The 55753-nt window shown below is 67.7% G+C and carries 51 protein-coding genes, 3 pseudogenes and 2 riboswitches (1 of these 56 cut by a window edge); of the genes and pseudogenes, 29 read left to right on the top strand and 25 right to left on the bottom strand.

Translation table 11 applies throughout. The features are described from left to right. The 3 genes in view from ABIB51_RS14400 to ABIB51_RS14390 are tightly spaced (at most 39 nt apart) and all read right to left on the bottom strand, a layout consistent with a single transcriptional unit that may run on beyond the window. Positions 1-1126, bottom strand: the 5' portion of a protein-coding gene (locus tag ABIB51_RS14400) for a cation:proton antiporter (RefSeq protein ID WP_354189134.1). 71 nt of this gene lie to the left of the window's left edge; the window shows 1126 of its 1197 coding nt (coding positions 1-1126); it begins with the start codon at positions 1124-1126; its stop codon lies beyond the left edge, outside the window. Between the two features lie 5 nt (positions 1127-1131). Continuing rightward, on the bottom strand, positions 1132-1614 hold the full coding sequence (locus ABIB51_RS14395) for a cation:proton antiporter regulatory subunit (RefSeq protein ID WP_354189132.1): 483 nt from the start codon (positions 1612-1614) through the stop codon (positions 1132-1134). Between the two features lie 39 nt (positions 1615-1653). Continuing rightward, positions 1654-3057, bottom strand: coding sequence for an MFS transporter (locus ABIB51_RS14390; RefSeq protein ID WP_354189130.1), 1404 nt, complete (start codon positions 3055-3057; stop codon positions 1654-1656). Between the two features lie 151 nt (positions 3058-3208). On the opposite strand from ABIB51_RS14390, the gene ABIB51_RS14385 reads away from it, so the two are divergent. From ABIB51_RS14385 to mnhG, 6 genes are read left to right on the top strand one after another with little or no spacing between them, the layout of a single operon-like run. Beyond that, the gene (locus tag ABIB51_RS14385; protein WP_354189128.1) at positions 3209-6223 is read left to right on the top strand and encodes a Na+/H+ antiporter subunit A; all 3015 of its coding nucleotides are present in this window, start codon (positions 3209-3211) and stop codon (positions 6221-6223) included. Then, positions 6220-6825, top strand: coding sequence for a Na(+)/H(+) antiporter subunit C (locus ABIB51_RS14380; RefSeq protein ID WP_354189126.1), 606 nt, complete (start codon positions 6220-6222; stop codon positions 6823-6825). Before ABIB51_RS14385 ends, ABIB51_RS14380 begins: the two co-directional genes overlap by 4 nt. Further along, positions 6822-8435, top strand: coding sequence for a Na+/H+ antiporter subunit D (locus ABIB51_RS14375; protein WP_354189124.1), 1614 nt, complete (start codon positions 6822-6824; stop codon positions 8433-8435). The genes ABIB51_RS14380 and ABIB51_RS14375 overlap by 4 nt, the downstream gene beginning before the upstream one ends. Further along, the gene (locus ABIB51_RS14370; protein WP_354189122.1) at positions 8432-8977 is read left to right on the top strand and encodes a Na+/H+ antiporter subunit E; all 546 of its coding nucleotides are present in this window, start codon (positions 8432-8434) and stop codon (positions 8975-8977) included. Before ABIB51_RS14375 ends, ABIB51_RS14370 begins: the two co-directional genes overlap by 4 nt. Continuing rightward, on the top strand, positions 8974-9252 hold the full coding sequence (locus ABIB51_RS14365) for an MrpF/PhaF family protein (protein ID WP_354189120.1): 279 nt from the start codon (positions 8974-8976) through the stop codon (positions 9250-9252). The genes ABIB51_RS14370 and ABIB51_RS14365 overlap by 4 nt, the downstream gene beginning before the upstream one ends. Continuing rightward, entirely contained in the window at positions 9242-9679 is a 438-nt protein-coding gene (gene mnhG, locus ABIB51_RS14360) for a monovalent cation/H(+) antiporter subunit G (protein WP_354189118.1), read from the top strand. Before ABIB51_RS14365 ends, mnhG begins: the two co-directional genes overlap by 11 nt. A gap of 47 nt (positions 9680-9726) precedes the next feature. Here mnhG and ABIB51_RS14355 read toward each other — a convergent pair whose 3' ends face one another. Further along, positions 9727-9990: a DUF4235 domain-containing protein gene (locus ABIB51_RS14355; RefSeq protein WP_354189116.1), complete on the bottom strand. Its 264-nt coding sequence runs from the start codon at positions 9988-9990 to the stop codon at positions 9727-9729. 177 nt (positions 9991-10167) lie between these two features. After that, positions 10168-10311, top strand: a riboswitch (TPP riboswitch). 67 nt (positions 10312-10378) lie between these two features. Between ABIB51_RS14355 and ABIB51_RS14350 the strand changes: the two genes are divergently transcribed. The 5 genes from ABIB51_RS14350 to ABIB51_RS14330 all read left to right on the top strand — a co-directional run bounded on the left by ABIB51_RS14350 (position 10379) and on the right by ABIB51_RS14330 (position 16441). Then, positions 10379-11011: an ECF transporter S component gene (locus ABIB51_RS14350; RefSeq protein ID WP_354189114.1), complete on the top strand. Its 633-nt coding sequence runs from the start codon at positions 10379-10381 to the stop codon at positions 11009-11011. Positions 11012-11057: 46 nt separating this feature from the next. Next, complete coding sequence (locus tag ABIB51_RS14345) at positions 11058-12674, top strand: ABC transporter ATP-binding protein (protein WP_354189112.1); 1617 nt, start codon at positions 11058-11060, stop codon at positions 12672-12674. Next, entirely contained in the window at positions 12671-13474 is an 804-nt protein-coding gene (locus ABIB51_RS14340) for an energy-coupling factor transporter transmembrane component T family protein (protein WP_354189110.1), read from the top strand. Before ABIB51_RS14345 ends, ABIB51_RS14340 begins: the two co-directional genes overlap by 4 nt. Before the next feature lie 169 nt (positions 13475-13643). Continuing rightward, positions 13644-15167 (top strand): UDP-N-acetylglucosamine 1-carboxyvinyltransferase, encoded by a 1524-nt coding sequence (locus ABIB51_RS14335; RefSeq protein WP_354189108.1) that lies wholly within the window; start codon positions 13644-13646, stop codon positions 15165-15167. Positions 15168-15250: 83 nt separating this feature from the next. After that, entirely contained in the window at positions 15251-16441 is a 1191-nt protein-coding gene (locus ABIB51_RS14330; protein ID WP_354189106.1) for a glutamate--cysteine ligase, read from the top strand. A gap of 196 nt (positions 16442-16637) precedes the next feature. Here the strand turns inward: ABIB51_RS14330 and ABIB51_RS14325 are convergent, their stop codons facing one another. Genes ABIB51_RS14325 through ABIB51_RS14315 form a run of 3 tightly spaced genes read right to left on the bottom strand, consistent with a single transcriptional unit; the run spans position 16638 to position 18595 of the window. Then, positions 16638-17846, bottom strand: coding sequence for an O-succinylhomoserine sulfhydrylase (locus tag ABIB51_RS14325; protein WP_354189104.1), 1209 nt, complete (start codon positions 17844-17846; stop codon positions 16638-16640). After that, a complete protein-coding gene (locus ABIB51_RS14320) occupies positions 17847-18266 on the bottom strand; it encodes a rhodanese-like domain-containing protein (protein ID WP_354189102.1) in 420 nt (139 codons plus the stop codon). It abuts the gene before it with no gap. Continuing rightward, complete coding sequence (locus ABIB51_RS14315; RefSeq protein ID WP_502916138.1) at positions 18263-18595, bottom strand: DUF1737 domain-containing protein; 333 nt, start codon at positions 18593-18595, stop codon at positions 18263-18265. Before ABIB51_RS14315 ends, ABIB51_RS14320 begins: the two co-directional genes overlap by 4 nt. 13 nt (positions 18596-18608) lie before the next feature. Then, positions 18609-18724: riboswitch (SAM riboswitch) on the bottom strand. Positions 18725-19007: 283 nt separating this feature from the next. Here ABIB51_RS14315 and ABIB51_RS14310 point away from each other — a divergent pair. After that, on the top strand, positions 19008-19940 hold the full coding sequence (locus ABIB51_RS14310; RefSeq protein ID WP_354189100.1) for an ATP-grasp domain-containing protein: 933 nt from the start codon (positions 19008-19010) through the stop codon (positions 19938-19940). Then, positions 19927-21027: a glycosyltransferase family 2 protein gene (locus ABIB51_RS14305; protein WP_354189098.1), complete on the top strand. Its 1101-nt coding sequence runs from the start codon at positions 19927-19929 to the stop codon at positions 21025-21027. Before ABIB51_RS14310 ends, ABIB51_RS14305 begins: the two co-directional genes overlap by 14 nt. On the opposite strand, the gene ABIB51_RS14300 is transcribed toward ABIB51_RS14305, so the two are convergent. Further along, entirely contained in the window at positions 21009-21983 is a 975-nt protein-coding gene (locus ABIB51_RS14300; RefSeq protein WP_354189096.1) for an aminodeoxychorismate lyase, read from the bottom strand. The two genes, ABIB51_RS14305 and ABIB51_RS14300, sit on opposite strands and share 19 nt — an antisense overlap. A gap of 93 nt (positions 21984-22076) precedes the next feature. On the opposite strand from ABIB51_RS14300, the gene cls reads away from it, so the two are divergent. Then, positions 22077-23552 (top strand): cardiolipin synthase, encoded by a 1476-nt coding sequence (gene cls, locus ABIB51_RS14295; protein WP_354189094.1) that lies wholly within the window; start codon positions 22077-22079, stop codon positions 23550-23552. A gap of 11 nt (positions 23553-23563) precedes the next feature. Here the strand turns inward: cls and pabB are convergent, their stop codons facing one another. The 7 genes from pabB to ABIB51_RS14260 all read right to left on the bottom strand — a co-directional run bounded on the left by pabB (position 23564) and on the right by ABIB51_RS14260 (position 30170). Next, positions 23564-25666, bottom strand: a complete 2103-nt coding sequence (pabB, locus tag ABIB51_RS14290; protein WP_354189092.1) for an aminodeoxychorismate synthase component I — start codon at positions 25664-25666, stop codon at positions 23564-23566. After that, positions 25663-26208, bottom strand: a complete 546-nt coding sequence (locus tag ABIB51_RS14285; protein ID WP_354189090.1) for a low molecular weight protein-tyrosine-phosphatase — start codon at positions 26206-26208, stop codon at positions 25663-25665. Before ABIB51_RS14285 ends, pabB begins: the two co-directional genes overlap by 4 nt. Before the next feature lie 115 nt (positions 26209-26323). Next, positions 26324-26947, bottom strand: a complete 624-nt coding sequence (locus ABIB51_RS14280; RefSeq protein WP_354189088.1) for a LysE family transporter — start codon at positions 26945-26947, stop codon at positions 26324-26326. Between the two features lie 50 nt (positions 26948-26997). Next, positions 26998-27549 (bottom strand): dihydrofolate reductase family protein, encoded by a 552-nt coding sequence (locus ABIB51_RS14275; protein ID WP_354189086.1) that lies wholly within the window; start codon positions 27547-27549, stop codon positions 26998-27000. A gap of 667 nt (positions 27550-28216) precedes the next feature. Further along, positions 28217-28672, bottom strand: a complete 456-nt coding sequence (locus tag ABIB51_RS14270) for a hypothetical protein (RefSeq protein ID WP_354189084.1) — start codon at positions 28670-28672, stop codon at positions 28217-28219. A 72-nt stretch (positions 28673-28744) separates the two neighbouring features. Further along, positions 28745-29560, bottom strand: coding sequence for a class I SAM-dependent methyltransferase (locus tag ABIB51_RS14265; protein WP_354189082.1), 816 nt, complete (start codon positions 29558-29560; stop codon positions 28745-28747). A 100-nt stretch (positions 29561-29660) separates the two neighbouring features. Further along, positions 29661-30170, bottom strand: a complete 510-nt coding sequence (locus ABIB51_RS14260; protein ID WP_354189080.1) for a MarR family winged helix-turn-helix transcriptional regulator — start codon at positions 30168-30170, stop codon at positions 29661-29663. 207 nt (positions 30171-30377) lie between these two features. Between ABIB51_RS14260 and ABIB51_RS14255 the strand changes: the two genes are divergently transcribed. After that, complete coding sequence (locus tag ABIB51_RS14255) at positions 30378-32582, top strand: MMPL family transporter (RefSeq protein WP_354189078.1); 2205 nt, start codon at positions 30378-30380, stop codon at positions 32580-32582. Between the two features lie 40 nt (positions 32583-32622). Here the strand turns inward: ABIB51_RS14255 and ABIB51_RS14250 are convergent, their stop codons facing one another. Then, a complete protein-coding gene (locus ABIB51_RS14250; RefSeq protein ID WP_354189076.1) occupies positions 32623-33579 on the bottom strand; it encodes an NAD-dependent epimerase/dehydratase family protein in 957 nt (318 codons plus the stop codon). A 123-nt stretch (positions 33580-33702) separates the two neighbouring features. On the opposite strand from ABIB51_RS14250, the gene ABIB51_RS14245 reads away from it, so the two are divergent. The 7 genes from ABIB51_RS14245 to ABIB51_RS14215 all read left to right on the top strand — a co-directional run bounded on the left by ABIB51_RS14245 (position 33703) and on the right by ABIB51_RS14215 (position 39651). Further along, complete coding sequence (locus ABIB51_RS14245) at positions 33703-34470, top strand: TetR/AcrR family transcriptional regulator (RefSeq protein WP_354189074.1); 768 nt, start codon at positions 33703-33705, stop codon at positions 34468-34470. Positions 34471-34562: 92 nt separating this feature from the next. Next, positions 34563-34940, top strand: a complete 378-nt coding sequence (locus tag ABIB51_RS14240) for a hypothetical protein (protein WP_354189072.1) — start codon at positions 34563-34565, stop codon at positions 34938-34940. 263 nt (positions 34941-35203) lie between these two features. After that, positions 35204-37066 carry a molecular chaperone DnaK gene (dnaK, locus tag ABIB51_RS14235; protein WP_354189070.1) on the top strand — a complete coding sequence of 621 codons (1863 nt, stop codon included), beginning with the start codon at positions 35204-35206 and terminating at the stop codon, positions 37064-37066. Between the two features lie 2 nt (positions 37067-37068). Then, positions 37069-37743 carry a nucleotide exchange factor GrpE gene (locus tag ABIB51_RS14230; RefSeq protein ID WP_354189068.1) on the top strand — a complete coding sequence of 225 codons (675 nt, stop codon included), beginning with the start codon at positions 37069-37071 and terminating at the stop codon, positions 37741-37743. A 227-nt stretch (positions 37744-37970) separates the two neighbouring features. After that, positions 37971-38960 (top strand): DnaJ C-terminal domain-containing protein, encoded by a 990-nt coding sequence (locus tag ABIB51_RS14225; protein WP_354189066.1) that lies wholly within the window; start codon positions 37971-37973, stop codon positions 38958-38960. A gap of 15 nt (positions 38961-38975) precedes the next feature. Continuing rightward, complete coding sequence (locus tag ABIB51_RS14220) at positions 38976-39398, top strand: heat shock protein transcriptional repressor HspR (protein ID WP_354189064.1); 423 nt, start codon at positions 38976-38978, stop codon at positions 39396-39398. Positions 39399-39405: 7 nt separating this feature from the next. Further along, positions 39406-39651 carry an ester cyclase gene (locus tag ABIB51_RS14215; RefSeq protein ID WP_354189212.1) on the top strand — a complete coding sequence of 82 codons (246 nt, stop codon included), beginning with the start codon at positions 39406-39408 and terminating at the stop codon, positions 39649-39651. 134 nt (positions 39652-39785) lie between these two features. On the opposite strand, the gene ABIB51_RS14210 is transcribed toward ABIB51_RS14215, so the two are convergent. The 7 genes from ABIB51_RS14210 to ABIB51_RS14180 all read right to left on the bottom strand — a co-directional run bounded on the left by ABIB51_RS14210 (position 39786) and on the right by ABIB51_RS14180 (position 47900). After that, a complete protein-coding gene (locus tag ABIB51_RS14210; protein ID WP_354189062.1) occupies positions 39786-41315 on the bottom strand; it encodes an NAD-dependent succinate-semialdehyde dehydrogenase in 1530 nt (509 codons plus the stop codon). A 59-nt stretch (positions 41316-41374) separates the two neighbouring features. Beyond that, positions 41375-42196: an aldolase/citrate lyase family protein gene (locus ABIB51_RS14205; RefSeq protein ID WP_354189060.1), complete on the bottom strand. Its 822-nt coding sequence runs from the start codon at positions 42194-42196 to the stop codon at positions 41375-41377. Then, positions 42181-42966, bottom strand: a complete 786-nt coding sequence (gene hpaH / locus ABIB51_RS14200; RefSeq protein WP_354189058.1) for a 2-oxo-hept-4-ene-1,7-dioate hydratase — start codon at positions 42964-42966, stop codon at positions 42181-42183. The genes ABIB51_RS14205 and hpaH overlap by 16 nt, the downstream gene beginning before the upstream one ends. A gap of 2 nt (positions 42967-42968) precedes the next feature. Further along, complete coding sequence (hpaD, locus tag ABIB51_RS14195) at positions 42969-44042, bottom strand: 3,4-dihydroxyphenylacetate 2,3-dioxygenase (RefSeq protein ID WP_354189056.1); 1074 nt, start codon at positions 44040-44042, stop codon at positions 42969-42971. Between the two features lie 54 nt (positions 44043-44096). After that, positions 44097-45638 carry a 5-carboxymethyl-2-hydroxymuconate semialdehyde dehydrogenase gene (hpaE, locus tag ABIB51_RS14190; RefSeq protein WP_354189054.1) on the bottom strand — a complete coding sequence of 514 codons (1542 nt, stop codon included), beginning with the start codon at positions 45636-45638 and terminating at the stop codon, positions 44097-44099. A 71-nt stretch (positions 45639-45709) separates the two neighbouring features. Continuing rightward, a complete protein-coding gene (locus tag ABIB51_RS14185; RefSeq protein ID WP_354189052.1) occupies positions 45710-46375 on the bottom strand; it encodes a GntR family transcriptional regulator in 666 nt (221 codons plus the stop codon). Continuing rightward, positions 46368-47900, bottom strand: a complete 1533-nt coding sequence (locus tag ABIB51_RS14180; RefSeq protein WP_502916137.1) for a fumarylacetoacetate hydrolase family protein — start codon at positions 47898-47900, stop codon at positions 46368-46370. The genes ABIB51_RS14185 and ABIB51_RS14180 overlap by 8 nt, the downstream gene beginning before the upstream one ends. A gap of 269 nt (positions 47901-48169) precedes the next feature. On the opposite strand from ABIB51_RS14180, the pseudogene ABIB51_RS14170 reads away from it, so the two are divergent. Further along, positions 48170-49505: pseudogene (locus ABIB51_RS14170) on the top strand (MFS transporter). A 75-nt stretch (positions 49506-49580) separates the two neighbouring features. After that, positions 49581-50732, top strand: a complete 1152-nt coding sequence (locus tag ABIB51_RS14165; protein WP_354189046.1) for a thiamine pyrophosphate-dependent enzyme — start codon at positions 49581-49583, stop codon at positions 50730-50732. Between the two features lie 3 nt (positions 50733-50735). Here the strand turns inward: ABIB51_RS14165 and ABIB51_RS14160 are convergent, their stop codons facing one another. Then, the gene (locus tag ABIB51_RS14160; protein WP_354189045.1) at positions 50736-50924 is read right to left on the bottom strand and encodes a hypothetical protein; all 189 of its coding nucleotides are present in this window, start codon (positions 50922-50924) and stop codon (positions 50736-50738) included. A gap of 143 nt (positions 50925-51067) precedes the next feature. On the opposite strand from ABIB51_RS14160, the gene ABIB51_RS14155 reads away from it, so the two are divergent. From ABIB51_RS14155 to ABIB51_RS14135, 5 genes and pseudogenes are all read left to right on the top strand, one after another. Further along, positions 51068-52969, top strand: coding sequence for an FAD-binding monooxygenase (locus ABIB51_RS14155; protein ID WP_354189043.1), 1902 nt, complete (start codon positions 51068-51070; stop codon positions 52967-52969). A gap of 318 nt (positions 52970-53287) precedes the next feature. Beyond that, positions 53288-53521 (top strand): hypothetical protein, encoded by a 234-nt coding sequence (locus tag ABIB51_RS14150; protein WP_354189041.1) that lies wholly within the window; start codon positions 53288-53290, stop codon positions 53519-53521. Between the two features lie 187 nt (positions 53522-53708). Next, a complete protein-coding gene (locus tag ABIB51_RS14145) occupies positions 53709-54383 on the top strand; it encodes a hydroxymethylglutaryl-CoA lyase-like TIM-barrel protein (protein ID WP_354189208.1) in 675 nt (224 codons plus the stop codon). Further along, positions 54383-55093, top strand: a pseudogene (locus ABIB51_RS14140) (2-hydroxycarboxylate transporter family protein). The gene ABIB51_RS14145 and the pseudogene ABIB51_RS14140 overlap by 1 nt, the downstream one beginning before the upstream one ends. A 38-nt stretch (positions 55094-55131) precedes the next feature. Beyond that, positions 55132-55332: a hypothetical protein gene (locus ABIB51_RS14135; protein WP_354189039.1), complete on the top strand. Its 201-nt coding sequence runs from the start codon at positions 55132-55134 to the stop codon at positions 55330-55332. 21 nt (positions 55333-55353) lie between these two features. Here the strand turns inward: ABIB51_RS14135 and ABIB51_RS14130 are convergent. Then, positions 55354-55753: pseudogene (locus ABIB51_RS14130) on the bottom strand (hypothetical protein); the annotation flags it as partial.

Raw genomic sequence — 55753 nt, 5'->3', positions numbered from 1 at the left:
CAAGCCTTGCTGCCAGCGGGCCGGTGATGGCCATGATCAGCACGTAGGCCGTGGCGAGGGCCGCGAGCTGCTCCGGGACGACGCCGGACGCGACGGCCAGGCCTGCGATCACAATCGAGAATTCGCCGCGCGCGATCAGCGCGGCACCGGCGCGGAAGCGGCCCGGCAGCCCGATTCCGGCCCGCTTCGCCGCCCAGATGCCGGTCAGCATCTTGGTGGCCGCCGTCACCAGGGCCAGCAGCAGGGCCCAGCCGAGGACGGGCGGGATGGTCGAGGGGTCCGTGTTGAGGCCGAACACCACGAAGAAGATGGCCGCGAAGAGGTCCCGCAGCGGTTCCAGGATCCGGGTGGCGCTGTGGGCGGTGGCCCCGGAAATGGCTATCCCCAGCATGAAGGCCCCCACTGCCGCGGACACCTGCATGGCCGCGGCCAGCCCGGCCACCAGCAGGGCGGCGCCGAGCAGGTTGAGCAGGAAAACTTCGGAGTTCTCGCTGTGCACGGCCCTGGACACATGATGGCCGTGGCGCAGCGCCACGAGGAGCACCACGGTGACGACGGCGAGCGAGATCCCGACGGTCTGTAGCCCCACGACGAAGCTGACGCCCGCCAGGGTGGCCGTCAGCACCGGAAGGTAGATGGCCATGGCGAGGTCCTCGAACACGAGGATCGAGAGCACCACGGGCGTTTCGCGGTTACCGATCCGGCCGAGGTCCGTGATGACCTTCGCGGCGATCCCGGAGGAGGAGATGTACGTGACGCCGCCCATCACCATCGCACCGACCAGGCCCCAGCCCAGCAGGACCGCCAGCCCGGCACCGGGCAGGAAGTTCAGCAGCAGGTCCAGGACGCCGGCCTGCCAGGACCGCCGCAACCCCGTGACAAGCTCCGCGGCGGTATATTCCAGACCGAGCATAAGCAGGAGGAGGATGACACCGATCTCGCTGGAGAGGTGCGCGAATTCGTGCATGCCTTCGAGTTTGACGAGGCCGCCGGCCCCGAAAAACAGCCCGCCCACGAGGTAAAGCGGGATGGGCGACATTCCGATCCGTCCGGCCAGCCGTGCCAGCAGGCCGAGGCAAAAGACGACGGCCCCCAGTTCGATCAGGGTAAGCGCGAGCGGATCCATGCCGCTTAGCCGTTGCGCAGGATGCTGGCCGCTGTATCCAGGCCTTCTTGCGTTCCCACCGCAACGAGCAGATCACCGGGGTGCAGGACGAGATCCGGTCCCGGCGACGGGACCACCTCCCCTTCGCGCATGATGGCCACGATCGACACGCCGCTGCGGGTCCGGATGCAGGCCTTGCCCATGGGCTGGTTGTGGAAGGGCGAGTCGGCGCCGATGGAGAACTGACGGGTGACGATCCCGGGGATTTCCCGGTGTTCTTCCGAGAGCTGCATGGCCAGGCGTTGTCCGCCCAGGAGGTTTCCCAGCGCGGCGGCTTCGTCGGCGGTCAGGGGGATGGACGCCTGGCAGGTGTCCGGATCGTCCCAGGTGGAGACGATCAGTTCGGTCTGGCCTTCACGGTATTCCACGACGCCGATCCGGCGTCCCGAGGCGGTCATGAAGTCCTTGCGCCGGCCGAGGCCGGGGAGGTCTGTCTCATCCACGTTCATCCTCCCAGCCTAGTGCGCGGCGGGGATTTTCGGGCAGCTTCAGGACGGGGGTACGACGGCGATTTCCGACTTGCCCGGCGGCTTGACCGGGAGCAGGACCAGCAGCCCGGCCAGGAGCACCACCATGATGCCGAGAATGCCCCAGCGCTGCGCTTCGCCGGGAGCCACAAGCGGTGCAGCGACGGCGATGCAGAGGGTGAAGAGGGCGGGGGCGAGGAAGCTCACGGCCCGGCCCGTGGTGGCGTACAGGCCGAACAGCTCACCGGACTCCCCGTGCGGGGCGAGCCGGGCCAGGTAGGCGCGGGACGAGGACTGGGCCGGTCCCACGAAGAGGCACAGGAACAGCCCAAAAACCCAGAAGGTGGTGGTCCCGGCCCAGTTCACGCCGAAAAGTTCGTAATCGCCGTTGCCGAGGACCAGGATCATCGTGCCGGCGATGAGCAGGCCGCACAGCGAGCCGATGATGACGGCCTTGGGCCCCACCTTGTCGTCGAGGAAGCCGCCCACGATGGCGCCCACGGCCGCCACCACGTTGCCGAAGATGGCGAAGAAGATGACCTCCTTGAGCTCGAAGCCGAACGTGCCGGCGGCAATGATCCCGCCGAAGGTGAAGACCGCCGCCAGCCCGTCCCGGAAGACGGCGCTGGCCAGGAGGAAGTAGATCGTGTGTGGACTCGTCTTGTAGATGGCCCGGATGCGCCGGACCAGGAGGCGGTAGGAGGCCAGGAGCCCCAGCCCGGCGCCCTGCCCGGTGCTCGGCAGCTCCGGTACGGCGAAAAGCACCGGCAGCGCGAAGATGAAGAACCACAGGGCCGAGAACACGGCCACGAGGCGGATGTTCAGGCTGTCGGCCGTGGACGCGCCGAACCAGTCGAAGCTGGGCTGGACGAACAGCTGGAGCACGATCAGCAAGGCGACGATGCCGCCGAGGTAGCCCATCGCCCACCCGAAGCCGCTGACTTTTCCGACGTTCCCGGGGGTGGAGACCTGGGCGAGCATGGCGTTGTAATTGACGCCTGCGAACTCGAAAAACACGTTGCCCAGCGCAATCAGCGTCACGCCCAGCAGCAGGAACTCCGGACGCGGGAAGACGAAAAAGCACAGTCCCGTCAGCAGTGCGACGGCGGCCGTGTTGACCCCCAGCCACAGCTTGCGCCGGCCGCCGCTGTCGGACCGCTGCCCGGTCACCGGTGCCAGCAGGGCGATGGCGGCGCCGGCGATGGCCAGCGCTCCGCCGAGCACCGCCGAGGCCTGGTCCTCGCCGCCGAACGCGTTGGACGTCAGGTAGACGGTGAAGACGAAGGTGGTCATGACGGCGTTGAACGCGGCCGATCCCCAGTCCCAGGCGGCCCACGCCAGCACCCGGCCCCTGTTCGGGACCAGGCTTCCGGTTTCCAGTTCCGAAGCAGGACGCGTGGCCTCGGGGGCAGCAGCGGAGTTCATAGCGTGAATAGTATCCGCAGCGAACACTGCGGCAGGTGCACGCGTGGAAAAGAATTTGCTGACGCTTGGTAAACTGTCCGGACTGAACCTAACGGATGACCGCCTGCTCCAACTTTTTGACAATCGAATTCCTGACGTTGCGGAGATACCAGTGATCACAGTCCTTGCCGTGCACTTTGCGGTGGCTGCTGTGGCGCCATTGCTTTTCCGGAAGTTCGGCAGGAACTCGTTCTACGCCCTCGCGGCGGTACCGGCGGCGTCGTTCGTCTGGCTCATCCTGCAGCACGGCGACGTCTACTCGTCCGCCGGCACGGCCGAAGTGCTGCCGTGGGTTCCGGGGCTGAAGCTGGAGCTGGCGTTCCGGATGGATGCCCTGGCCTGGGTCATGTCCCTGCTCATTCTCGGTGTCGGCGCGCTTGTGCTCGCGTACTGCGCCCGGTATTTCAAGGACAAGGACGATTACCTCGGCGGCTTCGGCGCGCAGCTGCTGGCCTTCGCCGGGGCGATGTTCGGGCTCGTCACCGCGGACGATCTGCTCCTGATGTTCATTTTCTGGGAACTGACCACCGTCCTGTCCTACCTGCTGATCGGGTACGCCCGCACCCGGCTGTCCGCGCGCCGCTCTGCCCTGCAGGCCCTGATGGTGACCACAGCCGGCGGCCTGGCCATGCTCGTGGGCCTCATCATGCTGGGCTTCAGCGCCGGGACGTACCGGATTTCGGCCATCCTGGAACAGGCGGCGGCGCTGGTCACCGGGCCGGACAGCGCGGCCATTGGTGCCGCCGTCGTGCTCATCCTGATCGGCGCGATCACCAAGTCGGCCCTCGTTCCCTTCCACTTCTGGCTTCCGGGCGCCATGGCAGCCCCCACCCCGGTCAGCGCCTACCTGCACGCCGCAGCCATGGTGAAGGCCGGCATCTACCTCGTGGCGCGGCTGGCCCCGGGTTTCTCGGAGACGGCATTCTGGCTGCCTGTGGTGCTGGGCCTGGGCCTGGCCACCATGCTCGTGGGAGGCTACCGGGCGCTCCGCCAGACGGACATCAAACTCATCCTCGCCTACGGCACCGTCAGCCAGCTCGGCTTCCTGACCATGGTGGTGGGGCTCGGCACCCCCGGCGCCGCCCTTGCCGGCCTGGCGCTGCTGCTGGCGCACGGGCTCTTCAAAGCGACGCTCTTCCTGGTGGTGGGCATCATCGACCACCAGGCCGGCACCCGCGACATCCGCAAACTTTCCGGTGTCTACGGTTCCGCCCGGGCGCTGGCCATCGTGGCCGGCATCGGCGCCGCCTCGATGGCGGGCATCCCGCCGCTGTCCGGCTTCGTGGCCAAAGAAGCCGTCCTCGAGGCGTTCGTCCACTACGGCACCGACGCCGGCGCAGGGCCCTGGGGCATGGTGCTCCTGATCGGGATGGCCCTGGGGTCGGTCCTGACGTTCGCCTACAGCGCCCGGTTCATGTGGGGCGCCTTTGCCGTCAAGCCGGGGGTGGAGACGACACCGTTCAAGCCGATCAGCCCGTCTTTCCTCGCCGCCCCGGCCGTCCTGAGCCTGCTCATCGTTGTCTACGGCTTGTGGCCGGTCCCCGTGGACGGCTGGATCCAGCCGTACGCCGCCTTGTTCCTCGACGGATCGGCTGACCACGGGGAGTCCACCGCCGGGCACCTGGCCCTGTGGCACGGATTCACGCCGGCCCTGGGGCTGACCGCCATCACCGTGGTCCTCGGCCTGGCCATGTTCTACGGCCGGCAGGCCGTGTCCCGGCTGCAGAGCCTGGTCCCCGGCTGGATCGACGGCGACCGCGGCTACCAGCTGGCCATCGGTGCCCTCGACGACGCCGCCGTCTGGGTCACCGGCCGGACCCAGCGTGGTTCGCTGTTCTTCTACCTCTCGGTCATCCTCACCGTGGCGTTCGTCCTTCCGCTCACGGTGCTGCTCACGTCCGGGAAGCCGCTGCCGGGGGACCTCTACTTCATCGATCCCAACTCCCCGCTGCAGCTGGTGGTCGGCGCCGGGATCGTGATCGGGGCGCTCGCCGCCGTGCGGGCCAACAAGCGCTTCCTCGCCGTGCTGATGGTGTCCGTCACGGGCTATGGAATTGCCCTCATGTTCGCGCTGCAGGGCGCCCCGGACCTCGCCCTGACGCAGATGCTGGTGGAGACCATCATCCTGGTGGCGTTCGTCCTGGCCATGCGGAGCCTCCCCGCCGAACTGCGGGACCGCACCGGAGGCAGATACCGGGTCATCCGCGTGATCATCGGGCTCGCCTTCGGCCTCACCATGGTCTTTGTCGCCATCTACGCGCTGGGCGCCCGGGTGGCCGGGCCGGTGTCGCTCGAATTCCCGAGGCTGGCCTACGAAGGCGGCGGCGGGCTCAACATCGTCAACGTCACCCTCGTGGACATCCGTGCCTGGGACACCTTCGGCGAGATCTCCGTGCTGGCCCTCGCGGCCACCGGCGTCGCCAGCCTCATCTTCGTCCGCGGCCGCGGCGACGGCATCCGCGCCTCGTCCACCGTCGCCGAAGGGACCGTCGGGCGCCGTAAGCCGGCCCGCGGGGCGGGGGGCAACACCCGCGACGACGCCGCGCTGGCCATGAGCCGCCGCTTTGCCGCCTCCAGCCGCGACGCCTGGCTCGTCGCCGGGCGCACCTTGGCACCGGAACGGCGCTCGATCATTTTCGAAGTTGTCACCCGGCTGATCTTCCACTCCATGATCGTGTTCTCCGTCTACCTGCTCCTGGCCGGCCACAACCTGCCCGGCGGCGGCTTCGCCGGCGGACTCACCGCCGGCCTGGCGCTGACGATGCGCTACCTCGCAGGCGGCCGGTACGAGCTGCGGGAGGCCACCCCCGTCAGCGCCGGCGCCCTGCTCGGGATCGGCCTCGCCACCGCGGCCGTCTCGGGTGTGGCACCGCTGCTGCTTGGCGGCCAGGTGTTCCAGAGCGCCATCATCGAACTCTGGCTCCCGGTCTTCGGGGACATCAAGTTCGTCACGTCCACCCTGTTCGACATCGGCGTCTACATCGTCGTCGTGGGCCTGGTGCTGGACGTGCTGCGGAGCCTCGGCGCGGAAATCGACGAGCACTTCGAAGAGCACCCGGCCGAACCGTCCGAAGACCAGGAATCCGTCGGGGTCCCCGCTGAAACTACTGCCAAGGGGAAAGCATGAGCGTCAACCTGACCCTGCTGACGGTCATGGGAGCCCTGTACGCCTGCGGCATCTACCTGATCCTGGAGCGCAGCCTCACCCGCGTGCTCCTGGGCCTTATGCTCCTCGCCAACGCCACCAACCTGCTGATCCTCGCCACCGGCGGCTACGCCGGGCTGGCGCCGTTGTTCAGCAAGGACACCGGGGCGGGGGAATACAACGACCCGCTGCCGCAGGCCCTCATCCTGACCTCGATCGTGATCTCCTTCGCGGTCACCGCGTTCATGCTCGGCATGATCTACCGCACCTGGGTGCTGGCACGCCAGGACGAAATCCAGGACGACGCCGAGGACCGCCGCGTCGCCGAGACGCCCAGCTTCGACGCCGAGGATGACTCCGTGATCCCGGTAGAGACCTCCGAATTCCCGCTCACCATGATCGGTTCGGACGGCGACGGGATCTCCGACACCCCCGCCGGAAACAACGCCGCCGCGAACAACGCCGCCGGGTCCGCCACCGTCAAGGTGGGGGACCGCAAGCTCGATGCCCAAGTCGCCGCCGCGGAAGAACAACCCGGCTCGCTCAACGTGACCCCACCAGGCCAGGAAGGAGGCGGACAGTGAACATCGCCAGTTTCGCCCCGCTCGCCGTCGTACTTCCCATCCTGGGCGCCGCCCTGACCTTCCTGCTGATCCGGCACTCCAGCGCCCAGCGGGCGGTCAGCATCGCGCTGCTCTCCCTGACGCTGCTGCTCGAATGCCTGCTGCTCGCCTCCGTCTGGGAGGGCGGCACCGCGGCGGTGAACATCGGCGGCTGGCTTCCGCCCTGGGGCATCGTCATGGTGGTGGACCAGTTCTCCTCGCTGATGCTCGTGGTGTCCTCCTCCGTGAGCCTGGCCGTGCTGGTCTACGCCACCGGGCAGGGCATGGCCGACGGCGACCAGGACGCGCCGGTCTCGATCTTCCACCCGACGTACCTGATCCTGGTGGCCGGGGTCTCCAACGCGTTCCTCTCCGGGGACCTGTTCAACCTCTACGTGGGCTTTGAGATCCTCCTGACCGCCAGTTACGTGCTGATGACACTCGGCGGTACGGGCCCGCGGATCCGGGCCGGGGTGACCTACGTGGTGGTCTCGGTGGTGTCCTCGGTACTCTTCCTGATCGCGATCGCCATGATCTACGGCGCCACCGGAACCATCAACATGGCCGACCTCGCCATCAAGCTCGCCGACGTGGACCAGGGCACACGGAACCTGCTGCACGTCATGCTGCTGGTCGCGTTCGGCATCAAGGCCGCCGTCTTCCCGTTGTCCTTCTGGCTCCCCGACTCCTACCCGACCGCCCCCGCCCCGGTCACGGCGGTGTTCGCCGGGCTGCTGACCAAGGTGGGCGTCTACGCGATGGTGCGCACCGAGACGCTGCTCTTCCCGGGCGACACCTTCAACACCCCGCTGATGATCGCCGCCCTGCTGACCATGGTGGTGGGAATTCTGGGCGCCCTGGCCCAGAGCGACATCAAACGACTGCTCTCCTTCACCCTGGTCAGCCATATCGGCTACATGGTCTTCGGGCTGGCAATGTCCTCGGTGGCGGGACTGGGCGCTGCCGTCTTCTACGTGGCCCACCACATCACCATCCAGACCAGCCTGTTCCTGGTCACCGGCCTCATTGAACGCCGGGGCGGCAGTTCCTCCATGGACCGCGTCGCCGGGCTGGCCAAACTCTCGCCGGTGCTGGCTGTGCTGTTCTTCGTGCCCGCGATGAACCTGGCGGGAATCCCGCCGCTCTCCGGCTTCCTGGGCAAGCTGGGGCTCCTGCAGGCCGGCGTGCAGCTGGGGACCCCGCTGGCCTACGCCCTGGTGATCGGCGGAGTGCTGACCAGCCTCTTGACCCTGCTGGCGATAGCGAGGGTCTGGAACCGCGCGTTCTGGCGTAAGCCGGAGGACGCCGAACATCCTGATCCCGTGCTCCTGGCCGTTCCGGGGGACACCGCCACCGGTGACCGCGCAGGCAAGAGCAACGTCACCCTGCTGCCGCGGACCATGGTCGGCTCCACCCTCGGCCTGGTGATTTTCGGCGTCGCGCTGACCGTCTTCGCCGGACCCCTGTTCAAGGTGGCGGACCAGTCCGCCGCGGAGATGCTGGACCGGACCGCCTACATCCAGGCGGTCCTGGGCGGGGACGCACCGGTGCCGGTCCTGGCCCAGCCCGCCGGGCCGGGAGGAGAGAAATGAGCCGGAAACGGATCTCGCTGCGCCAGGAGCTCCCGCTGCTGGTCTGGCTCGTGATCGTCTGGGGCGCCCTCTGGCAGGACTTCAGTCCCGGCAACCTGCTCTTCGGCGCCATCATCGCCGTGGTGGTGGCCAGGCTCTTCTACCTGCCCCCGATGGAGCTGGGTGGCCGCTTCAACGTGCTGCGCGCCATCCACTTCGCCGCGACGTTCCTCGTCAAAGTGGCGGCAGCGAGCTTCCAGGTCCTGTACCTCGCCGTGGCCAAGGGCCCCAAGGTGATCAGCGCCGTCGTCGCCGTCCCGCTCCGAAGCCATTCCGACCTGCTGGTGACCGCCACCGGCCACGTGATTTCGCTGATCCCCGGTTCGCTCGTGGTGGAGGTGGACAGGTCCACCTCCACGCTCTACATCCACGGCGTCAATGTCCGCAACCCGGAAGATGCCGCGCAGCTGCGGAAGGAAGTCCGCGACGCCGAGGCCGGCCTGATCCGGATCATGGGTACCAAGGCTGAACTTTCCGCACTGAACCAGGAGGTGGGCGCATGATGCAGCTCGTCCTGACCGTAACCGCCGTCGTGCTGACCCTGGCCGCCGCGGGTGCGATCATCCGGATCGCGCGGGGCCCGTCCCTGCTGGACCGTGTGCTGGCCGCCGACGTGCTGCTGGCGATCGTGGGCGCGGCGCTCTGCATCGACATGGCGGTCAACCGGCACCTGAACAACCTCATGCTGCTGGTGGCCGTGTCCATCATCGGGTTCATCGGATCCGTGACCGTGGCCCGGTTCGTCGCCGACCGGCGGGAGCAAACCCGTGAATCCTGACAACTCTTCGGGCGACTTCTCCGGCGACACCGTGATCGACGCCGTCTCGGCGGTGTTCATGCTGGTCGGCGCCCTGATGTCCCTCGGCGCGGCGATCGGGCTGCTGCGGTTCCCCGACCTCATGAGCAGGATGCACGCCGCCACCAAGCCCCAGGTGCTCGGGCTGTTCCTGCTGCTCTGCGCGGTGGGACTCCAGATGCGCACCTGGTGGGTGTGGCCCGTCCTTGTGGTGGCCTGGATCTTCCAGCTGCTCACCGTGCCGGTGTCCGCCCACATGGTGGGCCGGGCCGGTTACCGCACCAAGCACCTCCACCCGGAACTGCTCAGCGCCGACGAGCTCGAGGCCGTGGTGCAGCAGGCCGCGGGCACGAGCGGGTTCTCCGACGAGGGTGCCGAGCCGGACGACGGCGGCCGCGACCGCCGCTGAGCGGGTGGTTAGACGATGGGCCTAGTCGATGCACCCAGACACTGCGCCTAGACCAGGTCCTGGGTTTTGGCGAAGCGGGTGATGGCCCGCTGGGTGCCGCGGTTCGCGAGGACCTGGATGATGGCGCTGACCGAGGCTGAGATCAGCGCGAACGTCAGGGCCGAGCGCAGCGTGGTGGGGACGTCGTCTTCGGTGCCCTTGGGCGGTTTGTTGCCCGTGGACTTTTCCCAGACGGTGTCGACGAGCTTGGTGCCGAGGAACCCGGCAAGCAGGCTGATGCCGGTTCCGAGCAGTTTGATGAAGATGTTCATTCTTCGGACTCCTTGTGGGAGGAAACAGGGCTTCCCCTAGCCTAGCGTCCCGGCCCCCGCAGCAGGGCCGCCACCGCGCGGGCCGCGCCGGTCCCTCCGCACCCCGATTGTGACAGCCGGGCAAGGGATAACCGGCCCTGCGGGTGTAGACTAGGCATCGCCCACAAGGGCGATATTTAGATACGACAGGGGAGCGCCGCCGTCGGGCATCGCTGGAGAAATCCAGGGAAACCATCGGTGGGCGCTGAGAGTGCGGACAGCCGCAGACCCTCGAACCTGATCCGGTTAGTACCGGCGCAAGGGAGTCGAGTTCTCAGAGTGCGTGGCGGGGCGGCGGAAGCCGCGGCCGGCCGTCGCACTCTCCCCTCCTGTTCCTCAGGAGGACGACATGACTGACATTTCTGCGAAGCAGACGCTCACCCGGCGCAATTACAACTGGCGTGTGGTGGACATTGTGGTGGCCGCCCTGATCGCGGTTGCCGGCGGCGTCATTTTCTGGGCCTGGTCCCAGGGCGCCAACCTCATTTCCGCACCGGTCAACGCACTGTATCCGCCGTTGACCGGACTCTACGCCGGCGGCTGGATGATTCCCGCCGTGCTGGGCATGCTCATCATCCGCAAGCCCGGGGCCGCACTGTTCTGCGAAACGGTGGCAGCGACCGGTGAACTGATCATGGGCTCGCAGTACGGCACCACGGTGCTGATCTCCGGCGTCCTGCAGGGCCTGGGCGCGGAGCTGGTGTTCGCCGCACTGGTGTACAAGAAGTTCAACCTGCCGGTCTCGCTGCTGGCCGGTGCCGGCGCGGGCCTCTTCTGCGGCCTGAACGATTCGTTCCTGCCCTGGGGCTGGAACATCGCCTACGCCGGCGGGGACAAGCTCGCCTACATCATCTTCACCGCCATCTCCGGCGCCGTGATCGCCGGCGGACTGTCCTGGCTCGCCACCCGCGGCCTGGCGAAGACCGGCGTGCTGAGCTCCTTCGCATCCCGCAAGGCCGCAACGGAGCCTGTGGTCTCCTGAACACCGACGTGCTGCTGAGTAACCTGCTGACGACGACGGCTCCCCGATGACGACGCGCCTCAACGGTGTCCGCCCGGCGGCCGTCACGGCCCGGGGCTGGGGCTGGCGGCACGCCGGCCGGTCCCGGCCCGCGGTCAACGGGCTGGACCTGGACATCCGGCCCGGAGAGCGCGTGCTGCTGCTCGGGCCCTCGGGCGCGGGCAAATCGACGCTGTTGCATGCCCTCGCCGGCGTGCTCGGCGACAACTCCGACGGGTCCAGCGCGGAGGATTCCGACGAGGCCGGCAGCCTCCTGATCGACGGCGCCCCGCCCAGGGCGCAGCGCGGCCGGGCCGGGCTGGTCCAGCAGGACCCGGAAACCCAGGTGGTGCTCTCCCGGCTCGGGGACGACGTCGCCTTCGGGGCGGAAAACCTGTCCGTGCCGCCGGCGGAGATCTGGGGCCGGGTGCGGGAAGCGCTCGACGACGTCGGGATGGGCCGGCTGCCGCTGGACCATCCGACCTCCGACCTCTCCGGCGGCCAGAAGCAGCGCCTGGCGCTGGCCGGCATCCTGGCGATGCGGCCCGGGCTGCTGCTGCTGGATGAACCCACCGCCAACCTGGACCCGGCAGGCGTCCTGGAAGTCCGGGACGCTGTGGGTCGCTGCCTGGACAAGACCGGGGCCACCCTCGTGGTGGTCGAGCACCGGGTCGCCGTCTGGAAAGACCTGGTGGACCGGATCGTGGTCCTGCAGCCGGGATCCGCCACCCAGCCGGCTGTCCTGATCGACGGGCCGCCGGACCGGATCCTGGCGCAGGCCCGGGACATGCTCACCGCTGCCGGGGTCTGGGTGCCGGGCTACGTGCCGCAGACCCGGGCACGCACGGCGTCGGCCGGCCCGGGCTCCGCGACAGCCACGGGCTCCGGACAGCCCGGCGCCGGGACCCTCCTGATGGCCGCAGATCACCTCGCCGTTTCCCGCGAACGCCCCCGCCGCGCCGGTGTGCTCCAGGGCTTCGCCGCCATCCCCCCGGTCCCGGTGCAGTCCGGCATCGCGGCGCAGATCCGGGCTGGTGAGGCGCTGACCATCACCGGCCCCAACGGCTCGGGCAAATCGACGTTCGCCCTGACCCTGGCCGGCCTCCTCAGGCCGGTATCCGGCACCGTTTCCGCCACGCCGGCATTGGCTGCCGGCGCCGGGACCGATCCGTACTCGTGGAAAGCGCAGCAACTGATCGCCCGGATCGGAACCGTCTTCCAGGAACCCGAGCACCAGTTCGTCACCGGCAATGTGCTCGACGAGTTGATGTTCGGCCCCCGGCACCTGGGCCGGGGCGAGGACCGCGTGGACGAGCTGCTGGAGCGGCTCCGGCTGACCGAGCTGGTGCACGCCAACCCCTACACCCTGTCCGGCGGCGAAAAGCGGCGGCTCTCGGTAGCCACCGTGCTCGCGGCCCATCCGCAGGTGCTCGTCCTGGACGAACCCACCTTCGGCCAGGATGCCAACACCTGGGCCGAGCTCGCCTCCTTCCTCTCCGAACTCCTCGACGCCGGAACCGCCGTCGTCTCGGTGACCCACGACGCGGAGTTCACCGCGGTGCTGGGCGGAACGGAAATTGGCCTGCCCGCCCCGGGACACCGGGAGCCGGACAGGCCCGTCCCCGGAAAGGTCTTGACGCCATGAGGGACGTCCTGACCCTGCGGGGCAACCAGGCGCTGCTGACCCGCGCCAACCCGCTGGCCAAGTTCATCGCCGTCGTGCTGATCACGCTGGTCCTGGCGCTCTCCATCGACTGGGTCTCGGCGTCGGTGGCACTGGCCTGCGAAGTGGCACTGTTGCCGCTGGCAGGGTTGGGCCTCGCGCTGCTGTGGCGGCGCGGCTGGCCGCTGATCCTGGCGGCGGCACTGGGCGGATGGAGCACCGCCATCCTGGCGCCGGACAGCGGAAGAATACTGCTCGACGCCGGCATCTGGTCCATCAGCGAAGGTTCGCTCGAGCTCGGTGTGGGTTTCCTGCTCCGCGGACTCGCCATCGCGCTGCCCGCAGTGCTGCTCATGAGCTGCACCGACCCCACGGACCTGGCCGACGCGCTGGCCCAGAACGCGAAACTGCCGCACCGCTTCGTCCTGGGCACCCTGGCCGCGATGCGGCTCGTGGGGCTCATGGCCGAAGAATGGCAGACCATCGGCATGGCCCGCCGCGCCCGCGGCGTGGGATCGCGCGGCAACCCCTACCAGCGCCTGCGCTCCACCCTGGGGCAGAGCTTCGGGCTCCTCGTCCAGGCCATCCGGCGTGCCTCGCGGCTGGCCGTCACCATGGAGGCCCGCGGTTTCGGCGGTGCCCAGCGGACCTGGGCGCGGCCCTCGACGTTCAGCAGCCTGGACGTCTGGGTCCTGCTGGGCGGGATCGGAGTCGCCGCCGCCTCGGTCGCCGCGGCGCTGGCGGCCGGGACCTGGAACCTCGTGTTCCTCGCACGGCAATAGCGGATAAGCGGATAGGCGGATAAGGGGAGTTCGGCGGCGCGGTGCGTGCGGCGTGTCGCGCCGCCCTCCGGCTCTGCATATATCGCACGGGGCGGGTATCTGTGTGAGGTTGACGGCATTCCGGCGCTAATTCCCGGGTTCAATAGCTCATGCATGATATTTTTCTGGAATGACTCAACAGACTGCCGAACACGTAGGTGCCCTGCTGCGCGATGCCCGCGGCCAGAAGGGCTGGACGCAGGGGCAGCTCGCCGCCGAACTCGGGACCAGCCAGAGCGCGATTGCCCGGATGGAACAAGGCAAACAGAACCTGAGCCTGAAAATGATCGAGCGGCTGGAATCCATCTTCGGCCGGACCATCGTCAAGGTCGGCCGCCCGCAGATGACCCACCTCCGGGTCGAGGGCGGGCGCACCCTCTCCGGCGCCGTGGATGTCAACAGCAGCAAGAACGCCGGCGTCGCCCTGCTGTGCGCCAGCCTGATCAACCGCGGCACCACCACCCTGCGCCGGCTGGCCCGGATCGAAGAGGTCAACCGGATCGTCGAGGTCCTGACGAGCATCGGCGTCGAATGCACCTGGCTGAACGCCAACGACCTCCAGATCCGCCGCCCCGACGTGCTGGACCTCGACTCCATGGACGTGGAGGCCGCCCGCCGGACCCGTAGCGTCATCATGCTGCTGGGCCCGCTGCTGGACGAATCCAGCGCATACCGGCTGCCCTACGCCGGCGGCTGCGACCTCGGCACCCGCACGGTCCAGCCGCACATGCAGGCGCTGCGCCAGTTCGGCCTCAGTGTCGAAGCGAAGTCCGGGTTCTACGCGGTGCAGGCGCCGCCGTCGGACGGACACGACCGCTCCTTCGTGCTGAGCGAACGCGGTGACACCGTCACCGAAAACGCGATCATGGCCGCCGCCCACCGCCGCGGCACCACCATCATCCGCAACGCCAGCCCCAACTACATGGTGCAGGACCTGTGCTTCTATCTGCAGATGCTGGGCGTGGAGATCCAGGGCGTGGGAACCACCACCCTGAAAATCACCGGCCGCCCGTCCGTGGACGTCGACATTGAATACTTCCCGTCCGAGGATCCGATCGAGGCGATGAGCCTCATCACTGCCGGCATCGTGACGAACTCCGAAGTCACCATCCGCCGTGTCCCCATCGAGTTCATGGAAATCGAACTCGCCACGCTCGAACAGATGGGCCAGCGGCTCGACGTGTCCGGCGAGTATCTTGCCCGCAACGGCCGCACCCGGCTGGTGGATGTCACCACCAAGCCCTCGGAATTACTGGCGCCGGAAGACAAGATCCACCCGATGCCCTTCCCCGGGCTCAACATCGATAACCTGCCGTTTTTCGCGGTCATTGCCGCCAACGCCCACGGCCAGACCATGATCCACGACTGGGTCTACGAGAACCGGGCGATCTACCTGACCGAACTGAACAAGCTCGGCGCCCAGGTGCAGCTGCTCGACCCGCACCGGATCTACGTCAACGGCCCCACCAAGTGGCGTGCGGCGGAAGTCGGCTGCCCGCCCGCGCTCCGGCCGGCCGCGTGCCTCCTGCTGGCCATGCTCGCAGCGCGGGGAGTCTCGGAACTGCGCAACATCTATGTGATCGAGCGTGGCTACGAGGACCTTGCCGAACGGCTCAACACCATCGGCGCGAAGATCGAGTACTTCCAAGACTGAATCCACTGGATCCACAGGACCCTTCGATTCCTCCGGCCGGCTGACCCCGCGCGTTTCAGCGGATCCTGACGCACAATAGAATCATGCGCACCTTCGGCGTGGAGGAAGAACTGCTGATAGTGGACCCGGAAACGGGGATGCCGCTTGCCCTGGCCGACGTCATGTTGCCCGGCCTGGTGCCGCCAACGCAGGACGCCGGCCGGGTGGTCGCGGCGCAGGCTCCAGTCCACGAGGACGCCGGGTTCAGCTTCGAGCTCAAGCTGGAACAGATTGAAACCCAGACCCTGCCGTGCCTGGATTACCCCCGGCTGCTCCAGCAGGTCAGGCAGAGCCGGGTCCGTGCAGACCGCGCCGCCCGGGCGCACGGCGGCCGCGTCGCGGCCCTGGCCACTTCGCCCCGGGGTTCCGCGACCCACACGACGCCGACGCAGCGTTACGTGACCATGCAGGAACGCTTCGGGCTCACCGTCCGCAACCAGCTGACCTGCGGCTTCCACGTCCACACCTTTGTGGAGTCGCCGGAGGAGGGGGTGGCGGCGATGGACCGGATCCGGGACAAGCTGGCCGTGCTGATTGCCCTCAGCGCCAATTCCCCGTACTGGAACGGCGCGGAAACCGGGTTTGAAAGCTACCGCACGCAGGCGTGGAACCGGTGGCCGGGCTCGGGCCCCACCATGATCTTCGGCAGCCTGCCCGTGTACCGGCGGGTGGTGACCCGGCTGGTGGAAAGCGGCGTGCTGATGGACGAGGGGATGATCTATTTCGACGCCCGGTTGTGCCGGCACCATCCCACAGTGGAGGTCCGGGTCGCCGACGTCTGCCTGCGGGCCGAGGACGCGGCGCTGATCGCCGTGCTGGTGCGGGCCCTCGTCGAATCCGCCTGCCGGGAATGGTACGACGGCGTCGAGCCCGCCCCGGTGCCCACGCTGCTGCTGCGGATGGCCGCCTGGCAGGCCAGCAATTGCGGGTTGCGCGGCCAGCTGCTGGACTTCGGGACCTTCACGCCGGCGCCGGCAGCGGACGTTGTCCACGCTTTCGTGGATTACCTGGCCCCGGTCCTGGCGGAGCAGGGGGAGCTTGAGCTGGCCCGCGAGGGCATCACAAGGGTCCTGGCGGAGGGGACGGGGTCGCAGCTGCAGCGCAGGCCGCACCGGCAGGGCGGACTCATTGCGGTCGTGGACCGGGCAGTCCACGAGACCCTGCGCGGGGCGGACGCGGACGCCGGGGATCCCGGGGACGAGGCGCCGACCCTGGGCCGCGTGCGCGAGGCCTGAACGGGAAACCCGGGGTATGGCGCCGCGAGATGACAGTTCGACATTCCGCCACACACCAAATCAAAGAACTCAGCGCGGGCATTCAAGGAAAACACCTTGCCCATCAAACGCTCCATCTTTCAGAGCGTTGCAACGACCATATGACTTTGCCGCGGCAACACTGCCGTTAACTGTAATCTCGCGGCCGGACGAAGCCCTAGACCTGCTTGAGCGCCTGGCCGAGGTCGCGGATGAGGTCGTCGAGGTCCTCCAGGCCCACGGAGAGCCGCACCACGCCGTCACTGAGCCCGATCGCCGCGCGTCCGTCCGGCCCCATGGCGCGGTGGGTCGTCGTGGCCGGGTGGGTGATGAGGGACTTCGCATCGCCCAGGTTGTTGGAGATGTCGATGATCCGCAGCGCGTCCAGCAGCGCGAATGCGGCCTCCTTGGCGGAGCGCCCGGGGGAGGGGGAAAGCTCGAGCGTGAGCACCGTGCCGCCGGCCTTCATCTGCCTGGCCGCCAGCTCGTATTGCGGATGCGATTTCAGCAGCGGGTACTTCACCCAGTTCACCGCGGGCTGCCCCTCGAGCCACCCGGCCAGCCGCAGGGCCGACGCCGATGAATGGTTCACGCGCAGCGCCATGGTCTCGAGGCCCTTGGTCAGCACCCACGCATTGAAGGCGGAGAGCGCCGGTCCGGTGTGGCGCATGAGCTGCTTGACCGGGCCGTCGATGAATTCCTTGGTGCCCAGGATCGCGCCGCCGAGGACTCGGCCCTGGCCGTCGATGTGTTTCGTGCCGGAGTACACAACAACATCCGCGCCGAGGTCCCCGCACCGCTGCAGCAGGGGAGTGGCGAAGACGTTGTCGACCACAACGGTGGCGCCCGCGGCATGGGCCAGGTCGCTGACAGCGGCGATGTCCACAATCTCCTGCATCGGGTTCGACGGCGACTCGAAGAAGACCGCCGTCGTCGGCTCCGACAAGGCCACCCTCCATTGCTCCAGGTCCGGCCCGTCGACGAAGACGGTTTCCACGCCCCAGCGCGGCAGGATTTCGTTGAGGATGACGAAGCAGGAGCCGAACAGCGAGCGGGCGGCGACCACCCGGTCGCCGGCTGCCAACAGGGCGCCGAGGGCGGTGAACACCGCGGACATGCCGGACGCCGTGGCAAAGCACGCCTCGGTGCCCTCAAGAAGGCGGAGGCGTTCCTGGAAAGTGGCCACCGAGGGGTTGCCGTAGCGGGAATAGACGAAGCGCTCGTCCTCCCCGGTGAAGGCACGCTCGGCGGCGGCGGCGGATTCGTAGACGAAGCCGGAGTTGAGGAAGATCGGCTCGGTGGTTTCCTGGAAGCCCGTGCGGTCCAGCCCGCCGCGGACAGCCTGGGTTTCCGGGCTCCAGCCGGCGGCGTCGGGGTTGAAAGTCACTTAGTTCTTTCCGAGGTTGGTGGGCAGGCCACGGTTCTTCCAGCCGTTAACGCTCCGTTCGCCGAACTTGTCCGGCTCGCCCTCGAAACCCTCAAGGACGTTGTAGGACGTGTAGCCGGCCTCGGTGGCGGCGATTGCGGCGGCGATGGACCGGGCACCCGAACGGCAGAGGAAGACCAGCTCGGTGCCGGTATCCTCCGGTGCCTGCTGCTTGAGTTGCTCAACGAACTGCGAGTTGGGGATGCCGCCGGCCAGGTTCCACTGGATGAACAGCGGATCATTCCGCTTGTTGCCCGCGGATGCGGTGTCCGGGATGCCAATGTGGGCCCATTCGCCCTCGGTGCGGACATCGACCAGGATGGCGCCCGCCTCGAGTTTGGCCCAGGCTTCCTGCGGGCTCAGGTCTCCGGCGTAGCTCATGCGTTGCCCTCGATGGTCTCTTCAAAGCCGAAGCCGTCAATTTCCAGGCCTTCCACCGCGTCGGCGACCGCGGCATCGGCGCTGGCGATCGCTGCCGGCAGCACCACGGCCTGGGCAACGATGACGCTGCTGCCGTTGAAGCTGGCGGAGGGGCTCCCGTGCAGGACGTAGCCCCCTGCCAGGGCCGTCGAAACCCGCTCGCAGAAGGAACGGTCGTCGGGGCCGGTGAACAGGCGGTAGGCCAGCCGTTCCTCAATGGCCGCGCCCGGGCGGGCGGGGGACGGCGCGGGTGCTGTGCTTGGGACAGCGGGGGCGGATGCGTCAGGCACGACGGGACTCCTTCTTTCACGCTTGCAGCTCGAATGGGTCGATATGCCGAGTATTCACCTGAGGCACCCCGCCGCGAAAGGGAGGGTTGCCGACCGGCCAGTCAGGGCTTGGCGCCGGTTCTCGTTACTCCCGAAAAACGTAACACCTGCGACGCCCGCGCGCACCGCGCCGCCGTCATGTTCCGTAACCGGCTTCCGGTCCCGGTCCCGGGCATACGTATTACTTGTCCCGTCCGGATCCGCGCCCGGACAGTTTCGAGTAGGGCCCACTCGGGTCTTCTGATAGGTCGCTCGCCTTTACTGGAGGCAGGCTTCCGCCGGAGGTCCTGGAGTGCCAAGCCGCCGCAGATTGAGGGTGCCGGGCAGAAATGCCAAGGCCTGCCCGCCGCCTCGGAACTGAAACGGAGAAACCGTGAAACCCCGCGTCCTGATCACCAGTGTCGGCAGCCCTGCCGGCACCGCCCTCGCCGCCCAGCTGCGGTCCCGGGGCGTTCCGTTCATGGGCGCCGATGTCCGGGAACTGCCGGACGGATCGGGCGTCAGCGGGGTCAGGGTGCCGCCGGCCGCTGATCCTGAGATGATGCCTGTGCTGCGCCGGATCGTCGCCCGGGAGGGCGTTAACCTGGTGATTCCGGCCGGCAGCGATGAGCTGATGCAGGTCTCCGCGGCACGTGCCGGGTTCGGACGGGACGTCCGTGTGATCGTGGGCGATCCCGGCCCCGTCGCTCTCGCCAACGACCGGCTCTTCACGGCGTGGCACCTGCGCTCTGCCGGAATTCCGGTCCCCCGCTTCGGCGTTCCCGGGGACTTCGTCGACGCCGGTGCCGCGATGGCTGCGCTGGACGGACCGGTGGTGGTCAAGTCCCGGTCCTACCGCGGCGGCTGCGATGTGATCGTCATCGACGGGACCGAGGACATCGACTGGGGTGAATTGCCTGACGGGCAGATTGTGCAGGAATATATTCCCGGATTGGAATATTCCCCGATGGTCTACGGGACACCGGCGCACAATGCGGCATCCCCATTCGCCGTTGTGGTGGAAAAGGCCCGGATCGAAGGCTGCGGGGCGGTGACCCGGCGGGTCCTGGCCGGTGAGGCCATGGACGTGGGCGACGTGGCGACAGCCGCCGTCCGTTCACTGGGCCTGATCGGTCCCGTTCACCTGGATGTCCGCCGCAGGGCCGACGGAACCCCGGTGGTGCTGGGCGTGGACGCCCGCTTCGGCGCCTTCAGCGACGTGGCGCCCGAACTGCTCGACGCCGTCCTGGACGCCTTCAACCTGCCGTCCTTCAACCCGGCGTCGTTCCGGCAGGGAACCGGGGCGTACGCCAGTGTCCTGGTTTGACCCCGCTGCCCCGGGCGCCCTGATCCTCCTGCTCCTCCTCGGCGCGCCGAGCCTGCTGTTCGGCCTCGTTCAGCTGATCGCGCTGCCCCTGGCCGTGCGGTTCGAGGTCCGTGCCGCCCGCCGTCGCCGGCGCGGAGTCCCGACACTGTGGGATCAATGGCCCAGCGTCTCCATTGTCGTCCCGGTCCGCAATGAGTCCGGCGCCATCGGGAACTGCCTTCGGTCCATCGAACTCACCGGCTACGCCCGGTATGAGGTGATCCTCGTCGACGACGGGTCCACGGACAACACGGCCCAACTCGCGGCGGGCCTTGCCGCTGCGGACCCGCGGATCAAGGTCCTGGGCCAAGCCGCCGCAGGAAAGGGCGCCGCCCTGAACCTGGGTGCCCGCCATGCCACCGGCGACGTCGTTATGGTTGCCGGCGCGGGCGGGATCTTCTCCCGGGACGCCATCGACCGGATGCTGCAGGGATTCGAGGATCCGGGTACCGGCGCTGTCTGCGGCGATGAGGTGTCTGCCCCCGCGGACCCGGTTCGGACCAGGGCGCTGGCCTTCCCCGGGCGCTTCGCCGCCGGGATGACGCGGCGGGCATTGTCCGAGCTGGGTGGCCTTCCCTCGGCCGCCGGCCCCATCGTGGCGTTCCCCCGCAAGGTGCTGGCGGAAATCGGGCCGTTCCGGGAGGACACTGCGTCTGCGGAGCTGGAGCTGGCCTGGCGCGTGCACGGCGCCGGATACCGCGTCGGCTTTGCGCCGTGTGCCCGGATCGTCGCGGGATCCGCCTCGACCGTCCGGGAACTCTGGCGGCAGCGGGACCGCCGGGTGTGCGGACTGCTTCACGCGGGGGCGGTCCACGTGGACCTGGCCGGCAGCCGCCGGGACGGGGATCTCGTGCTCCGCCGGCTGCCGCTGCCGCTCGCCCCTGTCGGCACCGTGTTCACTGCCCTGTCCCTGCTGGCCGCACTCGGACGCGACCGCGCCCGTGGCAGAGCCCGCGGGGGAACGCCCCGGAGCTGGACGAGGACGCCGGCGGGCGCTCCGGGAGGCCTGGACGGCCTAGGCCGATCCGGTTACCCGATGGTGGCGTAAAGGGCGTTCAGCTCCGCCGTCAGCTGCTTGCGCAGCTCCGGGGTGCCGATCTCCTTGCCGTCAATGTGGTTCACGGGGGCAAGCAGCCGGATGCTTGAAATCAGCCAGACAGCATCGGCGTCGAGCAGGTCCTTGGGCTCCAGTGGTCCGTAGCCCAGCTCCCAGCCGGCGGCCTTGGCCGCGGTGAACAGGGCGCCCTGCGAGGTGCCGGGCAGGATGCCGCTGTCCAGCTGGGGCGTGATGAGGCGCCGGACGGTGCGGACGCCGCCCTCGCCGTCGTCGGACGTTTCCAGGTGGGCCAGCAGGACTGTCGACGTCGGGCCTTCCAGGACCCGGCCGTCGGCGGAAGTGAAGATGACATCGTCGGCGCCCTGGTGGTGGGCGTACCGCAGCGACGCCATGTTGACGGCGTAGGACAGGGTCTTGGCGCCCAGCAGCAGCCACGGGGCGCGCTCGCCGACCTCACTGTCGTAGCCGCGGTCAAGGAGCAGGACGTCGATCCCTGTCTCGCGCTGCCGGCGGCCGGCACCGCCGGGGACGGAGGCCTGCACCCAGCAGGTGGGACGGCCCTCGCCCTCAACACCGCGTGTCACGAGGAGCTTCACCACCAGTTCATCGGCGGCAGCTTCATCGCCGGTCTCCCCGGCGGCGGGCCCCGTCTGGCCGCGGTACTCGCTGATCGCCGTCCCGATGGCACGCCGCCACGCGGCCTCCGCCGGAATGTCCAGCTCCAGCAGCCGGGCGGAGCCGGCCAGCCGGTTCAGGTGTGCCTGCAGCTTCCGGGGCCGGCCGCCCACAGCGAGCAACGACTCGAACACGCCGTCGCCGCGGGTGGCGCCCTGGTCCGTGGCCAGCAGCTGCGGCTTGGAAGCGTCGACAATGCGGCCGTTTTCGAACTCGGGATCCAGGAAGACCAGCACCGTGGCGGGGCCCGGAACTGAGGCGGGAGTAGTCATGGCTCCAGCTTAGTGCGGCGTGCCTCGGATAGGATTTGCAGATTGCCCGTTCCGGAACTGTTCCGCGGGTCTGGAGCTTTGAGGGGTTCGTCTGTGCTGTGGCCATTTCCGCTGGTGGGGACACTCCCGTCCTGGGCCATTCTCATTTTGACCCTGATCGACTTCGCCATCCGCGTACTGGCACTCGGCATCATCCCCGGAAACCGCCGGCCCACCACGGCCATGGCCTGGCTTCTGGGCATCTTCTTCGTACCGGCTCTGGGCCTGGTGCTCTTCCTGCTCTTCGGCAACTTCCGGCTCTCCCGCAAGCGGCGGGCGCAGCAGGAGGCCGTCAACACCCGGGTCCGTGCCGGCACCTCGGAACTCGCCACGCTCGAGAGCCGGTACGACGGCCCGGAATGGGTGGCCTCCGCCGCGGAACTGAACAAGACCCTCGGTTCGCTGCCCATGGTGGACGGCAACAGTGTGGCGCTGCTCCCCGGCTATCCGGATTCCATCACTTCGATGGCGGCGGCTGTCCGCCAGGCCAAGGAATTCGTCAACGCCGAGTTCTACATCATGAGCAGCGACCACATCACGGACGATCTGTTGACCGCGCTGGAGGAAGCGGCGGAGCGCGGCGTCGAAGTCCGCCTCCTGTTCGACCACCTGGGCACGCTCCGGATCAAGGGCTACAGCAAACTCATAGCCCGGCTGAAGGCCAGCAAGATCCGCTGGCGGCCCATGCTGCCGCTGCGGCCCGTACACGGGCAGTGGCGCCGGCCCGATCTGCGCAACCACCGCAAGATCATGGTGATCGACGGCGAGATCGCCTTCACAGGCTCGCAGAACCTGATCGAGCCGTCCTACAACAACCCGCGGCACCGGAAGATGGGCCGCGAGTGGGTGGAGCTGATGGCCTGCCTGCGCGGCCCAATCGTCACGACGCTCAACGTTGTGTTCGCCACCGACTGGCTCAGCGAGACCGACGAGTCCCTCGAGGAGCAGCTCGCGCACCGGCCCGAACGGCACGCCGGGAACATCACGGCCCAGGTGGTGCCCAGCGGCCCGGGCTTCATCACCGAAAACAACCTCCGGCTCTTCAACACGCTGATCTACTCGGCGCAGCACAAGATTTCGATCTGCAGCCCGTACTTCGTCCCGGACGACTCCCTGCTGTACGCGGTGACGACGGCGGCGCAGCGCGGCGTCGACGTCGAACTGTTCGTCTCGGAAAAAGGCGACCAGTTCCTGGTCCACCACGCCCAGCAGTCCTACTATGAGGCCCTGCTCGAGGCCGGGGTACGGATCTACCTGTACAAGGCCCCGTTTGTGCTGCACGCCAAACACTTCACCATCGACGACGAGGTGGCGGTCCTCGGCTCCAGCAACATGGACATGCGCTCCTTCTCGCTGAACCTGGAAGTCTCCGTGATGCTCCTGGGCGAGGACATCGTGCAGCGGATCCGGGCCGTGGAGAACACCTACCGCGACATCTCGCACGAACTCTTGCTCGACGACTGGATGAAGCGCCCCATGCTGGTCAAATACGTGGACAACGTCGCACGCCTGACCGCGACCGTCCAGTAACAGGCCCGGCGTCAGCCGGCCGGGAAGTCCGCGCCGAGTGCCGAGAGGACGCCGAAGGCCTTGGTCCGGACCTCCTCGTACTCCTCCTGCGGTGAGGAATCCGCCGTGATCGCGCCGCCGACGCCCAGGCTGAGCTCCGTGGCCCCGGCGGGGCCCGCGCTGACCACCAGCGTCCGGATCGCGACGGCGAGGTCCGTGGCCCCGCTGAGCGAGAAGTAGCCGATCGCGCCCGAGTACACGCCCCGAGGTGCCCCCTCCAGCCGGTCCAGGATGGCCATGGTGCTGACCTTCGGGGCGCCGGTCATCGACCCGGCTGGGAAGCAGGCCGCGACGGCCTCGGCCCGGGGCATCCCCGGCCGGAGCCGGGCGTCGATGGTGCTCACCATCTGGTGGACCGTGGCGTAGCTTTCGATCGCGCACAACCGGCTGACCGAGACGGATCCTGGCACGGCGAAATGGCTGAGGTCATTGCGCAGCAGGTCCACGATCATGATGTTTTCCGCGCGGTCCTTGGGCGATGACTCGAGTTCCCGCCGCAACCCCGCGTCCCGCTCCGGATCGGCGTCCCGGCGCCGGGTGCCCTTGATGGGCTCGGCCCGCATCCCGCCGTCGGCAGCAACCCGCAGGAACCGCTCCGGCGAGGTGCTGGCCACGCTGAGTTCCCCGAACCGCAGAAAGCTGGCAAACGGTGCCGGATTTCGGCGCCGCAGCGCGAGGTAGGCCTGCCAGGGATCCAGCCCGCCGGCCGGTGTCTTCGCCGTCAGTACCGTGGTGAGGCAGATCTCGTAGCTGTTCCCTTCGGCGATTTCATGCTGCGCCTCGGTGATCTTGGCCTTGTACGAGACTTCCGAATCCCGTGCGGCAAAGTCCGGACCGGCCGATTGCAGGCCGGCGCCCTTTCCGCCCGCCGCCGGGCCTGCGGAATCTGCCCGCGCCGGTTCCGCTGCTGCCGCCACCGCGGCCCGGGCCGCGTCCAGCCACTCCCCGGCCTCTGCCGTGTCCAGGGCGAGCAGCCACGTTGTGCCCTCCAGATGGTCCAGCAGGACGGCGCGTCCGGCGAAGAGCAGGCAGGCGTCGGGGCTGTCAGAGGTGACATCGCTGCCGCCGGTTTCCCGCTTCAGTTCGTAGCCGAGGTAGCCGAGCCAGCCCAGGGCGAACTCTGCCGGGTAGCCATCCGGGGTGCGGAGCGCCCGGCGGCCCCAGACGCCGTCGAGCCAGCGGAAGAACGGCCCCTCAGTCCGGACGGTGGCGTTGCCGATGCTCACCCACGTCCGGCCCGAGCTGTGCCGGACCGACTGGCCGAAACGGCCGCCGTCGTCGGCCAGAACGCTGAAACGGCTCCGTTCAGCCGCCGCGCCGGGCCCGTCACCGCCGGCCCCGTCCGCGCCGTGCGGGCCGGGGGTCCCGGGCTTGAGGGAGGAGTCCAGCCAGACCGCGTTGGCGGAGCCGCCGAAGAGGCGCTCGAACAGCCGGACGGCGTCCGGTTCGGCGTCGATCCGTTCGGCGCGGAGCTGCTGGCCGTGGCGTGCCGCGAGCTCGGGCAGCAGCGCCGGGGCAAGGGCGGGCAAGTACTGCAGGGACTGCAGCACCTGCTCCGGGGCGGTGCCGTCGGCGAGGTTGAGCACGCGGACGTCGGCGTGCGACGGAACGTCGTCTGCCGCGAGCCATTCCTGCTCCTGCCCGGCCCACAGGTCCCAGTACGGTGCGTAGCCCTCGCCGTCCCGGGCGAGGGCGCGGCGGTGGCGGTCCTGGTCCGGGGCGTCCGCCCAGACCACGGCGTCCAGGTAGGGCCGGGCGGACTCGGCCGCGGCGCCCACCCCTTCCACCAGGACGATCTCGGCGGGCTGGGTGGTGCGGGTGTCGCCGTCGTAGTGCCGGGTCCAGTCCCAGCTGACCCACTCTGCGGGGTCGCCGTGGTGCAGCGGTTTCAGGACAGTGGAGACGTAGCGTTCGATCCCGGCGGCAAGGCCGTTCCAGCCGGGATAGATGTCCTCGAGATGGAACAACGAGACCTTGTGGTGCTCCCGGAGCCGGGCGGCAAGTTCGATTGCCAGGGTGGTCTTTCCTGCGCCGGACCGTCCGTCGATGGCGATGATGACGGGTGCGGGGCTCATGAAATAGAGCGTACCCGCTGCTCCGGCCGCTCCTGGTGGGCCAGCTGGTCGCGGACGTACGCCACGATGCCCGGAACAGCGTCGTGGATCAGGTTCCAGGTGAGGTCGAAGTCCGCGTGTCCGCCGTACCACGGGTCCTCGATGCCCTGATCCAGGGGATCCTTGCCTGCCACGGCGGGATCGAAGCTGCGCAGCATCCGGATCCTGGACAGGGACTCGCGGTCCGGTGCCGTCTGCCGCAGCCAGCCGTAGTGGTCCACGTCCAGGGCGAGGATCAGCTCGCGGGTGTGGAACCATTCCGGCCGCCATTCACGCGCCACGTGGTGGTCCGAGGAGATGCCGTGTGCCTGGAGGTTGCGGGCGGCGCGGGGATCGATCGGCCGGCCGACCTCGTAGGCCGCTATCCCGGCCGAGTCCACCGTTGCGCCGGCAAGGCCCCCGGCGGCGAAGGCCTCCGCCAGCATCAGCCCGGCCATCGGGGACCGGCAGATGTTTCCGGTGCAGACCGTGATGATCCGGAACTGGCTCGACTTTGAGGTCATGTTGCTAAGCATGAATGATGCAGACGCCTCTTGGCTAGCCGGGCTCCCGCCAATGTTACAAGGCCAGTCAATAAACTTTTCCATCTTGTCATTTTCTGCGCTGCGTGCGCCGTGACTAGTGGATCGACGCCAGCAGGATGCCCACTGCAACGAACAAAACGCCGAAGGTCCGGTTGAGGATCCTCTGGCCGCGGGCGTCGTGCGTGAAGCGCTGGAAGGTTGTGGCCGCGGCGGCGAAGAAGAGCCACATGACCAGGACGTCGATCACTATGACAGTCACGGACAGGACCAGGTACTGCGGGAGCAGGGGCCGCTCGGGACGGATGAACTGCGGCATGAAGGCCAGGAAGAACACGATGGCCTTGGGGTTCAGGAGGTTCACCCAGAGGCCGCGGCGGAACATGGAGAATGCCGGCTCGTTGCGCAGCGCGGCAGCCTTCTCCTGGTCCAGGTCGGGTTTGTGCAGGAACTGCCGGACGCCCAGATACACCAGGTAGGCGGCACCGGCGTAGCGGATGACGCTGAAGGCCACCGGCGAGCTCGCCACGAGGACCCCGACGCCCAGGGCAACAATCAGGATGTGCACCACCAGCGCGGCCTGCTGGCCGAGGATGCCCCAGATGGACCGGCGGAAGCCCGAGTTGAGCGAGTTGCTCATGGTGTTGATGGCGCCCGCGCCGGGAGTGAAGCTGATCAGGACGCCGGCGCCCGCGAGGGCCAGCCAAAGGGAGGGTTGCACCAGCCAAGTTTACGGGCCCGGCCGCCCTTACGCCCGGCGGGGCCGCGGGGTCAGTCGCCGCGGAGGCCGTAGCTGAGGATCATGTTGCCCTTGCTGGTCTGTTGGGACGACTGCAGCTCCAGCCGGGTGAGGGGATCGCCATCGTTGAAGAGCCGCCGGCCGCTGCCCGCGATCACGGGATGGACGATCAGCATCAAGGTGTCGAGCATCCCGGCGAACAGCAACTGGCGGACCAAGGAGATGCTGCTGAAGATCCCTATTTCGCCGCCGTCGCTGTTCTTCAAGCCTGCCACGAAGTCCTCCAGCGGACCCTCAATCAGGCGCGAATTCTGCCACTCCAGCTCCCCGGCCAGCGTCCGGGACGCGACAAATTTCGGCAGGGGATTGATGAACCCCGCGAAGTCGGCGTCGCTTTCAGCGTTCGGCCAGTAGCCCGCCCACTGTTCGTACCCGATGCGGCCCAGGACCGCGGTGTCGATCCGGCCCATCATCTCGCCCATCCCGGCACCCAACTCCGCGTCGAAACTGTCGAACTGCCAAAGGAACGGGTCTTCAACCACCCCGTCCACAGTGCAGAAAAGGCCGGCCGTCAACTTGCGCATGGGTTCTCCTTACCGGTGGGTCTTTTTAGTGCACCCTATCTGCAGAGCAGGGGGCATGGAATGGCTGACAGAAACTCGTTCGAGACGGCATCGGACCACGGGGCCGTTCCGCCCGGACGGTCCCGTCAGCATCGCTCGCCCAGGGGCACGGGCGGTCCGTCGTCCGTGTCCCCATCATTCGAGCAGTCATTGCCCCTGCCGCCGCCCTGGCCCTCGGCCTGTACCCAGCCTCGGTGCTTCAGATTTGGCGGCACTTTGGTGCGGCTGTGGCCGTGCGGTGAGTGCGGAGTAGCGTCCGGCGTGACCTCAGGCCCGACCGGATAATGGGTCACCAGGCGAACGTGTTAGGAGTACTTGTAGTCTGGCCTAATGGCTCAATGGGGGACCGCCGAAACAGGGCAGTCTGCCTGCCCCCTCCCGACCCTCTGCCAGCACTACCGGATCTCTCAGCGTGTGGTCGGAGGTCGAGCCGAACAGCAACAGACGTTCGTGCGTCAAATCTACAAGTTGCGGGACGGACACGGCGGCGAGGTCAGCCGAAGACCGCATCTTTGGCCGGGGGACGTGGGCCAAAGCCGACCGGCGGCAGAGTTCGGCGGCGCTTCCCAGCCGGAGGAGCCGTTCCCTGAGGCGTTCGCTAGCCGGGAGATCAGAGATGCGTACGCGCTCAGCCACACTTACCCAGCTTCGAATGAGCCCAGTGGAACATGGTCCTGGGAAGATCCTCGTAGCCTGGATACTGGTCGAAGAAGGACCGCGCTTGGGCTGACATATAGCCCGTTTCGTCGATGGCAAGATGGCCGATCAGCTGCATGCCCCGTTCGGCTGCCTTCGATGCCAACGCGCGGGCCTCGTCAATGATCGGCTCCGAGACGTCGTACTCGCTGAACCTGCCAGGATGTGCGATGGCAAAATATCTGGTGTGTTCCGCGTCCAGCGCAAACAAGACAGCGTCCTGGAAAGGGGCCAGCGACCCGGAGAAATCTTCGGCGACGACCTCGACGCTGTTGAACCGCATTTCGGTATCCACACAAATCAGCACCAGCTTTGGCATGAGTCTGCCGTCCTGGACGATGAACGGGCGGGCGAGTACCTCGAAGTCGAAGCCTGCTTGGATGATCATGTCCTGATGTTAGGAAAACCGCCCCAGGACCCGTCAGGGGTGACTCCGGCTATGTGGACAACGGCCCGCGAGTCAGGCCCGCGCGATCACTTCGCCGTTGGGGATCAGGAACCAGCCGTCGTCCGTGGACCCCCAGCGGTGCCAGCCCGCGGAGATCCGCGCCAGGTCTGACGCCGTGGCGAAGCCGTACTCCAGGGCCTGGTCCGCGAAGGCCGAATGCAGCACCCGTTCGCCCCAAACCCGGGCCTGCCAGCGCCGCTGCTGCGCGGTCGCGTAGAGCCAGTTGCTGCTGGTCGGCGCGACGTCGGCGAACCCGGCCGCCTGCGCCCAGGATACGAGCCGCCGACCGGCGTCGGGCTCGGCGCCGTTCCGGCGCGCGATCCGCTGATAAAGCTCCATCCATTCGTCCAGCTCTGCGACGACGGGGTACCAGCTCATGCCATGGAAGTCGGCGTCGCGTACGGCCACGATCCCGCCGGCTTTGGCCACCCTGCGCATCTCCCGGAGCGCGGCCACCGGATCGGTGAGGTGCTGCAGCACCTGGTGAGCGTGCACGACGTCGAACGTCTCGTCCCCGAAATCAAGGTCATAGATGTTGCCGGCGACAAAGCGGACGTTGGCCACCCCGCGCTCCGTGCCCAGTGCGCTCGCACGGCTGATGATCTCGGGTGAGCGGTCCAGACCGGTGACCTCGCCGGGGGCAACCAGTCCGGCGAAATCGCAGGTGATGCTGCCCGGCCCGCAGCCGACGTCGAGCACCGACACCCCCTCCGTCAGGTACGGGAGCACGAACGCCGCGGAATTCTCCGCCGTCCGGGAGGCGTGCGCGCGGACCACTGACTCGTGGTGGCCGTGGGTATAGACATCGTCGGGCTGTTGGGCACTCATAAGGGAACGCTACGCCGTCCCCGCCTGGAATTGGCCCAACTGGCCCGCACTTGTTGTCGTTTGGACACCCCGAAACGGCAGCAAGTGCGAGCTACCCGGGTTACGGCGAGGGTGTGCGGGAGCCGTCCTGGGCCGCTTCTTCTCCGGCGCGGACGGTGGCCTCGATCATGGCATTCATGAACCGGGTGGCGACCTCCAGTTCCCCCGGCGAGAAGTCCTGCATCGCGGCGCCGATGTGCCGGGCCAGCGGCCGGAACATGGCACCGCCATCGCGATAGGCCTTGGGGGTCATCCGGAGCTGGACCTGACGGCGGTCCGTGCCCTGCCGTTCCCGGACCACATGCCCGGACTTGTTCAGTCTGTCGATCAGGGCCGTGGTGGCGGGGGAGCTGAGGTGGAGTTCCTTGCGCAACACGCCCGGGGTGACCACCTGGTTCTTGGCGGTGTGCTGCATGATCACAGCGAGGGCGTTGAGGTCGGTGCGGTGCATGTCGTTGCTGCTGCCCGCGGCATCGACGTAACGGTTGGACTCGAGGCTGAACTCCTGGAGCAGATGGACCAGCGGCGGCGGTCCGGCGGCGCCGGGACGTCCCGGTGCTTCAGCTGTCACGGCCGGCCTCCTTTCTTGCTCTGCTGTTTTCCGCTGCGCGGGGTACCTTCCCCGGTGTCAGCGCCCTCCGGAGTTTACTTCAGGCACCGCTGCAGGGGCCTGTCGGGATCTTGCGGTCAAAATCATTCACAGCTGTTTATCTCTATCATGGAGATAGTCTATGATGGATTCAATTCTACTCTTCCGAGGCCGCACCCGAAGGACGCCATGAAACACAACCTCAAGCACTCCATGCGTGTTCCGTTCTGGCTGCGCTGGCTGGTTCCCGTTGTTCTGGTGGTCGCCTGGCTGGCCATTGCCGGGATCGGCGGACCCACCTTCGGGCGGCTGGGCGAGGTCTCCTCGAATGACCAGGCCTCCTTCCTGCCAGCGAGTGCCGAGGCAACAGCGGCGCAGGACTGGCAGGCCAAGTTCCGCGATTCCAAGGAGATCCCGGCCGTCATCGTGATCGAGGGCGATTCGGCCTTCACCCGGGACCAGCTGGGCCAGGTCGCGGCGCTCAAGGGCAAACTCGAGGCCCTGAAGGTCGGCAGCACGGTGATCGGTCCGATCCCGTCCGAAGATTCAAAGGCTGTGCAGTTTGTGGTCCCGATCGATTCTTCCGGCGTCGTCAAGGATGTCGTCAAAGAGCTTCGGACGGAGGTGACCGCGTCCGCGCCGGAGGGCATGCGGACCTTTGTGACCGGACCCGCCGGCCTCACCGCGGACCTCGTCAGTGCTTTCGCCGGCATCGACGGCATCCTTTTGCTGGTTGCCCTCGGGGCTGTGTTCCTGATCCTGCTGATCGTCTACCGCTCGCTGCTGCTGCCGATTGCCGTGCTGTTCACCTCGGTTTTCGCCCTGTGCGCAGCCATCCTGCTGGTCTTCGGCATGGCCAAGCTGGGCTGGATCCAGCTCAACGGCCAAAGCCAGGGCATCCTCTCGATCCTGGTGATCGGTGCCGCCACGGATTACGCCCTGCTCTATGTGGCTCGGTTCCGCGAAGCCTTGACGCACACCGCCAACCGCACCGCCGCCGCGCTCACGGCGTGGAAGAAATCATGGGAACCCATCCTGGCGTCCGGTGCCACGGTCATCATCGCCCTGCTGTGCCTGCTGTTCTCGGACCTCAACTCGAACAAGGCCCTCGGACCCGTGGCGGCCGCGGGAATCCTGTGTTCCCTCTTTGCCGCGCTGACCCTGCTGCCGGCGATGATGGCGTTGCTGGGCCGGGTCGCGTTCTGGCCGTTCCGCCCCAAGCTGCTCCCGGACACCGAGCGGGAGCCTGAGCTCGTCACCGGGCTTGAGGGCCAGAAGGGCTTGTGGCGTGCCACGGGCTCCCTCGTTTCCCGCCGGCCGCGGACCGTTTGGGTCGCCTCCGTGCTGCTGCTCCTGGTTGCCTCGGCCGGCATCCTGCAGCTCAAGGCCAACGGCGTCCCTCAGACCGACGTCATCCTCACCGCCTCCAACGCCGTCGACGGCCAGGACGCCCTGGCCCGGCACTTCGACGCCGGCTCCGGCAGCCCCGCAGTGATTGTCGCCGACGAGGCAAAAGCCCAGGATGTGCTGGCCAGGACCAAGGCGGCCGACGGCGTGGGCGACGCCTATCTGCTGGCCGAGGGCAGCGTGCCGATCGTTACCGGCGCACCGGGCGCCCCGGCGGCTCCGGCCGTCCGGGACGGCAGAGTCCTGATCAACGCGACGCTGAACTTCGCCGCCGACTCCACCGACGCCGAAAACGTCGTGGTGAACCTCCGCCAGGAACTCAAGAAGGTCGACGGCGGCGCCCTGGTTGGCGGCGTGACCGCGACCGCCCTGGACACGAACACCACCGCCCAGCGTGACCTCGTCACCATCATCCCGGTAATCCTCGCGGTCATCCTCGTGATCCTGCTGCTGCTGCTGCGCTCCGTACTGGCACCGGTGATGCTGGTCCTTTCCGTGGTGCTGTCCTACGGCGCCGCGATGGGCGTCTCTGCCGTCGTGTTCAACCACATCTTCGGATTCCCGGGAGCCGATGCCACGGTGCCGCTCTTCGGCTTCGTCTTCCTCGTCGCACTGGGGGTGGACTACAACATCTTCCTCATGAGCCGGGTCCGGGAGGAATCCCTCAAGCACGGCACCCGGGCAGGCATCCTGCGGGGCCTCGGCGTGACGGGCGGGGTCATCACGTCCGCCGGGGTGGTCCTCGCAGCCACCTTCGCGGCCCTCGGCGTCATTCCGATCATGTTCCTGGTGCAGTTGGCGTTCATCGTTGCCTTCGGCGTGCTGCTGGACACCATTCTGGTCCGCTCGCTGCTGGTGCCGGCCCTCGCCTTCGACATCGGACCGAGGATCTGGTGGCCGGGCAAGCTGGGGCGCCCCGAGGCCGACGCAGCCGGTGCCCGTCCGGCTGCAGCGGAGCCGGAATCCGCGGAGGCCGGGGTCCGCTAGCCGGAACCCCGCTCCCGGAAACCCCCGACCGCAGCTGCCGTCACTGTCCCTGGTCCCCCCACCAGGCGACGGTGGCGGCGGCTGCTTCGCGCAGAGGCGTCGGCTGGATCCCCAATGCGGCCTCGCTGGCCCGGGAGTCCATCACGAAGGGGCGCTGGAACTGGTAGAGCGTCTCCGCCAGTTCCCGCATGGCGGGCGAAAACAGCGCCATCGCCTTCACCGCCCATCCGGGTACCGCAGCGACACGCGGAGTTCGGGCGCCGGCCGCCGCGGCGAACGCTCCCGCGATCCCGCGCTGGGTCAGCGCGGGTCCGGTGGGTGCATGCCATACCCGGTTCCACTGCTGAGGCCGGTCCGCTGCCGCGATCATGGCGGCCGCAAGGTCCGGGACATAGGTAAAGGAATGGGGCTGGTCCGCCCGTCCGATCATCCGCATGGGCCTGCCGGTCACGACGGGACGGACCATGCGCTCGCCGGCGTGCGCGTTGCGGACCCGGGGGCCGAAGAAGTCGCCGGCCACCACGCTCGCGGTGGCGGTGGCGGATGCCGCGCGGGCCGCGAGCAGCGCGGTCCGGACGCCGCGCTTGCCGCCCTGCGCCTGCCGCGGGCCCTCCTCGGTCATGATGTGCTCCGGCGCGCTGTAGGAGTACAGGCTCTCCGGGAAGACGACGACGGCGCCCGCCCCGCCCGCCGCTGCGAGCACACTTTGCTCCGCCGCCGGCAGTTCCGTCGCCCAGACGCCGGCGTCATACCGCGAACCGTGGATACAGTGGAAGACGGCGGTGGCGCCGTGGAAGGCCCCGCCGAGCCGGGCGGGGTCCGAAACATCGATGGCCATTTTCTCGATCAGCGGATGCGTGGGACCGCTTCCGGACCTCGTCAGGATGCGCACGCGGTGGCCCGCGCCGGCCAGCTGCTCCGCGACCGTCCAGCCCACCGGGCCGGCTCCCGTGACGACGTAGAGCCGGGAGGGCCCCGCGGTTTCAGATTGGGACATTCCATTCTCCTTTTGCATTGCGAGAGCAGTGCTCTCAACTTCAGGATGGACCCCGGGGCGGAACTAGTCAAGAGCGGTGCTCACATTTGTTGACAGTGCTCTTGTTTGTGAAATGCTGGACGCATGCCAGAGGACAGCATTGACTCCGCCCGCCCCGCCGCCGCGGCTTCCGGACCCCGCACCCCGCGCGAGCGTGCCCGCGCCCGGACCGTCTCCGACATCATCCGGTTGGGCCGGGAGCACCTCGCGCTGCACGGGGCTGCCGCTCTGTCACTCCGCGCCGTAGCCCGGGATCTCGGCGTCGTGTCCTCGGCGGTCTACCGCTACGTCGAGAACCGGGAGGAGCTGCTGACCCTTCTCCTGATTGACGCGTACAACGAGCTTGGCGATGAAGTGGACGACGCCGGGGCTGCGGTGCCGGCGGCAGACTTCGGCGGCCGCTTTGTGGCGCTGGGCCGCGCCGTACGGGACTGGGCGCTGCGCGAACCGTCGCGCTACGCCCTTCTCTTCGGCAGCCCGGTGCCCGGTTACCGGGCACCGGCCGGGCGCACCACCGGTCCCGGGACCCGGGTGGTCGTCGCCCTCATGACGATCCTCGACGACGCCTTCCGCGCCGGGCAGCTTTCGGTGGAGGGCCGGCGGCATCCTGCCGTGGCCGCCGGCCTGACCGGGGACCTGGCGACCATCCGGGCGGAGTTCGCGTTGGCCGTGCCGGATGACCTCCTGGCCCGCGGCACCCTGGCGTGGACGTCGCTCTTCGGTGCCGTGAGCTTCGAAGTTTTCGGCCAGTACGGCGAGGAAACGTTTACTGACCGGGCCGAACTGTTCGGCCACCATCTCGCCGTGCTCGCCGAGGTCGCCGGGCTGCCGGCAGCCGACGCCGCCCCGTGAGCCACATTCCTCTGTTGCCTCCCGGCGGTGCTCGATAGACTGCCCCTGCGCCCGCTTGGGTGTGCCCGATGCTTCCAGGGAGGATTCCAGACATGTCCGAAAACAGCGAGTTTGATCGAACGGCAGCGGAAGCCGAAAGTGAGACTGCAAAAAAGGCTCTGGACGACCAGGCCGCCGAAGGCCAGTATGTCGAAGGAGACTACGGCGCGGCAGGCACGGCCGGGGAGAACCCGCCGACCGCGGAGGCGGGCGAGTATCCGGCAGGCGACTATGGCGCGGCGGGCACGGCCGGCGCGGCGGCCGTCGGCGACGAGGAGGGCGACTATCCCGAGGGCGACTACGGCAAGGCCGGGGGTGTCGGCGGCGCTCCCGTCGCCGCAGAGGAGGGCGACTATCCCGAGGGTGACTACGGCGCTGCAGGCACTACCGGCGAGACAAAGGCCAAGGACCCGGACCGCGACGACCGCTAGCCGGGCGACGAGGGCAGGCCCGGCGGGGTTCGCGGACAGCGAAATAACCTCCCGGCCGGGGCGGGAGGGCCGGAAATCCGCGAGATTCCGGCCCTCCCCGCAAAGGTTCCTTTTGTTCCGGATCCAAAGTTGAGTCACCTACGCTCAACTTGGATTGACTTTGATTCCGGTCTGAGTAAAGTTGAGTGCAGATCGCTCAACGGTCGGATCCCCGCGATCCGCAGCCATCTCAGCAAGTTTCCACGGAAAGAAGGAAGCCACACATGTCACGTGCAGTAGGTATCGACCTCGGAACAACCAACTCCGTCGTCTCCGTTCTCGAAGGCGGCGAGCCCACCGTCATTGCCAACGCCGAGGGTGGCCGCACCACGCCGTCGGTTGTTGCTTTCTCCAAGTCCGGCGAAGTCCTGGTCGGCGAGATCGCCAAGCGCCAGGCCGTCAACAACATTGACCGCACCATCGCTTCCGTCAAGCGCCACATGGGTACCGACTGGTCCGTCGCCATTGACGACAAGAAGTACACCGCGCAGGAAATCTCCGCCCGCATCCTGATGAAGCTGAAGAACGACGCCGAGTCGTACCTGGGCGAAAAGGTCACGGACGCCGTCGTCACCGTTCCGGCGTACTTCAACGACGCCCAGCGCCAGGCCACCAAGGAGGCCGGCGAAATCGCGGGCCTGAACGTCCTGCGCATTGTCAACGAGCCCACCGCGGCCGCCCTGGCTTATGGCCTGGACAAGGGCAAAGAAGACGAACTCATCCTCGTCTTCGACCTCGGCGGCGGAACCTTCGACGTCTCCCTCCTCGAAGTGGGCAAGGACGAAGACAACTTCTCCACCATCCAAGTCCGCTCCACCGCCGGTGACAACCACCTCGGCGGCGACGACTGGGACCAGCGCGTCGTTGACTACCTGCTGGGCCAGCTCAAGGTCAAGGGCATCGACCTGTCCAAAGACAAGATCGCCCTGCAGCGCCTGCGTGAGGCATCCGAGCAGGCCAAGAAGGAACTCTCCTCCTCCACCAGCACCAACGTCTCCCTGCAGTACCTCTCCGTCACCCCCGACGGCCCGGTCCACCTGGACGAGCAGCTGACCCGCGCCAAGTTCCAGGACCTGACCAAGGACCTCCTGGACCGCACCAAGAAGCCGTTCCAGGACGTTATCAAGGAAGCCGGCATCAAGCTCTCCGAAATCGACCACATCGTGCTCGTCGGCGGGTCTACCCGTATGCCGGCCGTCTACGACCTCGTCAAGGAACTGGCCGGCGGCAAGGAGCCCAACAAGGGCGTCAACCCGGATGAGGTCGTCGCCGTCGGCGCCGCCCTGCAGGCAGGTGTCCTCAAGGGCGAGCGCAAGGACGTGCTGCTCATCGACGTCACCCCGCTGTCCCTCGGCATCGAGACCAAGGGCGGTGTTATGACGCACCTGATCGAGCGCAACACGGCCATCCCCACGAAGCGTTCCGAGACCTTCACGACGGCCGACGACAACCAGCCGTCCGTGGCCATCCAGGTCTTCCAGGGCGAACGTGAGTTCACTCGCGACAACAAGCCGCTTGGCACCTTCGAGCTGACCGGCATCGCTCCGGCTCCGCGCGGCGTCCCGCAGGTCGAGGTCACGTTCGACATCGACGCCAACGGCATCGTGCACGTCTCCGCGAAGGACAAGGGCACCGGCAAGGAACAGTCCATGACCATCACCGGCGGCACCGCGCTCTCCAAGGAGGACATCGACCGCATGGTCCGTGACGCCGAGGAGCACGCCGCCGAGGACAAGGCCCGCCGCGAGGCAACCGACACCCGCAACACGGCCGAGCAGCTCGCCTACTCCGTCGACAAGCTCATCGCAGACAACGCCGACAAGCTGCCCGAAGAGGTCAAGACCGAGGTCAAGGCCGACGTCGACGCCCTCAAGAAGGCACTCGAAGGCACCGATGACGCCGCTGTGAAGACCGCGTTCGAGAAGCTGCAGGCTTCCCAGACCAAGCTCGGCGAGGCCATCTACGCCCAGGCTGGTTCCCCGGACGGCGCCACCGGCGCCCAGGGTGCACCTGCCGGCGAGCAGGCTGCCGGAGCCGACGAGGACATCGTCGACGCCGAGATCGTTGACGAAGACGAGAAGAAGTAATCATGCCCCATCACGGTAACGAGGAAGAGCACGGTTCTTCGGAGAACCGCAGCCACGGCAACGAGCAGGAGAACGAGCCGCAGAAACCGGTCATCCACGACAACCGCAAGGTTGATCCGAAGACCGGCCAGGCCCGCCATCCTGACCAGAAGCACCACGCCGCAGGGGACACCGAGTCCGGGGACGCACTGTCCCAGGCCGAGGACATCCTGAACAGCGTTGAGGTTCCGGCCGAGGAATCGGTGGCGCAGGGCGTTGACGCTGCCGCAGCGGAGGAGCTCAGGAATGACCTCCGCCGGCTGCAGGCCGAGTACGTCAACTACCGCAAGCGCGTCGAACGCGACCGCGCCGTGGCAGGGGAGATGGCCGTCATCGGCGTCCTGAACTCCCTGCTCCCGGTACTGGACGACGTCGACGCCGCACGCCAGCACGGTGACCTCGCGGACGGCCCGTTCGCCGCGATCGCAGCCAAGCTGGAGAACGCGCTGAAGACCTACGGCCTGGTGCGCATCGAAGAGACCGGTGTGGAGTTCGATCCCAATATCCATGAGGCCCTCATCCAGCAGCCCGGCCCCGACGTCGAGTTCGACACCGTCAGCCAGGTCCTGCGCTCCGGCTACAAGTCCGGCGACCGCGTGCTCCGGGCAGCACAGGTGATTGTGGCCGTTCCGGAGTAGGTTGCGTTCGGCGCGACGCCCCACGCCTTCGCGGATGAGGGGGCACCGCCCCTCCGCCGGGTGGCCAAGGATCTGCGATCCTCGGCCACCCGGCTCCGGCAGCGGATATTGGGCTTCCCAACACTCGCAAGCTCGTGTCGGGGCCCTCGGCCAGATCCTTAGATGCCACTCCCGGGCCCCCTATCCAGCGGAGCTCCAACGCAAGCAGAACGAGAGAGGAAACGCCATTGGCTAGCCAGGACTGGGTGGACAAGGACTTCTACAAGATCCTTGGTGTCGCCAAGGACGCTTCCGACGCCGACATCAAGAAGGCCTACCGGAAGCTCGCGCGGCAGCACCACCCGGACACCAATGCGGGGGATGTCGCGTCGGAGAAGAAGTTCAAGGACATCTCCGAGGCTTACTCCGTGCTCTCCGACCCCGATGAGCGCCAGCAGTACGACGCCATCCGGGCCATGGGCGGAGCCCGGTTCGCCCCGGGCGGCGCAGGCGGCGCCGCGGGCGGCAACGCCGGCTTTGAGGATCTCTTTGGCGGCCTCTTCACCGGAGGCGCCGGACGGCATACCGGCGGTTACAGCACGTCAGGCGGCATTCCGCCCGAGTTCGCGGACCTGTTCGGCGGGGGCGGAGCCGGCGGTTTCGGTGGCGGGCAGAACTTCCAGCGCGGCCCGCAGAAGGGTGCGGACCGTACGGCGTCGACCAGCATCTCCTTTGCCGGCGCGATCCGCGGCACCACCATCGGCCTGCGTGAACCGGACGGCGAAGTCATTGACGTCCGCATCCCGGCCGGCATCAAGGACGGCCAGAAGGTCCGCGTCCGCGGCAAGGGCCAGTTCAGCCCCGCCGGGTACGGCGACCTTATGGTTACGGTCTCGGTGAAGCCACACGAGTTCTATGTCCGCGACGGCGACAACCTGCGCATCCACGTTCCTGTGACGTTCCCGGAAGCGGCCCTGGGCGCCGACATCGAGGTCCCGACCATCGACGGCGACACGGTCAAGGTCCGGGTTCCGGCCGGCACTCCGTCAGGCCGGACCCTCCGGGTCAAGGGCCGGGGTGTCAAGCACGCGAAGGCCACCGGAGATTTGCTGGTGACGATCGACGTCGCCGTTCCGCGGAAGCTCAACAAGGAAGCGGAGGACGCCGTGAAGGCGTTCGCCGCGGCCACCGACGGTGAGGACGTACGCACCGGCCTTGCAGCCAAGGCCCGGCTGTAGGAACGGGATCCGGTCATGGACATCGAATTCGACCAGCCGATCTTCGTGATCTCCGTTGCGGCGGACTTAGCCGATATGCACCCGCAGACCCTGCGGCAGTATGACCGGATGGGCATCGTCTCGCCGAGCCGTGCCCCGGGGAAATCGCGGCGGTATTCCCAGCGTGATGTCATGATGCTCCGCGAAGTGCAACGGCTCTCGCACGAAGGCGTGTCCCTCGAGGGCATCAAACGGATCCTGCAGCTGGAGAACCAGGTGGCCGCCCTGCAGCGCCGGGTCGGTGAGCTGACCGAGGAGCTCGCGCGGCGCCGGCAGCCCCTGGACGCCCGCGTGTTCGCGGCCGGCACAGCGGGCGACGTCGTCAGCCTCGCCCGCGGCAAGCGGCCCCGGGCCCGCTCCCAGGCTTTGGTGGTGTGGAGGCCGCGCGGGACCGACTGACCTCTTGGTGGCGGACACCGCGGCGTGGTCGAGGACGCCGTGGTCGAGGAGACAAAGTTGCGGGCGGGTCACGTGGCGGGGAACCCACGCGGGAACGTTCCTGGGGCTGCCGGCCACCGGCAAACCCGTGACGGTCACCGCCATGCACCTGCTTCTCTTCGAGAACGGCCTGGCCGCCGAGTGGTGGGCCGTGCCCGATGTCTATGGTGCGCTCACAGGCCTGGGCGCCCGGTTCGGACTCCCGAAGGGCTGACCGCCCAAACAAGCAACGCGGGGTCACATAGGTCCGTCCCGGGGCATTCATCGGCGCCAAGGGACCCCCTATCGCCGTCCCTGACGTCCGCGAACAGCCGGGACTTCCTGGCCTGGAGCGCCATCACGTAGCGCTCAGCCGGCGTAGGGGTCGGCGATGCCGATGTACTGCGTGGTTGTGTATTCAGCGATGCCTTCGGAGCCGCCTTCGCGGCCCAGGCCGGACTGTTTCACGCCGCCGAAAGGTGCTGCGGCGTTGGAGATGACGCCGGCGTTGAAGCCCACCATGCCGAATTCGATCTGCTCGGCAACGCGCAGCAGCCGGTTGAAGTCGCGGCTGTAGACATAGGACGCGAGGCCGTATTCACTGGCGTTCGCCAGCCGTACGGCGTCCTCCTCGGTGCTGAAGGTAGTGATGGGGGCGACGGGGCCGAAGATTTCCTGCTGGAGGATAGCGGCGTCGTTCGGCACGTTGGCGAGCACGGTGGGAGGGTAAAAATAGCCAGGCCCGTCAACCGGGGAACCGCCGGTGACGGCGGTGGCTCCGGCCTCGACGGCGGCGCTGACCAGGGCGTGCACGTCGTTGCGGGCGCCGGCGTCGATCAGCGGTCCCACGCGGGTGGCGGGTTCCGTGCCGCGGCCGGTGGCCAGCGCGCCCATGGCGGCGGCAAACTTCCGGGTGAATTCGGCAGCGACGGAGGCCTGGACCAGGAAGCGGTTCGCGGCCGTGCAGGCTTCGCCCATGTTCCGCATTTTCGCGGCCATGGCGCCTTCCACGGCTTTGTCCAGGTCTGCGTCTTCGAACACGATGAACGGTGCGTTGCCGCCGAGTTCCATGGAGGTGCGCAGGACGTTCTGCGCGGCGTCGGCGATGAGGCGTTTGCCCACCGGCGTCGAACCCGTGAAGGAGACCTTCCGCAGCCGCGGGTCGGCGAGCAGCGGGCCGGAGATCCGGGCCGCGCTGCACGAGGGGAGCACGTTGAGGACTCCGGCGGGCAGGCCGGCGTCTAGCATGGTCTGGGCGAAAAACTGGGCGGTCAGCGGCGTGAGTTTGGCGGGTTTGAGGACCATGGTGCAGCCGGCGGCCACGGCGGGGGCGACCTTGCGGGTGGCCATGGCCAGCGGGAAGTTCCAGGGCGTGATCAGCAGGCAAGGGCCGACCGGTTTGTGCTGGACCAGGATCTTGTTCTTGCCTTCGGGCGTGGTGAGGTAGCGGCCGTAATCCCGGACGGCCTCCTCGGAAAACCAGCGCAGGAACTCGGCACCGTAGGTCACTTCACCCCGTGCTTCGGCGAGCGGCTTGCCCATTTCCAGGGTCATCAGCAGCGCAAAGTCGTCGGCGCGTTCGGTGACCAGGTCAAAGGCGCGGCGCAGGATTTCGGCGCGTTCCCGGGGGGCCGTCCGCGCCCAGGCGGCCTGGACCTTGTCGGCGGCGTCGAGCGCGGCGAGGGCGTCCTCGCCGGTGGCGGACGCGAGGGTGGCGAGTACCTCGCCGGTGGCGGGGTCGTGGACGTCGAACGTGCCGCCGTCGGACGCCTCCCGCCATTGCCCGCCGATGAGCAGGCCGGTGGGGACGGAGGCGACGAGCGCGGCCTCCCGCTCACGGGTGACGGCAGGGGCCCCTGCTGGGGACGGTGCCGGGGACAGTACAGGCGCGGTGGTCATGGGTGGGTCTCCTCAGGGAAAGTAGGGGGTTTCGGCAGGCTCAAGCTCCGCAGTTGGCGTCAGTAGCTGGCGGGGGCGTCGCCGTCGGGGGTGATGAAGGTGGCCGCCAGGGCTTCGGAGCCACGTGCCAGCAGCGCAACATCGGCGCCCACCAGCACAAACGACGCCCCCGCGGCCAGGTAGCCCCGGGCAGTGCCTTCGTTGAAGGCGTTCACGCCGGCCGGTTTTCCGGCCGCTTTTGCAGCGGTAAGGCAGCTTTCGACGGCGGCGCGCACCTCCGGGTGTTCCTGCTGTCCCAGCACACCCATGGAGGCCGCCAGATCGGACGGTCCCAGGAAGATGGCATCGACGCCGTCCAGCGCCAGGATGTCCCCCACAGCCTCAACAGCCGCCGTCGATTCGATCTGCACAGTGACGCTGACCGTTTCGCCGGCGCGGGCGAGGTAGTCCGGGATCCGGTTCCAGCGGGCGGCCCGGGCCAGCGCGGAGCCGACGCCGCGGACGCCCTGGGGCGGGTAGCGGGTGGCCGCGACGGCGGATTCCGCTTCGGCGGCCGAGTTCACCATCGGGATCAGCAGGTTCTGCACGCCAAGGTCCAGGTACTGCTTGATCACCACGGTGTCGTTGACCGGGGGCCGGACCAGGACGTGGACCGGGTAGCCGTTCACCGCCTGCAGCTGGGCCAGGATGGATTCGAGGCCGTTGGGGCTGTGCTCGGCGTCGACCAGGAGCCAGTCCAGGCCAGACCCCGCGCAGAGCTCCGCCACGAGCGGGCTGCCCGAGCACACCCACATCCCGGCCAGCGGGCGGTCCGCAGCGGCGAGGGCGTCGCGGAACGTGTTCGCGTAGTCAGCATTTTTGGGGTCTATTCGAAGCGGCATGTCACAACTCCCAACGGTCCGTAGTCGGCGTGCACGGTATCGCCCTTGTAGGCCCAGAGCGGGCGCGTGAAGGAGCCGGCGAGGATGATGTCCCCGGCCTTCATGCCGTCGCCGTGGGCAGCGATCTTGTTCGCGAGCCAGTGCACCCCGTTGGCGGGGTGGCCCAGGACGCCGGCGGCGACGCCGGTTTCCTCCACGGTCTGGTTCTTGTAGAGGATGGCCGAGACCCAGCGGAGGTCGACGGCGTCGGGCCTTACCGGGTTGCCGCCGATCACCATGGCGCCCATGGCGGCGTTGTCCGAGATAGTGTCCACGATGGTCCGGCCCTCCATCTCGATCCGGGAATCCAGGATTTCCAGGGCCGGAACCACGTAGTCCGTGGCGTTGAGGACGTCGAAGATGGTGCAGCCGGGGCCGGACAGGTCCTTCTTCAAGACAAATGCCAGCTCCACCTCCACCCGCGGGTGGGTGTACTGATCCCACTGCACGGAGCAGCCGGTTTCCAGGACCATGTCGTCGAAAATGGCACCGTAGTCCGGTTCGGTGATGCCTGTAGCGGCCTGCATGGCCCTGGAGGTCAGGCCGATCTTGCGCCCCACCAGCTTGCGGCCGGCGTCCTCGTTGCGGCGCCGCCACAGCTGCTGCACGGCGTAGGAGTCCTCCACCGTCATGCCCGGGTAGCGGGCGGTCAGCCGGGGGACTGGCGTGCGGGACCGCGCGGCCTCCAGCAACTCGTCGGCGATGGCCTCGATCGTCGTGGCGTCCAGCATGGCTAGAGCTGCGACCCGAGCTTGAAGCCGACTTCTTCGCCCGGCTGGCGGGTGTAGGAGAATCCGTCAGCGCCGACGGTTACGGCCATTTCGCTCTTGTCTTCACGCATCACGATGGGCTGCGGGTTGCCGTCCAGGTCCAGGACCGGGGAAGCCTCGGTGTACCAGGACGGGACCACGGGGTTGCCCCACCAGTCGCGGCGCTGGTTGTCGTGGACGTCCCAGGTGATGACCGGGTTGTCCGGGTCACCCGTGTAGTAGTCCTGGGTGTAGATCTCGATCCGGTGGCCGTCCGGATCCAGGATGTAGAGGTAGAACGCATTGGAGACGCCGTGCCGGCCGGGGCCGCGCTCAATCCGGTCGCTGATGCGCAGGGCGCCCATCTTGTCGCAGATCTGGATGATGTTGTGCTTTTCGTGCGTGGCGAACGCGACGTGGTGCATCCGGGGGCCGTCCCCGCCGGTCAGCGCGGTGTCGTGGACCGTCTGCTTGCGGTGCATCCAGGCCGCGTACGTGACGCCGTCGGAATCCTTGATGTCCTCGGACACGCGGAAGCCGAGGTCCTCAAGGTACGCTCGGCCGCGCGGGACGTCCGGCGTGACCTGGTTGAAGTGGTCCAGACGGACCAGTTCGCCGGCGTTGTAGAGGTCATAGCGCTGGGTGAGGCGTTCGACGTGCTCGGTCTCGTAGAAGAACTCGTACGGGAAACCCAGCGGGTCCTCGACGCGGACGGAGTCGCCGATTCCCTTGGTGAAGCCGCCCTTGCGGCGTTCGGTGCGGCAGCCCAGTTCCTGGTAGTAGGCCTCGGCGGCGTCCACCTCGGCGGGGGACTTGACCCGGTAGGCGAGCGCGGCGACGGCGGCGGCGGGTCCCTTGCGCAGCACCAGGTTGTGGTGGATGAACTCCTCGAGGGCGCGCAGGTAGATGCTGTTCTCATCTTCCTCGGTGACGTGCAGGCCGAGGACGTCGACGTAGAACTCGCGGGACTTCGCGAGGTCGGTGACGACAAGCTCCATGTAGGCGCAGCGGACAATGTCCGGTGCCGGGACGGTGGGGGTGGGTACAAAGTTGGTCATGGCGTTCTCTCTTCGTTGAAAGGGGGGTGGGGAGGGGCTAGCTGTCGCCGGCTACTAGCCCTCGCTGTGGGCGGAGGCTTCGACGCTGCCGAATTTAGGAGTATGAACAGGGCCCAGGGTGATGTGCACGGCCTGCTGGTCGGTGTAGAAATCGATGGAGCGGTAACCGCCCTCGTGCCCCAGTCCGGAGGACTTGACGCCGCCGAACGGGGTGCGGAGGTCGCGGACGTTGTGGCTGTTCAGCCACACCATGCCGGCCTCGACGTTCTGGGAGAAGTTATGGGCGCGCGTCAGGTTCTGGGTCCAGATGTAGGCGGCGAGCCCGTATTTGACGCCGTTGGCCAGCTCCAGCGCCTCCTCATCCGAGTCGAACGGCGTGATCGCGACGACCGGTCCGAAGATCTCCTCCTGGAAGATCCGTGCGTCAGGGGCGACGTCGGCGAACACGGTGGGTGCGATGTAGTTGCCTTCCGGGAGTCCTTCCGGGCGTCCGCCGCCGGCCAGCAGCCGGCCCTCGGACTTGCCGATCTCGACATAGGAGGCCACCTTGGCGTAGTGCTCGGGGTGGACCAGGGCGCCGACCTCGGTCCTGGGATCGTGCGGGTCCCCGACGACGATGTTCTTCGCGCGGGCGGCGTACTTTTCGCAGAACTCCTCGTAGATGCCGCGTTCGACGAGGATGCGGGAACCGGCCGTGCAGCGTTCTCCGTTGAGCGAGAAGACGCCGAACAGGGCGGAGTCGATCGCGGCGTCGAGGTCGGCGTCGGCGAACACGACGCAGGGGGACTTGCCGCCGAGCTCCATGGAGAGGCCCTTGAGGTTGGCGGCGGCGTTGCGGAAGATCGTCTGGCCGGTGCTGGTCTCGCCGGTGAAGGAGATCAGCGGGACGTCCGGGTGCTTGACCAGCGCGTCGCCGGCTTCCACGCCCAGGCCGTTGACAAGGTTGAACACCCCGTCGGGCAGCCCGGCGTCCTTGAAGATCTGCGCCCACAGGGATGCCGAGAGCGGGGTGAATTCGGCCGGCTTGAGGACCACGGTGTTGCCGGTGGCCAGCGCCGGGGCGAGCTTCCAGGACTCGAGCATGAACGGGGTGTTCCACGGCGTGATGAGCCCGGCGACGCCGATCGGCTTGCGGTTCACATAGTTGATCTGCGAGCCCGGGACCTTCATGGCGTCGTCGAACTGGGCCACGATCAGGTCGGCGAAGAAGCGGAAGTTCTCCGCCGCGCGCAGCGCCTGGCCCTTCGCCTGGGTGATCGGCAGCCCGGTGTCGAACGTCTCCAGCTCGGCGAGCCGGTCCTCCTGGGCCTCGACGGCGTCAGCGATCCTGTTCAGGACCCGGGCGCGTGCGCGCGGCTTCATCTTCGGCCACGGGCCGTTGACGAACGCCTCGCGGGCGGCGGCGACGGCGAGGTCGATGTCCTCTTTCTGGCCGGCGGCGGCGGTGGCGTAGTTGGTGTTGGAGACCGGGTCCAGGACATCGAAGGTGGCCCCGCCCACGGAGTCCACGAAGTGGCCGTTGATGTAGTGCCGGATGTGGGTGGGCAGGTCCTGCGGCACGTAGTGGGTGCTGGGTTCTGCGGCAGTGAACGTCATTGTTGTTTCCTTACTGCTGGGTGGGTCCGGACAGTGTCCCGGGCAATCGGGTAAGCGTCCTGGGCAATCGGTCAGATGTTTTTGGCCTGGTTGAGGTAGGCGTCCAGGGTGGCGGAACGGTGCAGGCGGGCGGCCTTTTCAATGTCCTCCGCGCCGGCGGCGGTTTCGATGAGCCGCAGCAGGGCCTCGTGCTCGTCCACCGATTCGTGGGCCCGGCCGGGGACAAAGCGGAACGTGGAGGACCGCAGGGAGCCCAGCTGATCCCAGCCCTGATGGACGAGGCCCAGGATGTGCGGGTTGGGGCAGTGCTCAAACAGGACGCTGTGGAAGTCCTTGTTCAGCTGGGTAAACCGGATGGGGTCGAAATGTTCCAGGCAGGCGCGCATCTCCGCGTTGACGGCACGGGCCCGGGCAACATCTGCCGCACCGATCAGCGGTGCGGAAAGTGCGGTGGCCGCACCCTCGAGAATGCTCAGGGTCTGCATGGTGTAGAGGTATTCGACCGGGTCGATTCCTGCCACCGTGGCGCCCACGTTGCGCTCGAACTTCACCAGGCCCTCCGCCTCGAGCCGGCGGATTGCTTCTCGGACCGGGACCACGCTGACGCCCAGGCCGTCCGCAATTTTGGAAAGCACCAGACGGTACCCAGGCGAGTAAAGGCCCTGGAGGATCTGGTCCTTGATAGCCGCATAGGCCTGCTCGGACTTGCTGCCTGCTGCCACCATCGACTCAACCATTGACTTTGACCGCTTCCCATTCCTCATACTTGGTGCGCCAGGCGGCGTTCAGCGGATAGAGGCCGTCCACACTGTGGCCCTGCTCCACCATTTCGGCGATGAAGGTTTCCTCGCGTTCCTGGCGGATGGAGTCGTCCGCCACTTCCTCGGCCAGCGCCGGCGGGATCACCAGGATGCCGTCGGAATCGGCCACGATGATGTCGCCTGGCTGCACGGTGGTGCCGCCGCAGGCGATGGTGATGTCCGTGTCCCACGGGATGTGGCGGCGGCCCAGGACGGCGGGGTGCGGGTTGGAGTAGTAGGTGGGCATCTCCATCGCGGCCACGGCGGAGAAGTCGCGGACGCCTCCGTCGGTGATGATCGCCGCCGCTCCCCGGACCTGGGCGCGAAGCGCCAGGATGTCGCCGATGGTGCCGGTGCCCTTCTCGCCGCGGGCCTCCATGACCAGGATCTCGCCCTCGTTCACGGAGTCGATCGCCTGCTTCTGGGCGTTGAACCCGCCGCCGTGGGTCCTGAACAGGTCCTCACGGTTGGGTACGTAGCGCAGTGTCCGGGCCAGGCCCACCACCCGTTTCTCCGGCCGGGTGGCGGTCAGGCCGTCAATGCTGACGTTGTTCAGCCCGCGCTTGCGCAACTGGGAGGAGAGGGTGGCGGTGCAGACGCTTTCCAGCTTCGCCTTCAGCCCCGGGGACAGGACGGTCCCGACGGCGGCGCCTTCCACCGCGGCAAGGCCGGCCGCTTCCCGCGAACCATATGCCTCCTCGCGCTGCAGGTCATCCGTCCTGGGCGGCGCACCGAAGTCTGCGAACGGCGTCGTGCCTTCCTCCACCCGGGTGACCAGCCGCCCGGTGGTCAGGCCGGCAGCACTGACTTCAACCTCGACGACGTCGCCCGGCTTGGCCACCGAGGCCCCGGCAGGCGTGCCGGTCAGGATGATGTCGCCCTCTTCGAGGGTCAGCAGCTGGGAGAGATCGGCAACCAGACGGGCGAACGGGAACAGCAGGCCCTCGGTGGTGTCGTCCTGGACCAGGTCGCCGTTGTGCCAGGTGCGGATCCGCAGTGTGGCGGGGTCCACGGCGTCCGCCGGGATCATTCCCGGGCCGACCGGGGTGAAGCCGTCGCCGCCCTTCGAACGGAGGTTGGAGCCCTTGTCCGCGTAGCGAAGGTCGTAGACGCCGAGGTCGTTGCTGGCCGTCACCCATTCGACGTGGCTCCAGGCATCCGCGATGCCGACCCGGCGGGCAGGTTTGCCGATGATCAGGGCGATCTCGCCTTCGTAGCCGAGCAGTTCGCAGCCGGCCGGACGCTCCACCGCGGACGGGGCTTTCGCCGACCCGAGCGACAGGGACGACGGCGGCTTCAGGAAGTATGAGGGCTGTTCCGGCGTGCGGCCGCGCTGGGCTGCGCGGCTGGGGTAGTTGAGGTGCACCGCGATGACCTTCCTGGCGGCGGCCAGCGTGTCTTCATTGACCTGGTCCAAAAGTAACTCCTCGTCAAGAATAAAATCGTATACGAAACTATGCATGACTCCAACGGTTCCGTCAAGGGCCCGCGCAGCTTCGTAGCATTGGCGCGGACAGGAGCCTCATTTCAATGTGAGCCTTGACACGAATTGCATCAAAGCTACACTGAACAATCGTATACGGTTTCATGTATGACCGTAGGCCCACCTCGCGGCCACCGCACTCCACCTCTACCGGGCCACAGAGACGTGCCCGCAAGAAATGAGGAACTGCTCTCCCGCATGCGCAGCGCACGACGGCAAAGGATCGCCGCCGGGTAGCGTTCGCCGCCATCATCGGAACCACCATCGAGTGGTACGACTTTTTCACCTACGCCAACGCGGCGGGCCTGGTCTTCGCCAAGCTTTTCTTCGAACCTGCCGGAAGTGACATCGGCATCCTGATCTCCTTCGCCTCGATCGGACTCAGCTTCGTGTTCCGGCCCCTGGGCGCTTTCCTGGCCGGCCACTTCGGCGACAGGCTGGGGAGGAGGGCAATGCTGGTCCTCACCCTGGTGCTGATGGGCGTTGCCACGACCCTTATTGGTGTGCTGCCCACCTACGAGACTGCCGGCATTATCGCACCGGTACTCTTGCTGCTGCTGCTGCGCATCCTGCAGGGCATTTCCGCCGGTGGCGAATGGGGCGGTGCCGTACTGATGGCAGTGAGCATGCTCCCAAGGGCAAGCGCGGCCCCACGGCTCGTTCCCGCAGCTGGGCGTCCCACTGGGCATGATCCTTGCCTCCGGCGTGCTGGCCCTGATGTCCGGCGTGATCTCGCCCGGTGCGGCCTTTGTTGAGTGGGGCTGGCGCATCCCGTTCCTGCTCAGCTTTGTCCTGATCATCGTCGGCTTCGTCTTCCGCCGCAGTGTGGAAGAAAGCCCCGTCTTCGAGGAAATCGCCCAGAAGAAGCAGCAGACGCGGGTTCCGATCGTCGAGTTGTTCAAAAAGAACTGGCTGCTGGTTATTCTCGCCGCATTGGTCTTTGCAGGTAACAACGCCGCAGGCTACATGACCACCGGCGGCTATATCCTCAACTACTCCACCAATCCCAAGGGCCTGGCCATGGACCGCACCGGAGTGCTACTCGCCGTGACTGCCTCCGCCGCCTTCTGGTTCATTTTCACCCTGGTTGCCGGTTGCCTCGCCGACAGCATCGGCCGTAAGAAGACCTACCTCATCGGCTACGGCTGCCTGATCGCCGCAGTCTTCCCCCTGTTCTGGCTGGTAAACACCGGGAACATCTGGGCACTGCTCCTCGGCCTTGCATTGTTGACCGTCGGGCTCGGCCTGACCTACGGCCCGCAGGCCGCGCTCTACAGCGAACTGTTTCCCGCCTCCATCAGGTTCTCCGGCGTCGCCATCTCCTACGCCCTGGGCTCGATCCTCGGCGGGGCCTTCGCTCCGACCATTGCCGCGGCGATGGTCCAGGCCACCGGGACAACCACGTCCGTTTCCGTTTACCTGCTGGTTGTCGCGCTGATTTCGGCGGGCGCCGTACTGGTGCTCCGCGACCGGAACGGCATCGACCTGAGCATCAACAACCAGGCCGAGCAGGAGGTCGGAGCCACCATCTTCGACAAGCGCACTCCCGCCGTCAGCCACACCACGGACAACGCCAAAGTCTGATCCACGGCCCCGCCGGGGGCACATGACCCGTTGACCCGGGACGCCAGAGGATCGCCCGGAAGAGAAAGAAGTCATATGGACATCGCAGGTTTGCTGCTGGAGGCGCTCCCCGGCCGGGTGGTGACAAATGTTGAAGAGCTTGGCCAATACCGGCTGGACCGCTCCGGTCACGTTGCCGCCGGGACACCCGTCGCTGCAGTGCGCGCGCGAAGCATCGAAGACGTGCAGGCTGTATGCCGGATCGCCTACGAAACAGGCACGCCCATCGTGACACGGGGCGCCGGAACCGGCCTGGCTGGACGCGGCATCGCGGACAGCGGCGAAATTGTGCTGTGCATGGGCTCCATGCAGGACATCCTGGCCCGGAATATCTTCGACTCCGAGTGGGACCTTGGGATCGCCGGCGGCTTCGGGCGGATCCCGGCCGTGGAGCTCATGCGACAGGCCGGCGTCGTGCTCGTTGTGGGAGCCAGCCTGAACATGTTCCAGATGAGGTACGGGACGCTCATCGCACCCGATGCAACGGTGATCCAGGTGGACACCCTGCCCGCCGCGACCCACCCCTGCGTGGACCGCTTCATCTGCTCTGACGGCAACGCATTCAGTGAGATGCTCCTTGAACAACTCACCACCCGCACCGCCCGATGGCGCGACAAGGTTCCTGAAGTAGCGGACGGACGGATCACAGAAGAACCGCCCACGGAGGAATACGCATGCGACGGGCGGCTCAACCCGAGGGCATTCGCCCGGGCTCTCGAAAGGATCCTCCCGGCACAACGCACCAGCGTGCAGGACGGCGGCCACTTCTCCGGATGGATCCCCATGTATTGCTCGGCCCCGGACCCCCAGGCCATGATTCTCGTCGGGACGGCCTTTCAGACCATCGGCTTGGGACTGCCAGCCGCCGTCGGGGCGGCACAGGCAGCGAACGGGCGAACCACCGTCCTCGTCACCGGCGACGGAGGCGCCCTCATGGCGTTGCCCGAACTGGAGGCCATGATCCGCACCGTCCGAAGCGGCATCATCGTCGTCTTCAACGACGCCGCCTACGGCGCTGAACTGCACCAGTACGCTTCGCGGGTACTGGACAGCGAAGCCATGCTCATCGACGAGGTGGACTTGGCCGCCGTCGGACGGGCATTTGGCGCCGAAGGCATCAAGGCCCGCAGCCTGGCGGACCTCGACCGGCTTGAGGACTGGGTCACCAGCGGGTGCAAGGGTGTCTAAGTTCTAGACCTGCCCGTATCGCAGAGCGTCATAGCCGAATACATGGCCGAAAGCATGCAGGGCATCCTGAGCCCGGCGGCAAACCAGACAAAATGAAAGCGCACCACGCGCCCCCGGCAGCGCCGAAAACGCGCTGCCGGGAACTTCAAGTTCGCTCTTGCCCCATGCAGCGGGATCGTCGGCGTGGGTCATAAAGTGTCTTCTAAGGAACTTGTAACCCGCGTCATATCTGCCGTACATTTTAGACCAGCAGACGCTTCTATTATCGAACACTGAGTTCTAATATCGAACACAATTCAGGCGAAGCGTCCCACACGACGAAACGAGGAAACCCCGTGCAGTTCCACCACCACGGCTACGTGTCCGGTGACCCGCGGGTCCAGCCCGCCGCCGGCGTCGGCGTCGACCGGCCCGCGGAGCTTCCCGACGAGGTCGACGTGCTCATCGTGGGCAGCGGTCCAGCGGGCATGCTGACCGCAGCCCAACTGTCCCAGTTCCCGGGCGTCACCACGCGCATCGTGGAGCGCCGCGGTGGCAGGCTCGCCATCGGACAGGCCGACGGCATCCAGGCCCGGAGCGTCGAGACCTTCCAGGCCTTCGGCTTCGCCGAGCGGATCATTGCCGAGGCATATCGCATTACCGAGGTGGCGTTCTGGAAGCCGGACCCCGCGGACCCCTCCCGCATCGTCCGCACCGCCCGCACCCTGGACGATCCGGCGGGCATCAGCGAGTTCCCGCACCTGATCGTCAACCAGGCCCGCGTGCTGGACTACTTCGCCGAGGTCATGGCCAACGCGCCCACGCGTATGTCGCCCGACTACGGCCTGGAGTTCCGCAGCCTCGAGGTCTCCGGCGAGGGCGACTACCCCGTCACCGTGACGCTCCTCCACACGGCCGGCCCCGACGCAGGCCGGGAGCGCGTTGTCCGAGCCAAGTACGTCGTCGGCGCTGACGGCGCTCGCTCCAAGGTGCGCGAGTCGATCGGCTGCACGCTCGCCGGCGACCGGGCCAACCATGCCTGGGGCGTCATGGACGTGCTCGCCGTCACGGACTTCCCCGACATCCGCACGAAGTGCGCCATCCAGTCCGGCACGGGCGGCAGCATCCTGCTGATCCCGCGTGAAGGCGGCCACCTCTTCCGCATGTACGTTGACCTCGGCGAGGTGCCGCAGGACGACGCCGGCGCCGTCCGCAAAACCACCATCGAGCAGATCGTTGCACAGGCGAACGAGATCCTCCACCCCTACACGCTCGACGTGCGCAATGTCGCCTGGCACAGCGTGTACGAGGTCGGCCACCGCCTCACCGACAGGTTCGATGACGTCCTCCCGGACCAGCGGGGCACCCGCACGCCGCGCGTATTCATCACCGGCGACGCGTGCCATACGCACAGCGCCAAGGCCGGCCAGGGCATGAACGTCTCCATGCAGGACGGCTTCAACCTCGGTTGGAAGCTGGGGCACGTGCTCGAGGGCCGCAGCCCCGAGAGCCTGCTGTCCACGTATTCGGCCGAGCGCCAGGTCATCGCGAAGGACCTCATCGACTTCGACAAGGAGTGGTCCACGCTCATGGCGAAGAAGCCCGAGGAGTTCGACAACCCCTCCGAGCTCGAGGACTTCTACGTGCGCACCGCAGAGTTCCCCGCCGGGTTCATGACGCATTACGGCCCCTCCATGCTCATCGCCGCGCCCGCGCACCAGGACCTGGCCACCGGCTTCACCATCGGCAAGCGCTTCAAGTCGGCGCCCGTCGTGCGAGTCTGCGACACCAACCCGGTGCAGCTCGGGCACCATGCCACGGCGGATGGCCGCTGGCGCATCTACGTCTTCGCCGACGCGGCACTGGCCGGTGCGCCGTCGCCTGTGGCCGACTTCGCCGAGTGGATCGCGAACGCGCCGGACTCGCCGCTGGCCGCGACGCCGTCGGGCGCCGACCGTGACGCATGGTTCGACGTGAAGGTCATCTACCAGCAGGACCACACGAGCCTCGACATCGGAACCGTCCCGGCGGCGTTCAAACCGCAGGTGGGACCGTTCCGGCTGACGGACTACGAGAAGGTCTACGGCACCGATCCGGCAGCGGACATCTTCGAGCTGCGCGGGCTCGACCGCGGCGGCGTCGTTGTAGTGGTGCGGCCGGACCAGTATGTGGCCAACGTCCTGCCCCTGACAGCGACGGCGGAGCTCGCCGCGTTCTTCGCTCCCCTCCTGCCGGTCGCCAAACCCGCGGAGGCATGACCGGAGGAGCGACCGGAGGCGCAGCCCGCCGGCCCACCCGCCGGCCAGCCCACGGGTTAACGGGAGCAAGGCGCAGCGACGTCCGGCAGGGATTCGAGGTCGTTGCCGGGCCACAGGGGACAAATTTGAGCCGGCGCCGCTTCCGGCGATTAAGGTGGAGCCATGAGCTCCCCGACACGAAGGATCCGTCCGCTGGCACGGACCCGAGCTCGGAGAACACACCCAGGAGGTCTTGCGCGACCTCGCCGGCTTCACCCCGGAACAGCTCGCTGAAGCCCTGCCCAGGACGCCAGGCTCGCCCCGCAGGGCGTGGTCTGAATGCAGATTGAAATCACAGACGTCTTCCTCCGCGACGGACTCCAGGACATCGACGTCGTTGTCCCGACCGCCAGGAAACTGGAAACCGCAGCCCGGCTGATCGCGGCCGGCGTGCGGCGCCTCGAAATCGCCTCCTCGTCAACCCGAAGAAGGTGCCACAAATGGCCGACGACAAAGCACTCTTCGCCGGGCTGCCCGTCCGCAACGACGTGGCCTACACGTCCCTGGCCCTGAACGGGCGGGGCATCCAAAGGGCAGCCGACGCGGGGGCTGAGCACATCGCCGTCGTCACCTCTGCCAGCCAGGCCCACGGCAACGCCAATGCCGGCCAGAGCATCGAAGAAGCCCTGTCCGGTCTCGGGGAAGCAGTCCCCACGTACCCCGGGACGGACTTCCTCGCCGGTATTTCCACCGCTTTCACCTGCCCTTCGAGGGGGACATCTCCCCGGAGTACCTGCTCAGGGTTGTCCGGGCCTTCGAGGCCATGGGCATCACCACCATTGGCCTCGCCGACACCCTTTGCACCACCCCCACTGAACGGGCCATCGCCGCTGTGGGATTCGTCCTGGACGCCGAGCCGGAATTGAACTATTCCCTTCACTTGCCCTTGCACCTGCACCTGCACCTGCACAACGCGCACGGCCAGGCGCTGGCTACCGTCAGCGCCGCCATCAACCTCGGAATCACCCGGTTCGACAGCGCACTCGGCGGGTACGGCGGGTGCTCCTTCGCCCCCGGAGCCGTCGGCAACCTCGCCACCGAAGGGCTGGTCCGCCACCTGCACGCCGCTGGCCACGATACCGGCATCGACGAAGCACTGCTCGCCGAGACAGTTGCCTACGCCCGCGATTCAGTCACCCGGGCCCAGCCCTTTCCAGCCTTTCCGCTTCGCGCTAAGAACAGGCGCACCCACCCTTCGGCAGACCGCGCCCCCGGCGCCATGCCGCTATCCCCTTGGGAGACAACGATGTCAGTAACCCAGACCCACCTGCCCCACGACGACGAAATATCCGCGGATGAAATATCCGCGCCCGGAGCCGCGGAAGAACGCGTCCGCCCGCCCAAGCCGAACCTTCGCCGCGTTGCGGAGACCTGATGTCCGCCGTCGTTAGGGCCAACATCGTCTGCATCCTGTTCGCAGGCATCTACAACGGCATCGGCAGACGCGGCATCCAGCCTTTCGTTGGATTCAACGGCCACGGCGCACTGCTGCGCGTCAAGGGCAAGTCGGGAGACCTCACGTCGCCGCCCAAGAAGGACGTCGCAGCCTTCGTGTCCCTCGGCAAGGGCCTGGCCATCGCCGGCATCCAGTTCATCGTCGGCAACCTGGTCGCGGCCTTCGTTCCCGGCCTGCACCCCTGCGCCTGGACCATCATCATCATCGCCGCCGCCGTCAAGATCTTCGGCCTCTCTCCGAAGGAACTCGAAGACGCCAGCTCCGAGTGGGGGGACATGATCGGAGCCTTCCTCATCGCGGCATTGCTCGTGGGGGTCAGCATCACCTAAATCAACATCGAAGAAGTCCTGCAGTCCCTGTCCAACCCGGCATTCATCGTCCTGACCATCGTCACCGTCCTCGTCGCCACCCTGTCCTCGGGGATCCGGGGCTGGCTGGTCAAGCTCAATTTCGTCGAGGCGTCCATCACCCCCGGCCTGGTCATGGCCGACACTGGCGGAAGCGGCGACGTCTCGGTCCTCAGCGCCGCCGGGCGCATGCACCTGATGCCGTTCGCTGCGCTGACCAACCGGATCGGCGGTGCCCTGGTGCTGTTCCCGACCTCACTCCTGGTGCCGTTCCTCGGCTGAACGCCGGCACCCTTTCCCTTTGAGCAGAAGGGCGCACCATGACCGACTACGCAATCGCTGTTCTTCCCGGCGACGGCCTCAGCCCGGAAGTCATCGACGCGGCACCTGACGTCATCGACGCAGCTGCGGACCACGAGCACCCGCATCTGGACATCCGTCCGTACGCGGCGCCGCGCGCAGGCCGCAGGGCACTCTCCGCTGGCCACTCGGAACTCGCGTACCTCACTCTTGGGGTGTAGTGCGTTCCCGGCCTGGGCGGGCTAGGCGTTGTCCAAGGCCTTGAGGAGCAGGAGCCATTCCGGGATGGGGTCGTCGAGGGGCGCTGGCCAGCCCGGATCGTCCGGGTCTGCGGCGGGCAATGGGTGCCAGTCGGTGAATTGGTGCCAGTCCGGGAAGGGGTCCGGGGGCAGTTCCGGTTCGGGATCCCGGCCGGGGTCCTGGCCGGGGTGCCGGGTTGGCGCCGGGTCCGGATGATGTCCCGGATCCGCGGGCAGGCCTTGGCCCGGGGCGTGGTGCGGGCCGGTGTCCGAGGTCAGGTATGTGGTCGGGAGGCGGTGTGGCCAGCGGGGTGGTTCCCAGTCCTGGTGTTCGCTGGGGTAGTGCCGGCCTGAGGGTGAGGTCCAGCCTGGTGGTTTGTGTTTGCTGGCTCCGGATGGTGTC

This window comes from Arthrobacter sp. UYCu712, from assembly GCF_040547005.1.
Lineage (GTDB): Bacteria > Actinomycetota > Actinomycetes > Actinomycetales > Micrococcaceae > Arthrobacter.
Note: the sequence above shows the minus strand (reverse complement) of the source record. Positions and strands in the feature narration are given on the sequence as shown.

What these genes read in the sequence shown, in the direction of transcription:
- ABIB51_RS14395 (WP_354189132.1), bottom strand. Translation starts at nt 1,614, where the DNA reads ATGAACGTGGATGAGACAGACCTCCCCGGCCTCGGCCGGCGCAAGGAC.
- ABIB51_RS14390 (WP_354189130.1), bottom strand. Translation starts at nt 3,057, where the DNA reads ATGAACTCCGCTGCTGCCCCCGAGGCCACGCGTCCTGCTTCGGAACTG.
- ABIB51_RS14380 (WP_354189126.1), top strand. Translation starts at nt 6,220, where the DNA reads ATGAGCGTCAACCTGACCCTGCTGACGGTCATGGGAGCCCTGTACGCC.
- ABIB51_RS14370 (WP_354189122.1), top strand. Translation starts at nt 8,432, where the DNA reads ATGAGCCGGAAACGGATCTCGCTGCGCCAGGAGCTCCCGCTGCTGGTC.
- ABIB51_RS14365 (WP_354189120.1), top strand. Translation starts at nt 8,974, where the DNA reads ATGATGCAGCTCGTCCTGACCGTAACCGCCGTCGTGCTGACCCTGGCC.
- ABIB51_RS14355 (WP_354189116.1), bottom strand. Translation starts at nt 9,990, where the DNA reads ATGAACATCTTCATCAAACTGCTCGGAACCGGCATCAGCCTGCTTGCC.
- ABIB51_RS14350 (WP_354189114.1), top strand. Translation starts at nt 10,379, where the DNA reads ATGACTGACATTTCTGCGAAGCAGACGCTCACCCGGCGCAATTACAAC.
- ABIB51_RS14345 (WP_354189112.1), top strand. Translation starts at nt 11,058, where the DNA reads ATGACGACGCGCCTCAACGGTGTCCGCCCGGCGGCCGTCACGGCCCGG.
- ABIB51_RS14340 (WP_354189110.1), top strand. Translation starts at nt 12,671, where the DNA reads ATGAGGGACGTCCTGACCCTGCGGGGCAACCAGGCGCTGCTGACCCGC.
- ABIB51_RS14335 (WP_354189108.1), top strand. Translation starts at nt 13,644, where the DNA reads ATGACTCAACAGACTGCCGAACACGTAGGTGCCCTGCTGCGCGATGCC.
- ABIB51_RS14330 (WP_354189106.1), top strand. Translation starts at nt 15,251, where the DNA reads ATGCGCACCTTCGGCGTGGAGGAAGAACTGCTGATAGTGGACCCGGAA.
- ABIB51_RS14320 (WP_354189102.1), bottom strand. Translation starts at nt 18,266, where the DNA reads ATGAGCTACGCCGGAGACCTGAGCCCGCAGGAAGCCTGGGCCAAACTC.
- ABIB51_RS14300 (WP_354189096.1), bottom strand. Translation starts at nt 21,983, where the DNA reads ATGACTACTCCCGCCTCAGTTCCGGGCCCCGCCACGGTGCTGGTCTTC.
- pabB (WP_354189092.1), bottom strand. Translation starts at nt 25,666, where the DNA reads ATGAGCCCCGCACCCGTCATCATCGCCATCGACGGACGGTCCGGCGCA.
- ABIB51_RS14285 (WP_354189090.1), bottom strand. Translation starts at nt 26,208, where the DNA reads ATGACCTCAAAGTCGAGCCAGTTCCGGATCATCACGGTCTGCACCGGA.
- ABIB51_RS14275 (WP_354189086.1), bottom strand. Translation starts at nt 27,549, where the DNA reads ATGCGCAAGTTGACGGCCGGCCTTTTCTGCACTGTGGACGGGGTGGTT.
- ABIB51_RS14270 (WP_354189084.1), bottom strand. Translation starts at nt 28,672, where the DNA reads ATGATCATCCAAGCAGGCTTCGACTTCGAGGTACTCGCCCGCCCGTTC.
- ABIB51_RS14265 (WP_354189082.1), bottom strand. Translation starts at nt 29,560, where the DNA reads ATGAGTGCCCAACAGCCCGACGATGTCTATACCCACGGCCACCACGAG.
- ABIB51_RS14255 (WP_354189078.1), top strand. Translation starts at nt 30,378, where the DNA reads ATGAAACACAACCTCAAGCACTCCATGCGTGTTCCGTTCTGGCTGCGC.
- ABIB51_RS14250 (WP_354189076.1), bottom strand. Translation starts at nt 33,579, where the DNA reads ATGTCCCAATCTGAAACCGCGGGGCCCTCCCGGCTCTACGTCGTCACG.
- ABIB51_RS14245 (WP_354189074.1), top strand. Translation starts at nt 33,703, where the DNA reads ATGCCAGAGGACAGCATTGACTCCGCCCGCCCCGCCGCCGCGGCTTCC.
- ABIB51_RS14240 (WP_354189072.1), top strand. Translation starts at nt 34,563, where the DNA reads ATGTCCGAAAACAGCGAGTTTGATCGAACGGCAGCGGAAGCCGAAAGT.
- dnaK (WP_354189070.1), top strand. Translation starts at nt 35,204, where the DNA reads ATGTCACGTGCAGTAGGTATCGACCTCGGAACAACCAACTCCGTCGTC.
- ABIB51_RS14230 (WP_354189068.1), top strand. Translation starts at nt 37,069, where the DNA reads ATGCCCCATCACGGTAACGAGGAAGAGCACGGTTCTTCGGAGAACCGC.
- ABIB51_RS14220 (WP_354189064.1), top strand. Translation starts at nt 38,976, where the DNA reads ATGGACATCGAATTCGACCAGCCGATCTTCGTGATCTCCGTTGCGGCG.
- ABIB51_RS14210 (WP_354189062.1), bottom strand. Translation starts at nt 41,315, where the DNA reads ATGACCACCGCGCCTGTACTGTCCCCGGCACCGTCCCCAGCAGGGGCC.
- ABIB51_RS14205 (WP_354189060.1), bottom strand. Translation starts at nt 42,196, where the DNA reads ATGCCGCTTCGAATAGACCCCAAAAATGCTGACTACGCGAACACGTTC.
- hpaH (WP_354189058.1), bottom strand. Translation starts at nt 42,966, where the DNA reads ATGCTGGACGCCACGACGATCGAGGCCATCGCCGACGAGTTGCTGGAG.
- hpaD (WP_354189056.1), bottom strand. Translation starts at nt 44,042, where the DNA reads ATGACCAACTTTGTACCCACCCCCACCGTCCCGGCACCGGACATTGTC.
- hpaE (WP_354189054.1), bottom strand. Translation starts at nt 45,638, where the DNA reads ATGACGTTCACTGCCGCAGAACCCAGCACCCACTACGTGCCGCAGGAC.
- ABIB51_RS14185 (WP_354189052.1), bottom strand. Translation starts at nt 46,375, where the DNA reads ATGGTTGAGTCGATGGTGGCAGCAGGCAGCAAGTCCGAGCAGGCCTAT.
- ABIB51_RS14180 (WP_502916137.1), bottom strand. Translation starts at nt 47,900, where the DNA reads ATGCATAGTTTCGTATACGATTTTATTCTTGACGAGGAGTTACTTTTG.
- ABIB51_RS14165 (WP_354189046.1), top strand. Translation starts at nt 49,581, where the DNA reads ATGGACATCGCAGGTTTGCTGCTGGAGGCGCTCCCCGGCCGGGTGGTG.
- ABIB51_RS14160 (WP_354189045.1), bottom strand. Translation starts at nt 50,924, where the DNA reads ATGACCCACGCCGACGATCCCGCTGCATGGGGCAAGAGCGAACTTGAA.
- ABIB51_RS14150 (WP_354189041.1), top strand. Translation starts at nt 53,288, where the DNA reads ATGCAGATTGAAATCACAGACGTCTTCCTCCGCGACGGACTCCAGGAC.
- ABIB51_RS14135 (WP_354189039.1), top strand. Translation starts at nt 55,132, where the DNA reads ATGACCGACTACGCAATCGCTGTTCTTCCCGGCGACGGCCTCAGCCCG.